Source organism: Myroides gitamensis, assembly GCF_029894455.1.
Classification (GTDB): domain Bacteria; phylum Bacteroidota; class Bacteroidia; order Flavobacteriales; family Flavobacteriaceae; genus Flavobacterium; species Flavobacterium odoratum.
Map to the genome: position 1 here is coordinate 2,421,415 of NZ_JARYHN010000001.1, position 57,671 is coordinate 2,479,085.

General features: G+C 36.6%; 56 protein-coding genes and 1 pseudogene (2 of these 57 only partly in view). 24 read left to right on the forward strand and 33 right to left on the reverse strand.

The window, feature by feature from the left end; genetic code table 11:
• The 9 genes and pseudogenes from M2306_RS10680 to M2306_RS10720 form a co-directional block, all read left to right on the forward strand.
• Positions 1 to 4,104: pseudogene (locus tag M2306_RS10680) on the forward strand (DNA repair ATPase) (it extends 742 nt beyond the left edge of the window).
• 161 nt (positions 4,105 to 4,265) lie between these two features.
• Positions 4,266 to 4,781, forward strand: a complete 516-nt coding sequence (locus M2306_RS10685) for a hypothetical protein (protein ID WP_259190865.1) — start codon at positions 4,266 to 4,268, stop codon at positions 4,779 to 4,781.
• Positions 4,778 to 5,203 (forward strand): hypothetical protein, encoded by a 426-nt coding sequence (locus tag M2306_RS10690; protein ID WP_498882855.1) that lies wholly within the window; start codon positions 4,778 to 4,780, stop codon positions 5,201 to 5,203. The genes M2306_RS10685 and M2306_RS10690 overlap by 4 nt, the downstream gene beginning before the upstream one ends.
• Positions 5,196 to 6,230: an ankyrin repeat domain-containing protein gene (locus M2306_RS10695; protein WP_498882856.1), complete on the forward strand. Its 1,035-nt coding sequence runs from the start codon at positions 5,196 to 5,198 to the stop codon at positions 6,228 to 6,230. The genes M2306_RS10690 and M2306_RS10695 overlap by 8 nt, the downstream gene beginning before the upstream one ends.
• A gap of 21 nt (positions 6,231 to 6,251) precedes the next feature.
• Entirely contained in the window at positions 6,252 to 6,659 is a 408-nt protein-coding gene (locus tag M2306_RS10700) for an ankyrin repeat domain-containing protein (protein ID WP_498882857.1), read from the forward strand.
• Positions 6,571 to 7,230 carry an ankyrin repeat domain-containing protein gene (locus M2306_RS10705; protein WP_498882858.1) on the forward strand — a complete coding sequence of 220 codons (660 nt, stop codon included), beginning with the start codon at positions 6,571 to 6,573 and terminating at the stop codon, positions 7,228 to 7,230. Before M2306_RS10700 ends, M2306_RS10705 begins: the two co-directional genes overlap by 89 nt.
• Positions 7,231 to 7,352: 122 nt before the next feature.
• The gene (locus tag M2306_RS10710) at positions 7,353 to 8,504 is read left to right on the forward strand and encodes an MFS transporter (RefSeq protein ID WP_115092641.1); all 1,152 of its coding nucleotides are present in this window, start codon (positions 7,353 to 7,355) and stop codon (positions 8,502 to 8,504) included.
• Between the two features lie 90 nt (positions 8,505 to 8,594).
• The gene (locus tag M2306_RS10715; protein ID WP_002990356.1) at positions 8,595 to 9,305 is read left to right on the forward strand and encodes a MotA/TolQ/ExbB proton channel family protein; all 711 of its coding nucleotides are present in this window, start codon (positions 8,595 to 8,597) and stop codon (positions 9,303 to 9,305) included.
• Positions 9,286 to 9,681, forward strand: a complete 396-nt coding sequence (locus M2306_RS10720) for an ExbD/TolR family protein (protein ID WP_036462946.1) — start codon at positions 9,286 to 9,288, stop codon at positions 9,679 to 9,681. Before M2306_RS10715 ends, M2306_RS10720 begins: the two co-directional genes overlap by 20 nt.
• Before the next feature lie 30 nt (positions 9,682 to 9,711).
• Here M2306_RS10720 and M2306_RS10725 read toward each other — a convergent pair whose 3' ends face one another.
• From M2306_RS10725 to M2306_RS10735, 3 genes are all read right to left on the reverse strand, one after another.
• Entirely contained in the window at positions 9,712 to 10,566 is an 855-nt protein-coding gene (locus tag M2306_RS10725) for an energy transducer TonB (RefSeq protein ID WP_236594061.1), read from the reverse strand.
• 182 nt (positions 10,567 to 10,748) lie between these two features.
• Complete coding sequence (locus M2306_RS10730) at positions 10,749 to 13,790, reverse strand: AAA family ATPase (RefSeq protein WP_259190861.1); 3,042 nt, start codon at positions 13,788 to 13,790, stop codon at positions 10,749 to 10,751.
• An 8-nt stretch (positions 13,791 to 13,798) separates the two neighbouring features.
• The gene (locus tag M2306_RS10735) at positions 13,799 to 15,016 is read right to left on the reverse strand and encodes a metallophosphoesterase family protein (RefSeq protein WP_259190859.1); all 1,218 of its coding nucleotides are present in this window, start codon (positions 15,014 to 15,016) and stop codon (positions 13,799 to 13,801) included.
• Between the two features lie 173 nt (positions 15,017 to 15,189).
• Between M2306_RS10735 and M2306_RS10740 the strand changes: the two genes are divergently transcribed.
• The gene (locus M2306_RS10740; RefSeq protein WP_115092635.1) at positions 15,190 to 15,873 is read left to right on the forward strand and encodes a hypothetical protein; all 684 of its coding nucleotides are present in this window, start codon (positions 15,190 to 15,192) and stop codon (positions 15,871 to 15,873) included.
• A 123-nt stretch (positions 15,874 to 15,996) separates the two neighbouring features.
• Here M2306_RS10740 and M2306_RS10745 read toward each other — a convergent pair whose 3' ends face one another.
• Both M2306_RS10745 and M2306_RS10750 read right to left on the reverse strand, forming a co-directional pair.
• On the reverse strand, positions 15,997 to 16,734 hold the full coding sequence (locus M2306_RS10745; protein WP_115092634.1) for a toxin-antitoxin system YwqK family antitoxin: 738 nt from the start codon (positions 16,732 to 16,734) through the stop codon (positions 15,997 to 15,999).
• A gap of 116 nt (positions 16,735 to 16,850) precedes the next feature.
• Positions 16,851 to 17,555: a DsbA family oxidoreductase gene (locus tag M2306_RS10750; RefSeq protein ID WP_259190857.1), complete on the reverse strand. Its 705-nt coding sequence runs from the start codon at positions 17,553 to 17,555 to the stop codon at positions 16,851 to 16,853.
• Positions 17,556 to 17,786: 231 nt separating this feature from the next.
• Here M2306_RS10750 and M2306_RS10755 point away from each other — a divergent pair, with 231 nt between their 5' ends.
• On the forward strand, positions 17,787 to 19,031 hold the full coding sequence (locus M2306_RS10755; protein WP_259190856.1) for a T9SS type A sorting domain-containing protein: 1,245 nt from the start codon (positions 17,787 to 17,789) through the stop codon (positions 19,029 to 19,031).
• A gap of 186 nt (positions 19,032 to 19,217) precedes the next feature.
• Here the strand turns inward: M2306_RS10755 and M2306_RS10760 are convergent, their stop codons facing one another.
• The gene (locus M2306_RS10760; protein WP_259190855.1) at positions 19,218 to 20,426 is read right to left on the reverse strand and encodes a CynX/NimT family MFS transporter; all 1,209 of its coding nucleotides are present in this window, start codon (positions 20,424 to 20,426) and stop codon (positions 19,218 to 19,220) included.
• 88 nt (positions 20,427 to 20,514) lie between these two features.
• Between M2306_RS10760 and M2306_RS10765 the strand changes: the two genes are divergently transcribed.
• The gene (locus tag M2306_RS10765) at positions 20,515 to 21,294 is read left to right on the forward strand and encodes a helix-turn-helix domain-containing protein (protein ID WP_259190854.1); all 780 of its coding nucleotides are present in this window, start codon (positions 20,515 to 20,517) and stop codon (positions 21,292 to 21,294) included.
• Positions 21,295 to 21,341: 47 nt separating this feature from the next.
• Here M2306_RS10765 and M2306_RS10770 read toward each other — a convergent pair whose 3' ends face one another.
• Positions 21,342 to 23,375 carry a dipeptidyl-peptidase 3 family protein gene (locus M2306_RS10770; RefSeq protein ID WP_259190853.1) on the reverse strand — a complete coding sequence of 678 codons (2,034 nt, stop codon included), beginning with the start codon at positions 23,373 to 23,375 and terminating at the stop codon, positions 21,342 to 21,344.
• Between the two features lie 97 nt (positions 23,376 to 23,472).
• Positions 23,473 to 24,036 (reverse strand): DUF1572 family protein, encoded by a 564-nt coding sequence (locus tag M2306_RS10775; RefSeq protein WP_115092630.1) that lies wholly within the window; start codon positions 24,034 to 24,036, stop codon positions 23,473 to 23,475.
• 360 nt (positions 24,037 to 24,396) lie between these two features.
• Between M2306_RS10775 and M2306_RS10780 the strand changes: the two genes are divergently transcribed.
• Positions 24,397 to 24,885, forward strand: coding sequence for a GNAT family N-acetyltransferase (locus tag M2306_RS10780; RefSeq protein ID WP_259190851.1), 489 nt, complete (start codon positions 24,397 to 24,399; stop codon positions 24,883 to 24,885).
• A gap of 450 nt (positions 24,886 to 25,335) precedes the next feature.
• Positions 25,336 to 26,511 carry an MFS transporter gene (locus tag M2306_RS10785; protein ID WP_259190850.1) on the forward strand — a complete coding sequence of 392 codons (1,176 nt, stop codon included), beginning with the start codon at positions 25,336 to 25,338 and terminating at the stop codon, positions 26,509 to 26,511.
• Positions 26,512 to 26,843: 332 nt separating this feature from the next.
• Here the strand turns inward: M2306_RS10785 and M2306_RS10790 are convergent, their stop codons facing one another.
• Complete coding sequence (locus M2306_RS10790) at positions 26,844 to 27,617, reverse strand: AraC family transcriptional regulator (protein ID WP_259190848.1); 774 nt, start codon at positions 27,615 to 27,617, stop codon at positions 26,844 to 26,846.
• An 88-nt stretch (positions 27,618 to 27,705) separates the two neighbouring features.
• Between M2306_RS10790 and M2306_RS10795 the strand changes: the two genes are divergently transcribed.
• Positions 27,706 to 28,845, forward strand: coding sequence for a multidrug effflux MFS transporter (locus M2306_RS10795; RefSeq protein WP_259190846.1), 1,140 nt, complete (start codon positions 27,706 to 27,708; stop codon positions 28,843 to 28,845).
• On the opposite strand, the gene M2306_RS10800 is transcribed toward M2306_RS10795, so the two are convergent.
• From M2306_RS10800 to M2306_RS10825, 6 genes are all read right to left on the reverse strand, one after another.
• A complete protein-coding gene (locus M2306_RS10800) occupies positions 28,846 to 29,880 on the reverse strand; it encodes an endonuclease/exonuclease/phosphatase family protein (RefSeq protein ID WP_259190845.1) in 1,035 nt (344 codons plus the stop codon). It lies immediately after the preceding gene.
• Between the two features lie 2 nt (positions 29,881 to 29,882).
• Positions 29,883 to 30,707, reverse strand: coding sequence for a rhomboid family intramembrane serine protease (locus M2306_RS10805; RefSeq protein ID WP_259190844.1), 825 nt, complete (start codon positions 30,705 to 30,707; stop codon positions 29,883 to 29,885).
• A gap of 1 nt (position 30,708) precedes the next feature.
• Positions 30,709 to 31,458 carry a rhomboid family intramembrane serine protease gene (locus tag M2306_RS10810; RefSeq protein WP_115092622.1) on the reverse strand — a complete coding sequence of 250 codons (750 nt, stop codon included), beginning with the start codon at positions 31,456 to 31,458 and terminating at the stop codon, positions 30,709 to 30,711.
• Complete coding sequence (gene mutL, locus M2306_RS10815; protein WP_259190843.1) at positions 31,458 to 33,584, reverse strand: DNA mismatch repair endonuclease MutL; 2,127 nt, start codon at positions 33,582 to 33,584, stop codon at positions 31,458 to 31,460. The genes M2306_RS10810 and mutL overlap by 1 nt, the downstream gene beginning before the upstream one ends.
• Before the next feature lie 155 nt (positions 33,585 to 33,739).
• Positions 33,740 to 34,228, reverse strand: coding sequence for a 6,7-dimethyl-8-ribityllumazine synthase (gene ribH / locus M2306_RS10820; protein ID WP_259190842.1), 489 nt, complete (start codon positions 34,226 to 34,228; stop codon positions 33,740 to 33,742).
• 1 nt (position 34,229) lies between these two features.
• Entirely contained in the window at positions 34,230 to 35,018 is a 789-nt protein-coding gene (locus M2306_RS10825; protein ID WP_259190840.1) for a tetratricopeptide repeat protein, read from the reverse strand.
• Between the two features lie 134 nt (positions 35,019 to 35,152).
• Between M2306_RS10825 and recF the strand changes: the two genes are divergently transcribed.
• The 7 genes from recF to M2306_RS10860 all read left to right on the forward strand — a co-directional run bounded on the left by recF (position 35,153) and on the right by M2306_RS10860 (position 42,721).
• The gene (gene recF / locus M2306_RS10830; RefSeq protein ID WP_002990323.1) at positions 35,153 to 36,235 is read left to right on the forward strand and encodes a DNA replication/repair protein RecF; all 1,083 of its coding nucleotides are present in this window, start codon (positions 35,153 to 35,155) and stop codon (positions 36,233 to 36,235) included.
• A gap of 24 nt (positions 36,236 to 36,259) precedes the next feature.
• Positions 36,260 to 37,270, forward strand: a complete 1,011-nt coding sequence (gene murB / locus M2306_RS10835) for a UDP-N-acetylmuramate dehydrogenase (RefSeq protein ID WP_259190839.1) — start codon at positions 36,260 to 36,262, stop codon at positions 37,268 to 37,270.
• Between the two features lie 63 nt (positions 37,271 to 37,333).
• Positions 37,334 to 38,440: a glycosyltransferase gene (locus M2306_RS10840; RefSeq protein ID WP_259190838.1), complete on the forward strand. Its 1,107-nt coding sequence runs from the start codon at positions 37,334 to 37,336 to the stop codon at positions 38,438 to 38,440.
• The gene (locus M2306_RS10845; RefSeq protein ID WP_002990320.1) at positions 38,437 to 39,012 is read left to right on the forward strand and encodes an RNA polymerase sigma factor; all 576 of its coding nucleotides are present in this window, start codon (positions 38,437 to 38,439) and stop codon (positions 39,010 to 39,012) included. Before M2306_RS10840 ends, M2306_RS10845 begins: the two co-directional genes overlap by 4 nt.
• A gap of 817 nt (positions 39,013 to 39,829) precedes the next feature.
• The gene (gene nirK / locus M2306_RS10850; protein WP_259187870.1) at positions 39,830 to 41,302 is read left to right on the forward strand and encodes a copper-containing nitrite reductase; all 1,473 of its coding nucleotides are present in this window, start codon (positions 39,830 to 39,832) and stop codon (positions 41,300 to 41,302) included.
• Position 41,303: 1 nt separating this feature from the next.
• Positions 41,304 to 42,083 carry a formylglycine-generating enzyme family protein gene (locus M2306_RS10855; RefSeq protein ID WP_259187868.1) on the forward strand — a complete coding sequence of 260 codons (780 nt, stop codon included), beginning with the start codon at positions 41,304 to 41,306 and terminating at the stop codon, positions 42,081 to 42,083.
• 11 nt (positions 42,084 to 42,094) lie between these two features.
• Positions 42,095 to 42,721 (forward strand): SCO family protein, encoded by a 627-nt coding sequence (locus tag M2306_RS10860; RefSeq protein WP_259187867.1) that lies wholly within the window; start codon positions 42,095 to 42,097, stop codon positions 42,719 to 42,721.
• A gap of 66 nt (positions 42,722 to 42,787) precedes the next feature.
• Here M2306_RS10860 and M2306_RS10865 read toward each other — a convergent pair whose 3' ends face one another.
• A complete protein-coding gene (locus tag M2306_RS10865; protein WP_259187866.1) occupies positions 42,788 to 43,930 on the reverse strand; it encodes an MFS transporter in 1,143 nt (380 codons plus the stop codon).
• A gap of 140 nt (positions 43,931 to 44,070) precedes the next feature.
• Here M2306_RS10865 and M2306_RS10870 point away from each other — a divergent pair, with 140 nt between their 5' ends.
• Complete coding sequence (locus M2306_RS10870) at positions 44,071 to 44,442, forward strand: winged helix-turn-helix transcriptional regulator (protein WP_259187865.1); 372 nt, start codon at positions 44,071 to 44,073, stop codon at positions 44,440 to 44,442.
• 4 nt (positions 44,443 to 44,446) lie between these two features.
• Here M2306_RS10870 and M2306_RS10875 read toward each other — a convergent pair whose 3' ends face one another.
• From M2306_RS10875 to M2306_RS10945, 15 genes are all read right to left on the reverse strand, one after another.
• Positions 44,447 to 44,902 (reverse strand): CopD family protein, encoded by a 456-nt coding sequence (locus tag M2306_RS10875; RefSeq protein ID WP_002990313.1) that lies wholly within the window; start codon positions 44,900 to 44,902, stop codon positions 44,447 to 44,449.
• 113 nt (positions 44,903 to 45,015) lie between these two features.
• Positions 45,016 to 45,729 carry an iron-sulfur cluster repair di-iron protein gene (gene ric / locus M2306_RS10880; protein WP_115092613.1) on the reverse strand — a complete coding sequence of 238 codons (714 nt, stop codon included), beginning with the start codon at positions 45,727 to 45,729 and terminating at the stop codon, positions 45,016 to 45,018.
• Positions 45,719 to 47,965, reverse strand: a complete 2,247-nt coding sequence (locus M2306_RS10885) for a nitric-oxide reductase large subunit (protein WP_259187863.1) — start codon at positions 47,963 to 47,965, stop codon at positions 45,719 to 45,721. The genes ric and M2306_RS10885 overlap by 11 nt, the downstream gene beginning before the upstream one ends.
• 71 nt (positions 47,966 to 48,036) lie before the next feature.
• Complete coding sequence (locus M2306_RS10890) at positions 48,037 to 48,471, reverse strand: RrF2 family transcriptional regulator (RefSeq protein WP_115092611.1); 435 nt, start codon at positions 48,469 to 48,471, stop codon at positions 48,037 to 48,039.
• Positions 48,472 to 48,587: 116 nt separating this feature from the next.
• The gene (locus M2306_RS10895) at positions 48,588 to 48,917 is read right to left on the reverse strand and encodes a DciA family protein (protein WP_002990309.1); all 330 of its coding nucleotides are present in this window, start codon (positions 48,915 to 48,917) and stop codon (positions 48,588 to 48,590) included.
• A 2-nt stretch (positions 48,918 to 48,919) separates the two neighbouring features.
• Positions 48,920 to 49,354 carry a hypothetical protein gene (locus M2306_RS10900; RefSeq protein ID WP_002990308.1) on the reverse strand — a complete coding sequence of 145 codons (435 nt, stop codon included), beginning with the start codon at positions 49,352 to 49,354 and terminating at the stop codon, positions 48,920 to 48,922.
• Between the two features lie 8 nt (positions 49,355 to 49,362).
• Positions 49,363 to 50,316, reverse strand: a complete 954-nt coding sequence (ftsY, locus tag M2306_RS10905) for a signal recognition particle-docking protein FtsY (protein ID WP_002990307.1) — start codon at positions 50,314 to 50,316, stop codon at positions 49,363 to 49,365.
• 135 nt (positions 50,317 to 50,451) lie between these two features.
• Positions 50,452 to 50,604: a DUF4295 domain-containing protein gene (locus M2306_RS10910; RefSeq protein ID WP_115092608.1), complete on the reverse strand. Its 153-nt coding sequence runs from the start codon at positions 50,602 to 50,604 to the stop codon at positions 50,452 to 50,454.
• Positions 50,605 to 50,611: 7 nt separating this feature from the next.
• A complete protein-coding gene (rpmG, locus tag M2306_RS10915) occupies positions 50,612 to 50,794 on the reverse strand; it encodes a 50S ribosomal protein L33 (RefSeq protein ID WP_002990305.1) in 183 nt (60 codons plus the stop codon).
• A 27-nt stretch (positions 50,795 to 50,821) separates the two neighbouring features.
• A complete protein-coding gene (rpmB, locus tag M2306_RS10920) occupies positions 50,822 to 51,058 on the reverse strand; it encodes a 50S ribosomal protein L28 (RefSeq protein WP_002990304.1) in 237 nt (78 codons plus the stop codon).
• 80 nt (positions 51,059 to 51,138) lie between these two features.
• On the reverse strand, positions 51,139 to 52,383 hold the full coding sequence (locus M2306_RS10925; RefSeq protein WP_259187859.1) for a competence/damage-inducible protein A: 1,245 nt from the start codon (positions 52,381 to 52,383) through the stop codon (positions 51,139 to 51,141).
• On the reverse strand, positions 52,380 to 52,700 hold the full coding sequence (locus M2306_RS10930) for a hypothetical protein (RefSeq protein ID WP_236594062.1): 321 nt from the start codon (positions 52,698 to 52,700) through the stop codon (positions 52,380 to 52,382). The genes M2306_RS10925 and M2306_RS10930 overlap by 4 nt, the downstream gene beginning before the upstream one ends.
• Before the next feature lie 39 nt (positions 52,701 to 52,739).
• Positions 52,740 to 53,351: a fumarylacetoacetate hydrolase family protein gene (locus M2306_RS10935; RefSeq protein WP_115092605.1), complete on the reverse strand. Its 612-nt coding sequence runs from the start codon at positions 53,349 to 53,351 to the stop codon at positions 52,740 to 52,742.
• A gap of 15 nt (positions 53,352 to 53,366) precedes the next feature.
• Complete coding sequence (locus M2306_RS10940) at positions 53,367 to 54,140, reverse strand: 3'-5' exonuclease (RefSeq protein WP_259187857.1); 774 nt, start codon at positions 54,138 to 54,140, stop codon at positions 53,367 to 53,369.
• A 205-nt stretch (positions 54,141 to 54,345) separates the two neighbouring features.
• On the reverse strand, positions 54,346 to 55,371 hold the full coding sequence (locus M2306_RS10945; protein WP_115092603.1) for a cytochrome-c peroxidase: 1,026 nt from the start codon (positions 55,369 to 55,371) through the stop codon (positions 54,346 to 54,348).
• Positions 55,372 to 55,603: 232 nt separating this feature from the next.
• Between M2306_RS10945 and M2306_RS10950 the strand changes: the two genes are divergently transcribed.
• The gene (locus M2306_RS10950) at positions 55,604 to 56,050 is read left to right on the forward strand and encodes a hypothetical protein (protein ID WP_115092602.1); all 447 of its coding nucleotides are present in this window, start codon (positions 55,604 to 55,606) and stop codon (positions 56,048 to 56,050) included.
• A 128-nt stretch (positions 56,051 to 56,178) separates the two neighbouring features.
• Here M2306_RS10950 and M2306_RS10955 read toward each other — a convergent pair whose 3' ends face one another.
• The gene (locus M2306_RS10955) at positions 56,179 to 56,577 is read right to left on the reverse strand and encodes a hypothetical protein (protein WP_115092601.1); all 399 of its coding nucleotides are present in this window, start codon (positions 56,575 to 56,577) and stop codon (positions 56,179 to 56,181) included.
• Between the two features lie 536 nt (positions 56,578 to 57,113).
• Positions 57,114 to 57,671: the 3' portion of a sulfite exporter TauE/SafE family protein gene (locus M2306_RS10960; RefSeq protein ID WP_115092600.1), read on the reverse strand. The gene runs 138 nt beyond the window's last position; only the last 558 of its 696 coding nucleotides appear in the window; its start codon lies off the right edge, out of view; it ends in the stop codon at positions 57,114 to 57,116.

Below are 57,671 nucleotides of genomic sequence, written 5' to 3' on the forward strand. Positions count from 1 at the left end.
AGCTGGATGATGCGGACTACTACTATGCGGATTTAGGGAACTTTATTGCCCTTCGCATCAAGCCGTATCAAGAAGAGTTTCGCGCCTTTATCTTTAATACCAAAACCAAACAAGTAATCAATGTATCCGCGTTGAATCACACGGGTATATTACTTCCAGATAGCCAAGGAATTATTTTTTCCAATGGTTATTATTTACAAAGTGGTGAGTACAAAATTTTTGACAACAACATCAAAGATCTTGAGTTTATCAAACAGATTCCTTCTCATAATGGAGAAGATTTCTTGTATATCTTTTACCAGGCCGAACAGCACATTTATACACTGATGTCGTATAACATTATTAAACAACAAATCGAAACCCCTATCGTTTGTAGTGGATTTACGTTGTTTAACGATGGTAAACTCATTTATTTCCGTTCTGAAAATGATGCGGTAAAACACCATGTCGTTCAAATCTGGCAAACGCCTTATACAGCGACTTTAATTGAAAACAAGGAGCAAAAAGAAAATCAACTCTACAAAATAGGCAATAAGGATCTGGTAAAGGCGATGGCTGAATGTCAAGAGATTATTCACCTCATCGACAAAGAAGATTCCTACGAAGGCCTATATGGCGACCATTGCCAAAAAGGCAAATGATGTTATTGATGCTTATTTTTGGATTAATACCACAGAGACGAAGCATTTAAATGAGCCTTTAGAACAAATCAAAGGAATTGCCAATACCGCAATTGACGAATTTGAAAAAGTTCAAGAACAACGCAAAAAGGCTGCTGCTCGCTTAGTGGAATTGAAGACTGTTGTTGAAAAACAACTATTCAATGTAACCAATGCTAAAGGCGATACCCTAGAAAGCTTGGTTCATTTACTGGCTGAAAATCGAAAACTCCTTGGGGCTATTATTAGTTCCCGTCAAATCAAATACATTGATGTTACTGTTTTAGAAGGGTATCAAGAAAAGTTAGGGCAAACAAATGAAACCCTTTCAGATAAAACGATTGCTTTTCTCTTAGAGGAAAAGGCTTTAGTTCCGTATGAACAAAAAGTACTTCAACAAAAAGAAAAAGTCAATGGAGTAACGAAAGTAATCGATGCACATGCGATTGATGAAAGTTGTAAATCCATCTCTGCAGAATTGGAATTACTCATTGATATTCTCAACAGTTTAAAAATTGAAGATACCACGCAAGCGACCAAGATAATAGCTAAAATCTCTGTTATTTTTGCCTCGTTGAATGAAGTACGCGCGCAATTAAAACGCAAAATCGATGCATTGCGCACCAATGAATCTATTGCAGAATTTCACGCTCAATTGACTTTACTTGATCAAAGCATCATCAATTTTTTAGAGCTTTCCAATTCTCCAGAAAAATGCGATGAGTATCATTCTAAAGTCAGTGTTCAGGTAGAAGAACTCGAGAGTAAATTTGCAGATTTTGACGAATTCATCTTAAAAATTGCAGACAAACGCGAAGAAGTGTCCAAAGCTTTTGACACGAGAAAAACGCAATTAGTTGAACAAATCAATAGACGCACCCAAGCTTTAGAGCAGATTGGTATTCGCATCTTAAAAAATATTGAAAATAAATCGGCTTCTTTTAAATCAAAAGAAGACATCTTGGCTTTCTTTTCTTCCGATTTGATGGTAGATAAAGTACGTCAACTGATAATTGAACTACGCGAATTAGGCGATGTTTCAAAAGCAGAAAATCTAGAAAACAGCGTAAAAACAAGTCAGGAAGATGCTCTTCGCACTTTACGAGATAAGCAAGATTTATTTGTTGATGGTGAAAATATCATCAGCTTAGGTTCGCATAAATTCGCTGTGAACAAGCAACCGTTAGATTTAACCATCATTCGAAAAAATGATTTGTTGTATTATCACCTAACGGGTACTAGCTTCACTTCTCTGATCAAAGAGGATCGTATTTATTCCTATAAAGAAATTTGGAATCAGGATCTTGTTTCTGAAAACAACCATGTCTACAGAGCGGAGTATTTAGCGTATCAAGTGATGCAGTCTCTTTCGAATCAAAGAATTGAAGAATTACAAGAAGCGATTAAGCTGAGAGCAGAACAAAATTATGGCGAAGGCTACCTGAAAGGAGTGCATGATTTTGATGCCTTAGAGATTACACAAGCCCTCTTACAACTAAAGACAGACCTAGGAATTCTTACCTATGCTCCTGCTATTCGGGTATCTGCTCAGTTCTTTTGGCATCAGTTGGAGGCTCCTTTAAAAGAAACACTAATTAAACAAATCAACAGCGCCACTGCGGTACAAAAGGTTTTCCCTTCTAGTGCAAACTATCAGTATATTTTACAGCAGTTGGATGATTTATATCTGCAATGGAAATCTCCTTTGCAATTAGTAGAATCAAAACAAGCGGTTACGCAATATTTGTTTGAAGAGTTTACTGATGGAACTTATTTTACTAAATCTCAACAAGCCCATCAACTCAAAAAAGAGTTTATTGCTTTTTTACAGCAAAAGAATGCGCTCGTTACTTTTGAAAACGATATTCAGGAAGAGTTTTTATCTCCTTTAGATCGTTTCTATCTGATTCAAAACTGGCTGTACTCCTATTTGGGGCATCATCCTGAATCAGCTGTTTTAAGCAAATACATGGATGAAGCTTGTAATTTACTTCTTTTTGAAAAACAGTATAATTATACCATCAAAGAGAGTCAGGATTGCATCGTATTAAAAACATTAAAAGGCAATCACCCTCTTATTGTTCAAGATACTTACACCTTGGATTATCATCACTTCATGGATAAGCTAATTTCTTTTGAAGCGACAACTGTGCCTTTATTTCGCGCCTTTATAGCAACAAAAGAACAGTTACTCAGCGAATACAAACGAAGTTTAAAGATCAATGAACTACAACCTCGTGTCTTGACGTCTTTTGTGCGAAACAAATTGATTAATGAGGTTTATTTCCCTTTAATTGGAAACAACTTAGCGAAGCAAATTGGGGTTCATGGAGAAAATAAACGCACAGCTCGTATGGGTATGTTGCTTTTGGTTTCTCCTCCAGGATATGGAAAAACAACCTTAATGGAATACTTAGCAAATACGCTAGGTTTGCATTTTGTCAAAATTAATGGACCAACGATTGGTCATTCTATTACGTCAATTGATCCAGATGAAGCAAAAACTTCAGGTGCTCGAGAGGAATTAAAGAAAATAAATTTATCCTTTGAAATGGCGGACAATGTGATGTTGTATTTAGATGACATCCAGCATTGTAGTCCTGAATTTTTACAGAAATTCATTTCATTGGCGGATGGTCAACGTAAAATGGATGGAATTTTTGAAGGAGAAAGTAAAACGTATGATTTGAGAGGGAAGCGCTTTTGTATTATCATGGCAGGAAACCCTTATACGGAATCAGGAGAGAAATTTCAAATCCCCGATATGTTAGCCAACCGAGCAGATACTTATAATTTAGGAGATGTGATTGGCAGTACTGAGCATTTGTTCAAACTGAGTTTACTAGAAAATGCAATTGCGGAAAATCCGTATTTACAACAATTGAGCAGTACGAGCTTGGATGATTTTTATCGTCTAATTGCCCATATCGAAACTCAATCGGAAGAAACACTTTCCTTAGAAGGTAATTTTAGTGCGCAAGAAATTGAAACCTTTACTGCCGTATTGAAAAAATCGATCATTATTCGCGATTTGGTCATTCAGGTTAACCAACAATACATTATCAGTGCAAGTATGGATAATGCCTATCGTACTGAACCTGCTTTTAAATTACAAGGTTCTTATCGCGATATGAATAAGATGATTAGCAAAATCGTTCCTTTAATGAATGAGAAAGAAATTGAGGAGTTGATGTTGACGCATTATGAAAATGAATCGCAAACTTTAACTTCCGATACAGAAGCGAATCTATTAAAATTAAAAGAATTGGCCAATCAACTTTCTCCAACAGAGCGTGAACGTTGGGAGAACATCAAAACCATATTTGTCAAGCAGAACAAATTGAGTTTTGCCGGTCAAGATAATCAAGCAGCTCAAGTCATTAATCAGCTGATGGATTTCAACCAAAATTTAGCAAGCATTGCTCAGGCAATCAAAATAAAATAATTCAAAAGCGGTTTGTATAGCTACAAATCGCTTTTTTTATTCGCTTTACTTCTCTTGTATTTAGTACCAAATCCTCTAACAAAAACGCAGGATGTAATTGTATGGTTTTTTTTAAAATGGTATATTTACTAGTAAACAAGCTTATTCAAATAAAAAAAATTATGCTCTTAGGAAAATCTCAGCGTCAAAATGAATCGCTGATAGAAAAAAACGACGATGCTTCCCTTGTACTCCTACTGATACAAGGACGGTATTTGGAAGCCTATCAACTAGTCAGTCAACAACCTGAAAATCTCGCCAACTTATACAACAAAGCGTTGTGTCTTTATTTTGCTGAATTGCCTGATACGGCTCTACTCCTATTGGACCAAGCATTTGCATTGACCTCTAATCAACTGAAAGAAATTCCTTCTGCTGATTCCGCCATCCTAAATAAAATCAAAGCGATGCAAGGTAAAAACAAGGATTACTTACAGCCAATTAATCAATTTTATACGGATCATTTTCCATTACAAGTATGGGATAACTTATGGCGCATCAAAATTGACTGTTTGGTTCAACTGGAACAATGGGATGAAATTCTCCTTCATGTGCCTAAACTAATCGAAAAACACCATTATCAAAATATAAATCAGGCGATAGCATTAGCCCAACAAAATAAAAAGGAAAGCGAATGAATGAAACGATATTTAAAGGAATAGAAGATTGCTATGTTCGCAATAAGTTCTCTCGAGGAGGAGAAAAAGTAAATGTGTTGGAACAAATTCAGTTACTAGAAGACAAAAAAATAAGTACAACTACAGGAGATACGCTTTACCATTTGGCTGCGCGTTATCTCGATTTAGATACGATTAACTACTTACATCAAGAAGGAATAAAACCTCGAACAAACGATAGAGATCAAACGCCTTTACACTACTTGGCGCAAGCCCACACCAATGAAAAAGATTATGCGGCTTTGGCTGAAGCGATTTACAATTGTACGATGGCTTTAATCAAAGCAGGAGTTAATCCCCAAAAAGAAAAATCAAGAAGGGATTCCTGCCTATTGGAAAGCAGGCGAAGCGGCTTGTTATCCTTTCATTCAAGCCATGGCTGATACTGACATCAAAGTAGATCAGGTTGGAGAAGAAGGGAAAAACTTGCTTCATGTCTTGTGCTATCGCTTGGTTCACCGCAAAAATATTGAAGGCGTAATTGAAGCAACGGGTAAAACCATTCAAGTGATTCTAACGCATCAACTTCTTGATCCGGAAGACAAAGATATCTTTGATCGCACACCAATTTACTATGCTCAAAGTGCAGATGTTAAAGAAATTGCTGCCATTCTCAGTGGAGATGCCTTAGCCTTAGTCACAGGAGGCATGGACTTAAATCAAGCCGTACTGAATCGCGATTTACAAGCCGTACAAGCACTGTTGAACAACGGAGAGGATATCAATCAACTCTTTGATGCAAATGGAAGATCGGCGCTAATGCTAGCTTGTGAATACCCTAATCCAGAAATGGTTGAACTCTTGGTGAAACATCAGGTAGATGTTAACCTAAAATCAGGAGTCAATGGAACGACAGCCGTTTACTATCTTTTAGAAAAAGCAATCTACAATTTAGGTCGTGGTGTACAAGGTGGGCAAACAGATCGCGTGATTCGTCAGATTTTCAAATTACTGTTGGGCTGTGATTTACAAGTTAATGATACGATTCACCAGCACGATGGAACAACCGCGTTGATGCACTTAGTTAGCAACCAACAACTTTCTGGGTTAATGAACTCCATGGTAGAAGATTTAATTGATGCAGATTATAATCTCAATCAAACCAATAACAGTGGACAAACGGCATTAATGTTATTTGCCTTTGCAGGCAATGAAGATCGAGATAATATTATCGAACTTTTATTAGATAACGATGCGGATACTCGCTTACTTGATAAAGAAAGTAATACGGCTTTGATGTACGCAGCGCTAAATCATCATGCGATGTCTGCCAAAAAAATTGGAACTTTGCTGTTGGATGCGGATGCGTCGATAATCAATCAAGTGAATAATCAAGGAAAAACAGCATTAGATTTAGCTGTGGAACAAAATAATGAAGCCCTTGTTAAGGTGATCCTCAACAAGATGTAATACAAACGGAATACAATTGCTATGGATACCATGTTTTTAAATGCCTGTAAAGCAGGACAAAAAGGAGTTATTGAAGCGTTTTTGAAAAAAGGCGGGATCAATATTAATAAACGAGATGCGTTGGGAAATACCCCGCTATATTATGTCTGTATCAAGGGAGCGAGGGATTTGGTTCAATTGCTTATTCAAGCAGGGGCTGATGTTTCTCAAGCAAACAACAACAGTCAGGCACCCATTCACCGCATTGCAGAAAATGGCAATAAAGAAATCATCACCTTATTAATAGCAGGCGGAGCGGATATCAATGCTACGGATAAAGAAGGAAAAACACCTTTGCTTTATGCTATTAAAGCAGGAAAAACAGAAACAGCTCTTTTCTTCCTTAGTCAAAGGGGCGGATCAAACCATCAAAGACAACGAAGGTTTTAATGCCTTGGATTATGCAACAGCGGCAGGATTGCGAGATTTAGTTGTTGCTTTATCTAAAACAGCAGGTGTTAGTCAAAAAGATGATAATGGCAATACTCCTTTACATCAAGCCGTGTACAATGGGCAAAGTGAAACAGTAAAAGCCTTGCTCAAACAAGATACCTCAACAATTAATGAAGTGAACAATGAGGGGCAAACTCCTCTCGTATTAGCAGTTCAAAATTCCAATATTGGTGTGGTGGAGCAATTGATTCAAGCTGGAGCTGATATTAATAGTAGCCTACTGAATGGAAATTCCCCTTTACATTATACCGCAGCAATTGGCAATCGATTTATCGCTAAACTATTAGTAGACCAAGGAGCGGCTATCAATGCCTTAAATGCCTATAGTGAATCACCCTTGATTGTAGCTGCTTATCAAGGACATAATGACTTCACGGCTTTATTGATTGATGCAGGTGCAAACCTTAACCAAGTAGATGATAGCAGCAAAAGTGCAATGGCTTATGCCAGTGAAAAAGGCTTTACTGAAATTGTTGAACAACTGTTAATGGCTGGAGCAGAGAATTAAACACATTATAAAAAAATAAAGAGTACATAAAAATCAAGAACGATCTGAGCAACAGGTCGTTCTTCTTTTTTATACCTTTGTCTCCTAAAACAAACGCATTTACAATCCTCTAATTCAACTTTATGTCCAAACATTTGGCTCGAATAGCTGTTACGGTTTTATTCTTCTTTTTTGGTGGAGTCTCTGCCTCATGGGCTTCGCGAATTCCTACCATCAAAGAATATTTTGAAGTAAATGATTCGGCTTGGGGCTTTGTCCTGTTGTACATTTCAATTGGGACTTTAATTTCCTTGCCCTTTGCAGGTTCTATTATTGCTAAATTGGGAAGTAAACGTTCTACGTTGTATTTCTTACTTTCTTATTTTGTCTTATTGGTCGGTATTGGCTATTGGGACATCCTTTGGCAATTGAAAATAAACTTGGTTCTATTTGGTGTTTTTAGCAACCTCACCAATATCTCCATCAATACCCAAGCGATTAATGTGTCCAAACAATACAAAGGACAAATTATTGGATCTCTCCATGGTACTTGGAGCATTGGAGGTTTTGCAGCTTCCTGGTTAGGTGCTGAAATGATCAGCAGTTACGTTCCGCCTTTCGATCATTTCATTTACTTTTCCTCGGTAGGTATTGTAGCCTCCCTATTCTTGTTTAAATTTTTAACACCTGATGCAGCTCCGCTAGAAAAAGAACAAGCTACAGCACAAAAAAAATGGAATTGGCCCGATAAGAATTTAACCGTTTTAGGCTTACTCGCCTTTTTTTCGATGGTGACAGAGGGAACTATGACTGATTGGTCTAGTGAATACATGAAACACATTGCCTTAGCTCCTATTGAATTAGTAGGATATGGCTTAACGGCTTATATGTTCACCATGGCTAGTGGTCGTTTTATCTCGGATTATACCGTACGAAAATATGGAGAGCGCAAAACTTTATCCGTTTGTGGTTTACTTATTTTTATTGGTTTAGGTGCTGCGGTTTTATTTCCCCATGTCTATACCACTATTTTATCGTTTATGATTGTTGGATTTGGTGTTTCGGCAGTTGTACCTATGGTTTATCATTTAGCAGGAAATAGTACAATAATGCCACCACAACAAGCGTTAACATTAGTAACGAGCATTGGTTTTATTGGATTCTTTTTAGGGCCACCCGTGATTGGTTTTATTGCACAGCACTCTTCTTTACAGACTGCTTTTGCTATTATTGCCCTTTTCGGTTTGTCTATTACGCTTTTAAATCGATTTATCAAGCTAGATACTTCGAACTAAATTTATAAATTCTGTAACAATTGAATCGCTAAACCCCATACGATTGTTCATTTTTATTTTTATATTTGATCATATTTTAAACTATCATTAATGTTTACATTTTTGCAAGCTTCACCAGATGCAATTACTACTGCCGTAACTGATTTAAACGAAGTAGTAACTCAAGAAAGTCAAATTTCTGCGTTAGATTTTGTTCTTAAAGGAGGAATCTTTATGATTCCGATTATCCTTTTGTTTATCTATACGATATATCTTTCCATTGAGAGGTATTTGTATATTAGAAAACAAACGAAATACGATGCAACTGTACTTCCCAATACACTCAACCTATTGGAGAAAGGTCAAATGGATTCTGTTGATTTAACCTTGTCAAGAGACAATAATTCGTATACGAAAGTCATTCTAGAAGGTACACATTCAATTGGAAGACCGATTACTGAAATCGAAGCCAATATGGAGCGTTTAGCGACTATTGAAATTGGAAAAATGGAAAAGAAGATGGGTCACCTGGGATTAATTGCCGGTATTGCTCCTACTTTAGGTTTCGTTGGAACAATTTTAGGGGTTATCCGTATTTTCTACAACATTAGTATTTCAGAGGATATTAGTATTGCTAATATTTCAGGAGGACTATATGAGAAAATGATCAGTAGTGGTTCTGGTTTAGTTGTTGGTATTATAGCGTATGCAGCGTATCACTTGCTGAATTCGTCTATTGATACTTATTTGTTGAATACACAACAAACGATTTTAGATTTTATTAATGCAATACAAAGACCAAATGGCAATCAAAAGAAATAAACGCTTTAAAGCGGAAATTGCGACTTCCTCTTTAAGTGACATTATGTTCTTCTTGCTTTTATTCTTTCTTATTTTATCGACATTAGCAAATCCCAATGTGATAAAAATGATGCTTCCAAAAGCAGCATCAAATGAAAAGACGAATAAACAGCACTTGACCATATCGGTTACAGAAGATAAACGTTTTTTCATTAATAAGACTGAAGTCCCATACGAGGCATTAGAACAGACTTTATTAGCAGAATTAGGAGGAAATACCGATCAATCGGTTGTTATACGAATCCCATTTAATTCGCAAATTCAAGAACTTGTAGACGTTTTACAGATTGGTGTAAAAAACAACATCAAGTTTGTAATAGCTACACAAAAGCAATAAAAAAAGGAGCGATGAAAATCGCTCCTTTTTTTATGTTAGTTTAAACTGATAGACTATTTTTCCTACTTGTTTTGCAGGGGCCTTATCATTGGCTTGCCATTTGGTTTGTAAAGCTGCAATCTTTGCTTGTTCTAGTAAACAGCTAGCAGTATTGGTTGTTCCTTTTACACCAGCTCTAGCTTCTACTGTATTCCCAGCTTGATCCACCCAAACTTCAACAACTACTGTTCCTATTTCATTACATGTGTATTTCGGAATCGCTTTGACTGTTGCGCTTCGTCCATCAAGAGAATAATTGACTCCGTCACCTCTACCATCACCATGTCCATTTCCTACTCCACCACCAGATCCACTTCCGATACCTGATCCTGTTCCACTTCCTACACCGCTTCCGCTTCCTGTACCATTTCCAGTCCCTGTACCATAATATCCGCCATTGGTTGATAATCCTCCTTTTCCAGAACCTGTCGTTCCACCACCTCCAGAACCACTTCCACCATTCATAAAGCTACTAATCGCATCTTTTGTTGTGTTAGAAACATCTGGCTTAGCTGGTGTAGCCGCTTTTTTCTCTGTTGCTTCTGTTTTCTTTTCGGTCGTTTTTTTAGCTACATTCTCCAATGGTTTTTCAACAACGGGTTTCGCCTTTTTCGTTTCGTCCTTTTTATTTACAACAACCGTAGTTTCCTCTCCTTTTTCATACGCCAACACCTTATTTTCTTCTACCGGTTCTGCTTTTGCAATTTGTTGTTCTTCCTGTACAACCTCAACGGGTTTAGATGAAGTTGTCAAATGATCTCCAGGCGTTCCTTCTAGCGAGATAGCAACACCATCTCCTCCACCTCCGCCTCCACCAAAACTGGTATACGACGTGTGACTATCCATAAATTTGATAAAAAATAAAAGAAGGAAAAACAATAGGGTAATTCCCAAGGTTATAACGATTGACGTTTTTTCCTCTTTTGTATATTTTACATTCATATCAGTTACTCGATGCTATTAATTCATTCATTTGTTCTAACAAATGTACTTATTTTTTTGATTCTACTCTTTTTCTTCACTTCTTTTTAAGAAGTTACCACTCTACTTCCTTTTTCTTCGTCTTTTACAATAGACAAAGACAACGGAATTCGCTCTTGTAATTCATCCACATGGGAAATGATTCCAACGATTCGATTTTCTTTATGCAGGCTACTCAACGTTTCAAAAACAATATTAACCGATTCTGTATCTTGTGTTCCAAAACCTTCATCAATAAAGAAAAAGTTCTTATTGGATTTAGATAAACTCTGTACACTTTCGGCTAATGCTAAAGCCAGAGATAGCGATACTTGAAAACTTTGTCCACCCGATAAGGTCTTCACACTACGTGCCTTTCCATTATTTAAATAATCAATAATTTCAAAATCGTTATTTTCATTCAATTGCAAACTCAACTGATTATTTGTTAAACGATGAAAACGCTGATTCGCTATATCACAAAGGTTACTCAGGTAAATACTCGATACATAGTTGACAAATCCCGCACCTTTAAACATATTATCCAATAGATTGATATTTTTCAATCGCTTTTCCACTTGATCAAACTCTTGTAATAAAGCTCCTTTCTCTTTGTATTCTTGTTCTAATCGTTCAATCTCTCCCACTAGTTTTGCCACCAACGTTGTATGTTCCTTGACTTGTTGTTCTAAGGTCGCTACAACTGTGGTTTGATTTTGAAAACGCACAGGGTCAAAAGCAAGCGATTCTAATTTAGCAGCTAGTTGCTTCACTTGGTTACGCAATACTTCTAACTTTAATATAAACGCTTGAATCATGGTTCTTCTTGCCTGTATGTCTATATTTTTAGCGAGAATTTGTTCTACTGCTGCCACCTCTTCTAAATGAAACGCTTGAAGTAATTGATGGATATGTTCTTCTATCCCTTCTACTGTTTTGGTCAACTCTTCTATTGCTTGTTGACTGTTCTTCTGTTCCGTTTCCAAAGAAGCTAAAACAGGTGTTAATTGCTGTAGTTGTTGCGTCAATGAGCGATAACTTGTTTCTACGCTTGCAATCCCTTCTTCTTTACTTTGAATCTCTTGGGCAATCTTTTCTTTCTCTTGTGCTAGGATTTCGTTGAGGTTCAACAATTGAATTTGCTTCGCTTTGGCCTCAATCTCTGCTTCCATTCTTGCTTGCTCCAACTCGATCTTTGCTAGTTCAGCCATGTATAACTCAACTTTTGCTCGAATTCCCTCGGATTTCTTCACTCCTTGTTGGTGCTGTTGCTCCGCTTGTTCGAGTGCTTCATTAATTTTTACCGCTTGTTTTTTTAACTGATCTAGCTGGTCTTTATTTCCCATTTCAATTTCAGTCCACACAAAAGTGCCTTGCATTTGCTGCAACTGACTTTGTTTATCCTCCAGTTGTTGGTTGACTTCTTGTTCTTGAACCATCAAAAGATGTCGCTTATCCACCAAGGCTTGTACTTCTCTTTCGCTTTGGTTTAATTCCAACGTCTCTTGTCGAAGTTTTTCTTGTTTACGTTCTAATTCTGCAATTAAACTCGATACATCTTCGCTCGTTAGAATTGTAGGATGCTCCAAGGCACCACATAAAGGACAGGCTTCCCCTTCTTTTAAAGCAGTTGCATAATGCGCCAATTGTTGAGACACACGCAATTGATCCAATTCTTGAGTAAGCAGCATTTGAATCCCTTGACTGAGCTCTCTTTGTTTAGCTAAGTTTATACGCCATTCTTCTTCCGTGGTGAAATCCAGCTTTTCCAAAGCACTACTCAGCTGTTGAATTTCCCCTTGTACTTGTGTCTTTTTGGTTTGTAGTTCTTTGTTATTTTGCTGTACATGCGCCCAATCCGTAAACCATTTATCCAAAGCCATCAAACGCATGGCATCCATTCGATTGGCTTTTAAATTTTGTATTTGTTGCTCAATTCCTACAATCGCCTGTTGAATTTCTTGTAGTTCTTTTTTGGTTTGCACCACAACTTCATTGCCCTTTTTCAAGCGCTCACCTAAGGCTTTTTGAGATTCTTCCGTTAGTTTAATACTTTGAATTAATTGCAATTCTCGGAGTCTTGCCTTTTCTTGCTCAATCGTTTCATATTGTTTTTCAACGGCTACTAATTCTCCAGCAATCTGTGTATGTTGTGTTTTCTTTTCTTGAAAAACCTTGATTTGCTCTACTAAAACGGCCTGTTTCTCAACTAACTTTGCTTTGTTTTGTTGTTGTTCTTTTAATGCGGAACGAAAGGCCTTATCTACTTGTTCATATTGTTCTAATTCCTTTTGTTGTGCCTGAATTTGAACTTCTTGCGCTTCTAATGTTGCTAATTCTTTTTTACTGGTTTCGAACGTTTCGAAATCACTTTTCACTGCTTTCAATTGCTGAAAGAGCTCTTGTTCATTTTTAAACGTTGCTGTCAGTTGGGTTAATTGTACTTCTTCTGCTTTGTGTTGCGTTTTTTTCTCTTCGATCTGTTCTACTGTAAGCAAAGCAAAACGCTGCAACTGACCTTGTAAATGGTCATAGCGCTGACGAGTTGTACTATATAAGGCTTTGGTCTTTCCCGTTAAATCAAAACGATCCAAACCAAAGATTTCTTGCATCATCTTAGTTCGATCTTTCCCTCCTAATTCAATAAACTCTTTGAATTTTCCTTGCGGAATAATGATGGTGCGTTTGAAGTTTTCATAACTCAATCCGATTACCCCTTCCATATTTAAATCAGGTAATGGAATCCATTGCTCTTCTTTCCACTGATACAAGACTGAATCTCCGCGTTTTACATCATCAAAACGCTTAGAATTACGTCTGAACTCCCTGTATATGCGGTATTTTTCTTCTTTAAAATTCAGAAACTCAAAATCAATACTCATGCGGTCTGATTTTAAGTTCATCATATTATAAGCTCGATTATCACGAGCATTTAATCGTTCACTTTCACCATATAATCCAAATGATATGGCTTCTAAAATAGAAGATTTACCTGATCCTACTTTTCCAAATATCCCGAATAAACCAGCTTGAATTAACTGCGTAAAATCAATGACTTGTTTTTCTTGATAGGAATAAAAACCTTCTAGCGTTAATTTAATGGGTATCATGGTTCTTCTTAATTTATAATTTCATTGAACAAATCCATGATTTCATCATTGGGTTCTTGTCCATTGTTTTTTTGTTTAAAATAATCAGCAAAAAGTCCTTGAATATCTTGCTCTAGGTTGACTTGCTTTCTTTTATTCTCCTCAGATTGATTGGTTAAATTCACAACAGGAATAATGGTAATAATTCCATCATGTGCTTGGTGGATTCGCTTGATATCATCTGCTTGTAAGAAGGTATCACTCACTAAGGTTAGCTCGACCAAATGTGTTGGATTTTGTTGCAACCATTCGACTGCTTCATCCACAGCATAACATTTTTTTCTCGTCAATGGACGTCCTTTGACAAGAGGGATTTTCTTATAAGTAGCCGGTTGATTAGGTTCTACCTCAACCAACATCGTGTACTTTTCTTGTCCCGCTTCACTAAAACTATAGCACAACGGACTTCCTGCATAGACAACAGGGCGATCGACTTCTCCTATTTGATGGGCTCGATGCAAATGCCCCAAAGCGGTATATTGAATTTGCGTTGGAATACTATCGCTGTAAATCAGATCAGCATTTCCAATTTTCAATGGTTTTTCTCCATCGGGTTCTTCTAGTTCTTCTCCTCCTTTTTTCATCATGTACAAATGAGAAATTAAGAGGTTAACACCTGCTGTATCACAGTACTCCGAAGCTAATGTTTGCCAATTGCTTGCCAACACTTCATTTAGAGCCGTTGTCTTATCCGCTACATTCAACGCTTTTTTCAATCGCACCTCATTGGCATAAGGCGTGTGAATGATGCGAATTGGAAAAGGGAGGTGCGCTAACTTGATCTCTACCAATCCTTCTACGGACTGTGTTAATGTAAAAGTATCATTTTCTTCGATGGGTTGAACAACGGTATTGGGCAATCCAACCAAAAGAATTCCACAAGCACGTGCTAAAGGATCTGGTGCATCAATTCGCTCGGGGCTATCGTGATTTCCGGCAATGGCCAAAACAGGGCGCTGCCCATTACGCGTTAAACGGCGAAGGGTTTTATAAAATAAATCTTCTGCTTCGATGGGAGGATTAAACGTATCAAATAAATCACCTGCAATCAAGATAATATCTGCTTCTTGTTCATCTGCCACTTGACAGATTTCATCCAATACTTCTTTTTGCTCTTCGATTCTTGAGAAATTATCCAACCGTTTGCCTAAATGCCAATCTGCCGTATGTAATAGCTTAACTTTCATTCTTCCCTTTTGTTTACCTCTCAAAGATAAAAGTTATATCGGGGAATCCCTAGTGTTTTTAGTTGTCAGTTGTGAGGGAGAAATTTGGTTGAGGTACGACATACAAGAATATAAAACGTATAAAAAACACATTCTTAACGTTAAATAGCTAATTTCGTGTAAAAATTAAAACGATGAAAAAGATTGCACCTTTCCTACTTGTCTTGATACTAGTTCTGTCTTGTAAAAATAAAAACACACTAGACCCCGTAGCTCTTGCAGTAGCCTATGATGAGATTAACATTGTTTATGACAAGATAAACAGTGCTTTCATCAATAAAGATGGAACCTCGTTATACGACAATTTAGATCAAGAGTCTATTGAATATTATGAAGGAATATTAACTGCTGTCAAAACAAAAAACATAGATGGAACTTTAGTCGATCAAATGAATATCGCCAATGGTTTGTTATTGCTAAGTGATGAGGATTTACAAACTATAGATACGAAAAAGTTTGTTGAAATTTTATTTTTAAACTCGGCAGTGGATGATAAAAAGATAGAGGTACTTTCTAGCGCTGTACTTGCTAATTTAGAAATTGAAGAGAACACAGCTACAGGGACTATTTTTGGTATACAACCCGCTAATTTTTTTAAAGAAAAAGGGCAGTGGAAATACAGTTTGCTTGACTCCAGAATATTATCAGAAACGGTACTAAGAGAGGCACAAGAAGCCAACAACATGACAAATAAAGAATTTTTGATTATGCTGTTATCAACAAGTGATTTTACGCAAAATCCCAATATCAAACGCGATTTTACAGAAGTTTTTAACCTGATACAGGAAGAAAGACAAATACGTGGGGATAAAGCCTAACTAAAACATATAGGCTCTTGTCAAAACAAAAACCGTTGTCTTAAACAAATTCACGTTGTAAGGCAACGGTTTTTTTACTTTTGTTTGACTCATCAAACTTATGCTATAGTACGTTGAGTTTGACTAGTCGTCTTCGTATATTTTTATAATTTCTACTTGCTCTCCATTCTCCCATAGGGATTCAATCATCAAGGTTCCGGTTGCATGGTACTCTTTGACAAGGCCTTCTTTTTTGCCCTTAATAAAATTCGCTTCAGTACTTAAATTGCCATTATTATAGTAGTCTTTGTACAAACCTTCTTTTATCCCCTCTTCCCAATTGACTTCTTCTCGTATTTTTCCATTGTCAAAATACCCAATAAAAAAACCTTGTTTCTTTCCCTTTATAAAAAGGCCTTCCTCATAAAGTTGTCCATTTTCAAAAAATACTTGGTGCCATCCATCTTCCTTTCCTTCTTTAAATGGGGTTTCAACAGCTAAATCTCCATTTGGGTGATATTCTTTAAAAACGCCAATTTGCAATCCCTCACTCCAATGGGATTGTTTTCTCACTTGCCCATCTTCATAATAAACAAAGGCTTCCCCCTCTTTCTTTCCGTCTTTAAATTTCACTTCTTCCTCTATTTGTCCATTTTCATGGTAGGAGATAAAAAAACGATCGAGTTTTCCTTCTTGCAAATAGGCTCCTTCTTTTAAAAGGCCGTTTTCATCATATCGTTTGACAATCCCCGTATAAGGAGTTTGTTGATTCAGTTCGAAATACACTCCAGCTCTAGACTCGAGTTGATTGAAATTAATTTCTCTTTCTTTACAGCTAAGTAAGAAAAACGCAACTGCTACAATAACTAAAATTCTTTTCATACTTGTTTAGGTCAATTGGTATTTTAGAGTTGATTTCATTGGAATTACAACTAAAAAAATAGGCTGATGAATCATCAGCCTTCTATTTTTTATGCAATAAAACAAATTCATTCACATTAAATTTCACATCCATCAGGACCACAAGCATTCGCATCTTGATTTCCTTTCATTTCGAATTTAGGTTGGCTTTCTTCGTAAGCTTGTGTTAGTGCTTCTGCAAACGTATCAATAGGTTGTGCACCAGAGATTCCGTATTTGCGATCTACAACGAAGAACGGCACTCCTGAAATTCCCAAGGCTTGTGCTTCTTCAATATCGTTTTTCACTTCTTGCGTTTGCTCTTCGCTTTGCAATAAAGCAACTACTTCTTCTTTATTTAAACCAATACTCGTCGCTAAATCAGTCAATACTTCAAGGTCTCCTACGTTTTTACCGGCTGTAAAATGGGCGAAAAATAACGCTTCTTCCATTTCATTTCCTTTCCCATGAATTTGTGCCAAGTGAATCAAGCGATGTGCTCTAAATGTATTTACTGGAATAGCAATATCTTGTCTGAACTCAATTCCCACTGCAGCTCCCGATTGATCTAAGTGATGCATCATCCCTTCGATTTGCTCTTTCGGCATTCCTTTTCTCTTCACTAAATAATCAAGGGTTGATTCTGAAGCCCCTTCTACAGGTAACGTTGGATCCAATTGAAAACTCTTCCACTCTACTTCTATTTTATCTTTAAAAGGCAATTGTGCTAAGGCATTTTCAAAATGTTTCTTTCCAACATAACAAAAAGGACACATTACATCTGACCATATTTCTACTTTCATGTCTATACTTTTTTAAATTAATACAAGGGAATTTTGAAGTGCCCTATTCTTCAAAGATACGATTTAAGTAGGACTTCCCCCTACACATTTAACAGATACGAAGGCGTTCTCGCAATCAATTCTCCTATAATAAAAGAATTACCTTACAAATTGCCCTCATTTAATTTAACACGGTCAATTGTTGTTAACATTTTTTTAATAATTTTATCCAACCAAAAATAACTGCAAATTATGAAACACCTGTACCTATTTCTTCTGTTTATTCTAACCGCTATTTTATCCCATGCGCAAATAAGAAAACAAGTTCTTTTTATTGGGAATAGTTATACGTATACAGGAGATATCCCCAAATTAATTAAAGACATGGCTCAATCTACAGGAGATATTTTGGACTATCAAGAGCACACTCCTGGCGGTTCTACTTTTCAAGATCACATGTACAATGAAGCTGTAACAGCCAAAATAAACAGTAGAGCTTGGGACCATGTAGTTTTACAAGAACAGAGTTTGCGCCCTGCTCTGGGAAGTAACTACAGTGCACCTTATGCACTTATACTAAATGATCGCATTAAAAACTCCTCTCCTTGTGCGAAAACTTTGTTTTACATGACTTGGGGGCGCGAAAATGGAGAAGAAAACTTGTGCAACCAAGGGATGGCCCAGATGTGTACCTATGAAGTCATGGATGATAAAATCTATGAAACTTATATGGCTATGGCCTTGGAAAATAGAGCAGAAGTTTCTCCAGTAGGACGAGTATGGCGAAAAGTACGTGAACAATATCCAACGTACAAACTTTACAACCGAGATGAATCACATCCATCTTTACTAGGTTCTATGGTTGCTGCTTATACCTTTTACACGGTACTCTTTAAAAAAGATCCGACACTACTTACCTACAATACTGGAATAACTGCAGAACAAGCCCGTAATATCAAACTCATTGTAAAAGAGGTTGTCTATGATGATTTTGAAAAATGGTATATTGGTGTACACTACAACAAATCGGGGTTTACTTATGAAATCGTAGATGCTCCAAGTGTGCAATTCACCAATACGACACCCAATGTACAGCAAATTAGCTGGGACTTTGGAGATGGTACTACGTCAACAGAACTCAATCCGTTACACCGCTACCAACAATTAGGTGAATTCACTGTAACCTTAACAGTAACAAGCTGTAAGGAAACCTATACGGTAAAAGACACGGTAAATATTGAAACGTTAAGTACCATTTCTTTTGAAGAGCGAAATTTTGCTGTTTACCCCAATCCAACCAGCGATTATCTCTTTGTTCAATTGGAATCTGAAGCGTCTTTTACTGTTTTTGATCTAGCAGGAAAAAAACAAACGAGTCCCGTAACCCAACAAAATGGTTTATATCAAATTGACGTGCATCACTTGCCAAAAGGAACTTATGTGCTGTATATCAAAACCTCGAAAACGCAAGAACAATTTAAATTTATAAGAAAATAATCAAGTTATTTAAGGTGAAAAAATAAATCTTTCAATTATTTTGTCTAGATTTACCCCTGTGTATAAATTAATTATTAATTCACCTTATAACATTTTTTATACAACATCTATGTATTACCAACCCATCAACTTTATAGATTAAAAAAAGGAAGCTTATCAGCTTCCTTTTTATATCTATTTTTTTCTTTATTTCACCCAGGTATCTCTTCCGGCAATAATTCCAGAAATTAGAAGTGTAGCTGACATGATTAACAAAAATAGCAGCGAATACATCCAGTCTTTGGATAGGTCAAATAATGCGCCAAAAATAGGAGGTCCACAAGCGGCAATTAGGTAACCGAAAGATTGTGCCATTCCCGACAATTCTGCTGATTGTACTGTACTTCTAGTACGCAAAACAAAGAGCAACATCGACAAGCTAAAAGCTAAACCACTCGCTAATCCTATAAGGACACACCACAAGATGATATACTCTGTACGGAAGATTAAAATTCCGCTAATTCCCACCATAAACAACACCCCAACGACAAGCGCTAACAGTTTTTGATTGTTCATTTTACTAGCGATAATCGCTCCAATAAACGTCATGGGTAATTGGGCAAATTGTACATAAGATAAAATCCATCCTGAATCTTCTACCGACATCCCCCAAGTTTGCATTACTTTCGGTAGCCATGCAGCTAAACAGTAAAACAAGAGTGATTGTACTCCCATAAACACTGTAACTGCCCAAGCCAATCCTGATTTATAGAGATTCACTGTTTGCTCTTCAACTGCAAAATTTCCTTTGATTGGGTCTTCTTTCTTTTTCTTGACTTGTGGAATCCATACAAAAATCGTCACCAAAGAAAGAACCAACCAAATACCGATAGATCCTTTCCATCCCATTGTGGTATACGATCCTAAACTGATACTAAATCCCGCGGCTAAAGCTGCTGTTAAGTTCATGGCTACGGAATAAATTCCCATCATACTTCCTACTTTATGAGGAAAATTATTTTTAATAAAGGCGGGCATTAGAACATTTCCTACTGTAATAGCAGTTCCAACTAAAGCAGCACCTAAAAAAAGAGAAACAATATTTCCCAATGGGCGGATAAACAAACCAATGCTCAACAACACTAAAGAAATTAGCAGAACTAATTCCATTCCGTATTTTCGAGAAAACTTAGGAACAATACCCGATAAAAAAGCAAAAGCCATCAAGGGAATAGTAGTTACTAAACCTGCTGTGGTATTAGACAAAGCTAGGGATTTACTTATTTCACCAATAACAGGCCCTACAGAAGTTAGCGGGGCACGAAGATTAGACGCAATAAATATAACCCCTAGCAGCATCAAGATTTCTTTCGTTTTTGAAACTTTTTCGATCTCTTTATCAATTGAATTACTCATATTAATTTTGTGCGTTTGTTTTACAAGGGCAAAATTAAACGGAATTAAATGATTATATTCGCCATATATCATAACTAAAACGACAAGCATGTATGGACCTGAATTAGTCGATCAAGTCAAAAAAAACGGATTTGTTTGGCATGCAGAAAATTGGAAACACAACAATGAATTTCACCAGCATCACAAAGCACAGCTTGTTTTTGTTGAGTCGGGTTATCAATACTTGCATACCACAAACAATCAATTCTTATTACCCCAAAATCACGCTGCTTGGATTCCTTCGGATCTACCCCATAAAACCACGTCCGCTTCGGAATCTGTTTCGTTGCGAACGCTCTATTTTAATACTGATGGAATGCCTCCCTTTTACGATGATCTGTATTTATTTTCTGTTCCTGCTGTATTGCGCGAGATGATTATGTATACCGAGAAATGGTCGCTGAATATGGAATACCGTCAAAGTGAGCAAACGTTTTTACTGGCTATTTTAAAAGAACTTCCTTCTTTTATACAAGAATCTATCCCATTGATTACCCCAGTACCTAAATCGACCAATTTACTTGCTGTAACGGCTTATATCCATCAAGCCTATGGCAAGCCAATTGCTATTGAAGATTTAGCTGCCAAAGGTTTTGTGAGCATCCGTACCTTAGAGCGTCAATTTAAAAAAGAAACTGGTATTAGTTTAGCGAAATACATTCAAATGGTTCGCATAATTAAATCGCTAGAACTCCTGAGTGAGGGAAACCTCAACATTGGAGAGATTGCCTTTCGCGTTGGGTATAGTAGTGCCCAATCCTATAGCAATGTTTTTACCAAATTATTAGGTAAACGCCCGAGTGAATATTTTGAATCAGGGCTGAAATAAGCCAATAAAAAAAGCCAACTCCGTGGAGTTGGCTTTTTGCGTATGTTTTAGTTTACTGCAGGTAAGAAATTGTATTCTTTCGCGTAGTATAACATTTGCTCTTCAAACGTTTTAGGTTGTTTAATTACGTAATCCGTAACTTCTCCTTTATCATTTGTAACAGGTACAATATAAGGGTTTACAAATCCTCTATATGGAGCTGAATTGTATTTCGCATTGCGCTCTAATACTTCTTTATGAATCGCTTGATCCACTTTTACTCCATAGTTTTCTACTAATTGTTTTGCAGCATTGTAATCTCCTTCAGATTTGATGCGTTGCGTTTCTTTTAGTAATTCACCGAATAAAGCGTGTAGTTTATCATAATCCGTAATATTGAAATACGTTTTTCCGTCGCGAACCACTTTTTCAATTACATTGTCTTTCTTTCCTTTTTCGAAAACCCATGCACTCACCCATTGGCGGTTTCTCATGTGTGCTTCTTCGATGTCAGCTCCTGGCTCTAAACGCACCAATTGCGTCATTAATCCATTGCGGATATACCCATCATAAGCAGCCATTCCCACAGCTTTCCAATCCTCTACTAATCCTATTTCTTGTAATTTAGGATTGTATAAATAGAATAACCCTACTAAGTCAGCACGTCCTTCTTCTAAAGTAGAAGCATAACTTTTTAGTGTTTCTTTTGGTTGACCAATACCTGGGTTGATTTGTCCAGAAGCATGTCCAATTACTTCGTGTAAAGCCGTATGTAATTTATCAGCTAACTCACCGTATTGTTCTTCTAGTTTCACTTCTTCATCATCATGTGCAAACTCTTTTAGTTTACCAGATCCACCTGCGTGGTTATATGAGTCGATGATATTTCCTAAAGAGATTGATTTAGAACCGTGTTCTGCTCTAATCCAATCTGCATTTGGCAAGTTCACTCCAATTGGCGTAGAAGGTGATGAATCTCCAGATTCTGAAGCTACGATTACCGTTTTATACGTCACTCCAGTCACATTTTTCTTTTTGTGTTCTGGCATTAATGGAGAATTATCCTCAAACCATTGTGCTTCTTTAGATAAAACTTCCATTTTCTTAGACATATCGAAGTCTTTGATTTGCACTACACTTTCATACGAAGCTTTGTGTCCTAATGGATCGTTGTATACTTCAATAAATCCATTGTTATAATCAATATTTCCATCCGTAGCTCCAACCCATGCAACGTTGTAATCGTCCCATGTTTTTAAGTCACCTGTTTGGTAGTATTTGATTAATAATTTTAATGCATCTGCTTGTTTTTGATTTTCAGCAACCGTTACTGCTTTTTCTAACCAGTAAATGATTTTGTCAATCGCTTGACCGTACATTCCACCGCTTTTCCAAACTTTTTCAACTAATTTCCCGTTTTCTTTTACAACTTTCGAGTTTAATCCTGTTGAAAGTGGACGTAAAGGATCTGGGCTTTTCATTGCATTGTAAAAAGCTTCTACTTCTGCTTCTGTAATTCCATCTCCATAGAAGTTAACAGCTGATCCTTCTACTAAGCCTTTAGCCAAGTCTAAGTTTACTTTTTTATTGTCAACGTCATTGAATAAAATAGCCACAATACCAGCATCTAAATTTGTTTTAGTTGCTTCTAACAATGTTTTGAAATACGCTTCTGTAAAAGCTGGCTTGATTTTATCATTAGAATAATGGTGGTGAATACCGTTAGAGAACCACACTCTTTTTACATAGACTACAAAGTTTTTCCAGTCTTCTGTTTCTTTATCACCTGCATAGTTTACATAAATGCTTTCTAGTGCTTGACGGATTGCTAAATTGTGTTTGTAGTTTTGGTCCCAAATAATATCGCGTCCAGCATATCCTGCTTGACTCAAATAGTACACCAATTCTTTTTCTTTTAATGTCAAATCTTCCCAACCAGGAATTTGATATCTCAATACTTCAATATCAGCAAATTGATCTACACTATATTCAAAATTTTCAACTGCTCCCACCGTTTGTTCTCCTTCTTTCTCTTTGTTTTTTCCACATGATAATGCCATTGCCGAAGCCAATACAATACATGCCATTGTGTTTAATTTCATAATTAATGCTTTAATCGTCTTTCAACAAATATATAAAATATGGTTATACCCTCCGTATTTTATTATCCTCAAAAAAACTAATTCTATTTTTTTCCTTTTATTTTTTTAAATAATCATCAGTAAAATGCGTGTCAGCATTTGGATTATTAAATTTTTCTTGGTTGTAATCTTTGGATTTATTGCGGGGAATAGACAGGGATTGCCAAGCTTCATTTTTGATGAGTTTTCCAATAAATACAATTTGACCAATATGATAAGGATAATGAGCCAGTTGACGATATAACGCTTCTCCAACGGTATGATCTTGGTTTCTAATTTTCACCACTGCGTCTACATTTTCTGCAGTAATCGAATCTAACACGGTAAACAAAATGGTCCAACTTTTATCCCAATTCGTGATTAACTCATGCCTATTGTAAACGCCTGTTGCAAATTCACCATCTCGATCTCGCCATTCTTTTTCCCCATCTTCTGTAAAAAAATTTGTAAAACGAGAGGCTAAATTTCCAGTTATATGACGCACCAACATAGCAATAGAATTACTTTCTTCGTTGTATTGCCAGTTCAATTCTTCTTGAGAAAGGAGTAATATCGTTTTGTCGGCTAACGTACGATAGTACTCAAATTGTTTGCGAATGCCTTGTACTTCTTGTATAGTCATGCTTTATTAGGTTTTGTTCTTTCTAAATGTACTTCATTTTATAAAAATATCCATTGATTTACTCAAAAAAATGACCTCTTTTATACCAACGCCAGTCAACCATTTTAACGCGATAATCATCCTTTTACTTTTCTTTTTTTGTTGTAACTCAAAATTTGGCACAATAGTTGTAATTCTATTAGAAACTTTTTTTCATACTACTTTTGCCCTATACGCCCCCCAAATTTCGTATAGGGCATTTTTTTATGTTTCTTTTCATTCGTGTTATTATATCCGTTGTATAACTAGTCAAAATAAAGAGCAACACAAACGAATAATTTCACTCAGAAATATCGAACTTTGTAGGAAACACCCATTCAAATGATACTATTAGAACTAGAGCGAACATCTTTTCGCCTATTAAACTCAGCAGATAAAGAGGCTTTATTTGAGATTTACTCTGATAAAGACGCCATGCAATATAGAACAACCGCTCCCTTTGAGACGCAAGATGAAATTGATACCTACTTAGAGCAGGTTGAGCAAGAAAATCTAAGCGGACAAAAATTTCGTTGTGCCTTTGTACACACCGAAACGAATCAATTAATGGGAACTGCTGTTTATGCCTTACTTGATGCAACCTCTGCAGAAATTGGCTTTTCCATTGGTCGAGCGTTTTGGAAAGGAGGATATGGAACAGAAGGAACCTGGGGATTAATCGAGCTTATTAAACAAAGAGAACCGCAGATTCAACGAATTGTTGGAATTGCTCAAACAGCCAATGAAAAATCAGTCCGCATGATGGAACGCATGAATTTCACTTTTGTCAAAGAAGAGGGAAATAAGAGTTATTTTGAATATCTGCTTTAAGAAAAGGATGAGGCGGTGAAATCGGAACGCAGTGCAGATTCATCGAATACGCAAACAAATATAAACCTATGAGATAGATTGGTGAGATGGTGAGTAACGGATGCGGCCCCTCCTTCGTCGGGGTGACATACTGATCGTGGATTATGGGACGGAGAGTGGGTGAGATAATAAGCAAACCTCACAACCTATTATGGATTCGGAGGATGCGACCCCTCCTTCGTCGGGGTGACATACTGGATGCGGATTACGAGATGATGATAGATTCTTCTTTAATCGATAAATCTCACAAAGAGCAAACCTCACAAAGCACAAACCTCACAAAAAGCAAACCTCACAAAAAGCAAACCTCACAAAAAGCAAATCTCACAAAAAACAAACCTCTAAACCGTCAGCCAAAATAATTGCCCATCCCGATTTATTCCAATAAATTTGCAGCAATTGAATTCAACTATGTCTTTACTCTCCCGTTCCGTACACCCCATATACAACCTACAATTCATGTTGGTTTGTTTAAGTTCTTTGTTATTTTCTGCTAGTTTTAATATGTTAATCCCTGAATTACCGGATTATTTATCAAGTTTAGGTGGAGCAGAATACAAAGGTTTAATCATTGGTTTGTTTACGATTACAGCGGGAATTTCAAGGCCTTTTAGCGGAAAATTGACGGATAAAATTGGTCGAGTACCCATTATGGCTATTGGCTCAATCGTTTGTTTCATCTGTAGCTTGCTTTATCCTATTTTGACTACCGTTTCTGGTTTCTTGTTTTTGCGATTGCTACACGGTTTTTCAACGGGATTTAAACCTACAGCCACTGCAGCGTATGTGGCTGATATTGTTCCAAAAGAACGCTGGGGTGAGGCCTTGGGATTACACGGTATTTGCTTCAGTACAGGGATGGCCATTGGTCCTGCAATTGGAAGTACCATCAAGATTTATACTTCGATGAACTTCTTGTTTTATACTTCTGCTTTATTTGCGCTCTTGTCCATCCTAATCTTACTCAACATGAAGGAAACATTAAAGGTTAAAGAAAAGTTTTCTTTTTCACTCTTTAAAATTTCCCGCAAAGATTTGTTTGATTTCAATGTTTTACCGGCTGCTTTAGTGACCTTTCTATCCTATATTGCTTATGGGGTAATCCTGACTTTAATTCCAGATTGGACGGGGCACTTAGGATTGGAAAACAAGGGAATCTTCTTTATGATTTTCACGATATCCTCCCTATTGGTCCGTTTCTTTGCAGGGAAGGTATCTGATCAATATGGGCGCGTACTCATCATTAATATCGGATTGGTTTTATTGCTTATTTCGCTCCTCATCATTGCTTTCTTCCAAACTGTTAATGGTTTGTATTTAGGGGCTTTTATGTATGGTATTGCCTTGGGAATTTTATCTCCAGCTTTAAATGCGTGGACGATTGATTTCAGTACACCTGATCAAAGAGGAAGAGCTGTTTCTACTATGTATATCGCCTTAGAAGCGGGAATCGGTGGTGGTGCCTTTGCAGCAGGTTGGTACTATAAAGATCATCTTGAACACATCCCAACTATTATGTATATCAGTTCAGCTATTATTATGCTGAGTTTATGCTATATGTTTTCTAGAAAGTTCAAAACAAATTAAGGGAGGCTCTTTGTGAGGTTTGCTTTTTGTGAAGTCGCTTTTTTGCTTTTTTGTGAAGTCGTAAGGGTTATCGATTAAAGTAGATAGTGCCATTTGTTCCTTGTGAGGGGTGTTTTTTGTGAGGTTTGTGATTTGATTCTTTTTGATTCACTCTTAATCAAATAAATTATCTAGTTACTTGGCAAATTGCCATTTGCCACTACGAGATTTTACATCTCATCACTCATCTTCTATCTCACCTCCTCACCCTAATTACCTCACCCTAATTACCTCACCCTAATCGCCTTAACCCTTAACTCATCACCCTTAACCCTTAACCCTTAACTCATACCCTACAAAAAATACTTCGCTGGTGTTGTACCCGTATGGTTTTTAAAGAACTCAATAAAAGCGCTATCGGAAGAAAATTCCAATCGGTGGCTAACTTCGGATATACTGGTGTTTTCTGCGAGGAGTTCTATGGCGCGATAAACACGCCACTGCTGACGCCAAGCTTGATAAGTCATATTGGTTTCTCGCTTGAATATACGCGTGATGGTCTTTTCACTCGCTCCAACATGCTGTGCAAACTCATGTAAAAAGGGAGGTACTTTTTTTTCTAACATAAAAGATGTCATGAACGATTGCAAACGATAATCCGTAGGAATTTCCAAGGCATATGATTCTTCTTTTGCTTCTTCAAACTCATCCCAAAACACACGTAAAATATGCTGTTGTTTTGGTGTCGGTTCACCCTCCCACTCCCACCAACAAATACGCTCAATCACCTCTGCTAATAAAGGAGATACCACTCGTACTTGTAACGCAATATGCTCCAGTTTGAGCTTGCGCATATCCAAGTAAATCGAGCGATAAGCAACAACATTGCGAAAGGTAACCCGATGTTCTAGTCCTGCGGGAATAAAAAGTAATTTTTGAGGAGGCAAAATAACCTGGCGATTACGTGTCAATAAGGTCATACAACCACTCGGAGCGTAGAGAATTTGCGCATGTTCTGGATGTTGATGGAATCCCGAATCATGTTGAACTAAATCCGAAGCTAACCCAATTACTTCTTGGTCAATTTGCAGTAAATTCAGCTGTTGTTCTTTATTCAAATACGCCATTTGTCTGTTTTTTGATATTTTTTGCTTTTATCCTGTTATAAAGATAAGTGAAATTCATCGGAATTTTGCATCAGAAATAATAATAGAAATGAAAACAAAAGTACAATTGAGCTTTATGGTGCTCTTAATGATGTTTCCGCAATTTGTTGAAACCATTTATAGTCCAGCATTACCCCATATTGCTCAATCTTATCAAGTAACCGATACACAAGCATTGCTTACCATCAGCACTTATTTTATTGCTTTTGCACTAGGTGTAATTTGGTGGGGGATTCAAAGTGATTATATCGGAAGAAGAAAAGCGATGATTTGGGGCTTAACCACCTATATGGTAGCTTCTTTACTTGCTTTATTGGCACCAACTTTCGAATTGGTATTGGCCGCACGTATTCTCGCTGCCTTTGGTATTGCTGTCGGATCTGTGATTACCCAAACCATGATGCGCGATGTATATACGGGCGTAGAACTGAGCAAGGTATTTTCTATCATGGGTATTGCGTTATCCATCAGTCCAGTTATTGGATTATTATTAGGTGGAATAACCGTTTCTACATTTGGACATGTTGGTGTTTTTGCTCTGCTTGCTATACTCGCCTTATTTTTGGTTGTTAAAGCTTATTTTCAACTACCAGAAACAAAACAAACCCAAGATAAAATTACGGGGCAAGCTGTTATTCAACTCGCTAAACAAATGTACACGGATCGACGTATTTGGCGTTACGCTTTGTTAGTAATGAGCTACAATGTCTTGCTCTTTAGCTACTATTCATTTGCTCCTTTTATCTTTGAGTCTAATGGATATGATGCTTCCGTTTATGGCTATAGTGGTATTGTATTAGCTTTAGGATCGTTTGCGGGAAGTTACTTTAATAAGGTTTGCATCAGCAAAGGTGTTTCTAGCAATAGGCTTATTCTTGCATCAGCCGTATTAGCGCTAGTTAGTGCACTATCTGTTTGCCTCTTACTGCATTCGATGTGGTTTTTGCTTCCTGTTTTATTGGTTGTAGCTGCATTTGGTATCGCTATTCCCAACATTTTAAGTCAAGCGTTGATATCCTACAAAACCGCCATTGGATCCGCAGGAGCTTTATTCGGGTTGTTGTATTATATCTTGATTGGTTTGGGGCTATACAGCAGTAGTTTACTTCACCACTTTGGATGGGTATTGGTTTTATTTTCGAGTATTGCCTTTATTCTAGCCTTGACTTTACCCAAACAACGTCAATAGTTATCGTTCGTTTAAAGCTAAACGCGTAACAATGGGAAAGTGATCGGAATTTTTAAAATCGCTATAGGTTTTAAAGGACTTCACTTGAATACTTGGGTCCACGAAAACGTAATCGATACGCATTGGATAATACGGAAAATCGTAGCTTTTTCCGAATCCACTGCCTGCCTCAATGAAGGCATCTTTTAGTTCCCCCTTAATATTGCTATATACATACGAAAAGGCGCTATTGTTCATGTCACCGCAAATCACCTTGCGGTGCGTGGCGTCTTTCATGTGCGACTGAATCAACTCAGACTGCATTTGTTGCTCCTTAAAAGCGCTAGCTATGCGTTTGAAAATGCGTTTTGATTTTTCCTCATCTAACTTTTCGTGAATATCAGGACTAATACTCACCGACTGCAAGTGAATGCTATAAACGCGAATGGTATCGGCTTGTATTAATACATCCGCAAAAATGACATTGTTATTTGAATTAGGGAGATTAATTTCTCCTTTATCGATGATTCGATGTTTAGAATAAATGGCTTGTCCTGTTTTAATCTTATCTCCGTGAGAAACCACATATTTATAAGGATATTGCTTAAAGTTCAATCCTGCACTTTTAGAATACTCTTGTAAACACAAAATATCAGGGTCTTGTAGGTCGACAAATTCCTTAATTTTTTGAGGAACAAATTCATCGGGAATCCACTTAAACAAATTAAACAAACGAACGTTATACGTCATTAACACAATATCTTCTGGCTCCGTAGCTTCTTCTTTTCCTGTTATTTTATAGAACTTCGTAATAAAAGTAAAACCGAGTAATAGAATCACCACAGATAATGCCACTTGTTTTTTTACTTGAATGGCCCAATACAATAAGAAGAAGAAATTCAGCAATAAAAGAGAAGGGAGAATCAGCGTAAAAACAGATAACAGTGGAAACAACTTGGGTGCTAAAAAAGGCAATACATAGCCCAATAATGTTCCTATTGCAACGAGAACATTAAAGAAAAATATAACTTTATTAAACCAAGATAGTTTCTTCATACTTATTTATTTCCTTGACGAAAAAGAAAATCCTTTTCTTCTTTACTCAAACTTTCATATCCCGACCTACTGATCTTATCCAAAATGGCATCAATTTCCTTTTGTGAGGTCTCTTCCTTAGTAACGTTTTTCTCTACTGATTTATTGACATAAACCTTCTTAAACGTCGATTTATTTTTTGCTGTTCGCTTCCTTGGTTTAGCTAGATCTGTTCCTCTTTTCAGCAAGAAGACATAACCAAAGCCGACTAAGGCACCACCAAGATGGGCTAAATGCCCTCCAACGTTACTAGAAGACAGTTGAAACAAATCAATAAGGATAATAAACCCCGCTATATAAATCATTTTTATACGCCCTAGCAGCGCTAAACGCACTTCCATTTGCGGAGCAAAACTAGCCACTGCAATAAGTGGAGCCATAACCGCAGCAGAGGCTCCGACTAGTCCAGAACCCATAGCGAAGAAAAGAGCACTAATATAGTATAGGATACTTCCACCTAACGCCCCTGCTAGGTAAACAAATAAAAACTGTCTAGTGGTAAAAAACGTAAAGAATAGATTGCTGACAAAAAACAGCATAATCATATTCAAGAGTAAATGCCAAATCGTAGCATGTACAAAAGAATAGGAAATAAACGTCCAAAAGCGCCCCAATGATGCAACTCCCTCCGCTACAAAAGCGACATACGGAAACACACTGTGGTACACACTTGAAGAAACAACAGAGAGTCCATATAACAAGATAAAGACAACAATATTGAGGATAATCAGTAGTTGTACCTTATCCCCTAATTTGATGTTTCGTTTTAAATCCTCAAATCCTTTCATGTTACAAATCCCAACGGTTTTGTTTAAACTGGTTTTGTTTCCAATACCTCACTAATAAGAAGCCTGTTAATGCACCCCCTACGTGAGCGAAGTGCGCGATTCCTGTTCCACCACCAAAAATACTGAATCCACCAGTTAATCCACCGATTAAGTCAATCGCTAAGATTCCAGGCACAAAGTATTTCGCTTTGATTGGTACGGGAATAAACATCATCATCAATTCTGCATTTGGGAACATATAAGCAAAAGCAACTAGAAAGCCATAAACAGCTCCAGAAGCTCCTACAACAGGAGTATTAAAGGCAGAAATCATTGCGCCAAAATCAGCCGAACTAAGGTGAGATTCCCAACGTCTATCATACATACCGCTTTTCAATAGGTTATAGACTTCAGATTCCTGAAAACCTGCTGCAACCAATTGACTAACGCCATTTGATACGGAATAATAATTCACTCCCATGTGCAGCAAAGCGGCACCTAGTCCCGAAATCAGGAACAAAGCATACAGTCTTTTCGTTCCAAAAATCATTTCTAGGGTTGATCCAAATGAGAATAACGCGAACATATTGAAAAAGATGTGCATGATTCCACCATGCATAAACATATACGTCAGCGGTTGCCAAACTTGAAACTTGGCATTGTCAAAATAATACATCGCTAAATAATCATAGGTAGCAGGAACGAACATGCTCCCTATAAAAAATAGGATATTTATAATCAATAACTGTTTTACTCCTTCTGATATTCTCATTACAGTATAAATTTTCGTTCAATATCTTCTACTTTCATGGTAATAAAAGTAGGTTTCATAAATGGTGAGATGTTGGGCTCTTTACAACCAAATAAAGAATTCACAATATCTTCTTGTTCTGTTTCATTTAAAATTGTACCTGATTTTACAGCCAAACTTTGTGCCAATGTTTTAGCAATGCGTTCCGTTTGAATGTAGTTTGTTTCAGGAATTCCTTCTTGGAAGCTCATAATCAAATCGTCTAACACAATTTGCGCTTCACTTTCGGCTACATTTACAGGTAATCCAGATAAAATTACATGATCCTCGCCCATATCTTCAAAATCAAAGCCCATTTGTTTTAGTGAATGTCGAATTTCTTTCAACAAGACCACTTCATATGGAGCATAATATAGCGTTAAGGGAAAGAGTAACTGTTGAGAAATGGCATTGGATTTAGCAATATTTCCGATGAATTTCTCATAGAGGATTCGCTGGTGTGCGCGTCCTTGGTTGATGACCACCATCCCGGATTTAATCGGGCTAACAATATATTTTCGCTGAATCTGAAACGTACGAGAAGCCAAGGTAGTTTCTGTACTTTCGTCAAACAAACTTCCCGTTACTTCTTCCTCTTCGAATGTCAAGCCACTAATATCAATATCACTTCCTTTGCCTTTCAGTCCCTCAAAAACTTCTTGCCAAGCCCCTACTTCTGTTGCAGAAGACTTTTTAATTTCTGTTTTATTGGATTTGCTAGCAAAGAAAACAGCTTCATCCGCTTTTCTTCCTTCTTGTTTAAACGAAGAAAAGTCAATCGTTGATTTAGCTGTAGTCAGTTTACTTTCAAATACCTCAGCTTCCTCCTCTTCATCAGGTACAATCGGTTCTTCTGGTTCTTCCTCTTTACGCAAAAAAGAACTTTCTTCAAAAGGATTGAATCCCCTTGCTACGAAATCCGAAGGCAAACCATTCGTCGTATTTGCTGGTGTTTGTTTAAAAGGATTAAAAATCTCCTCTTCAGGATTTAGCAATTCATTGCTAAACGGATTATAATGTGTATCGATTTCGATTAAAGGTGTTTCTGCTTCTCTGTCTTTAAATTCATAAGGAACATCTAATCCTTCATCTCGATGAAAGTCGAGCACAGGCGCTACATTAAACTGCCCTAAACTGTGTTTAATCGAGGAGCGCAAAATACTATAAAGCGCTTGTTCATCATCAAACTTAATTTCTGTTTTTGTTGGGTGAATGTTGATATCAATGGAATCCGGAGGTACAGACAAATAAATAAAATATGTCGGTTGTGTGCCATCCTTCAGCAATCCTTCATAAGCAGCTAAAACAGAATGATGCAAATAACCACTTCGAATGAAGCGATCATTGACAAAAAAGAATTGTTCACCACGGCTTTTTTTAGCAAACTCTGGTTTCCCTATGAAGCCGCGGATGGTTACAATTTCTGTAATTTCTTCAATTGGAACTAACTTTTCGTTGGTTCTTGTTCCGAATACGTTAACGATGCGCTGACGCAAGTTTGAACTCGGCAAGTTAAATACTTCACTTCCATTGTGAATCATGGTAAAACTAATACCTGGATGTACCAAGGTAATGCGTTCGAATTCATCCACAATATTGCGCAATTCAACATTATCTGACTTTAAGAAATTTCTACGAGCGGGAATATTAAAGAAAAGATTTTTCACTGAGAACACAGTTCCTGGAGGTGTTACTGCCACTTCTTGTGACATTACTTTCGATCCTTCAATCACGAGGTGCGTTCCCAATTCACTATTGTGCAAACACGTTTTTAGATCAACGTGTGCAATCGCAGCGATTGACGCTAAGGCTTCTCCTCTAAATCCTTTTGTATTTAAGGCGAATAAATCTTCTGCTTTGGATATTTTAGATGTAGCATGGCGTTCAAAAGCCATTCTAGCATCTGTCTCGTTCATTCCCTTTCCATTATCAATTACCTGGATCAACGTTTTTCCTGCTTCTTTTAGCACCAACTTGATTTCCGTTGCCTCAGCATCCACCGCATTTTCTATCAATTCCTTCACAACAGAAGCTGGTCGTTGAACCACTTCTCCTGCGGCAATTTGATTGGCTACGTGATCTGGTAATAATCGAATAATATTAGACATTTAAAAAAGGAAGTTTTTTTTTGATTAAAACGTTGAACTCTATCCATACAAATTTAATTAAATAAATAGGGGAATTACTTCCTTAACTATTTTTTCACTTTTCAATTTCGTATGATAAAAAAAGCCTGCTTTTACACAGGCTTATCTTTTTTCTTTTATAGATTATTTAAAGCAATCATTTTCAAGGCAGTGACTGCGGCCTCAACCCCTTTATTCCCCATATCACCACCACTTCGAGCGAGTGACTGTTCTATTGTGTTATCTGTAAGTACACAAAAAATGACAGGAATATCTGCTATTAAATTTAAATCTTTAATTCCGTGTGTAACACCTTCACAAACAAATTCAAAGTGCATGGTTTCTCCTTTGATTACACAGCCAATTACAATAACTGCATCTAAGTCTTCAAAGCGTTCAATCATTCGTTTTGCACCGAAAACCAATTCAAAGCTTCCTGGTACATCCCAACGGATTAACCCTTCTCCTTGTAAACCACAATCTAAAAGTGTTCTTTTGGCACCGTCAAATAATCCTTCTGTAATCGTATCATTCCAATTTGAAACGACGATTCCCACTTTCATATTTGTTGCCGAAGGTAATGTTGTTTTATCATAAGCCGATAAGTTTTTATTCGCTGTTGCCATATTATTGAGCAAGACCGATTAAAGACTCTACTAACGTTGCTTCTGCAGCCGTTGAATAGTTATTCTTAACCTCGTTAAACATTTTTAAAGCTTCTGCTTTTTTCCCATCTTCTAAAGCTGCAAGTCCAGCTTTGTATAAAAATCTAGGTGTAGTGAAGCTGTTTTTATTGTGATCAGCTGCTTTTTTATAGTACTCAAATGCATCTGCATGTTGTCCTAATTCAGAGAAAGCATCTCCAATAGCACCTAATGCTGAAGCACCAATAACCGCTTCTGATCCTAATTTATATTGTTCTAATTGCTCAATTGCTTTTTTAAAGTCTCCTTGATTTAGGTAAGTTGTTCCTGCATAATAATGTGCTAAATTAGCAGATGCAGTACCTTTATAGTTATCGATAATACCTAAAAATCCTAATTTACCTTCTCCACCATTCAAGGCTAAGTTCAATAAATTTTGTCTTTCAGCCTCGTTAGTAAAAGCGTCATTGTAGTAAGATTGTGCCTGAAACATCTCATTCGCTGCTTCTTCGTTTTTAGGCTCAACTACAAACTTATTATATCCAACATAACCAATAGTCACTAAAGCAATGGCTCCAACGATACCAAAAATTGCTTTTTGATTTCTCGCTACCCAACCTTCCATTTTATTTGCTCCTTGATCTAAGGAATTAAATACCTCTGCCGTAGTACTCTTAGAAGTATCAACTGAACCATACTGATCAAATTCGTTATCTACCGTTTCGTCTTCCGGTTTTGGAGCTTTATAACCTCTTTTATTATAAGTTGCCATGTATAAAAAGTTTAATGAAAGGCAAAAATATGATTTTTATTGTAATATAAAAGTGCTTACTATTAATATTTTTGATAATTTGCAACCAAATTAGATAATACTATCACTCACTCGTTAAAAACACCTATATTCTCGTGTATTTAAAAAAAATAGATCTTCTCAATTTCAAAAATATTGAAGATAAATCTTTTGAATTTAACGCTAAAATCAACTGTTTTATTGGATTAAATGGCGTTGGTAAGACCAATATATTAGATGCAATCTATTATATTGCCTATGGCCGTAGTTATTTTAATCCTATTGCTGTTCAGAATATCAAGCATGGCGCTGATTTCTTTGTTATCGACGGTTTGTTTGAAAAAAATGAACAGAGTGAACACATTTTATGTAGCTTAAAAAAAGGGCAAAAAAAAATACTCAAACGCAACAATAAAAACTACGAGCGTTTTTCGGATCACTTTGGTTTTATTCCACTCGTGATTATCTCTCCTTCCGATAGTGATTTGATTATTGAAGGAAGTGAAACGAGACGCAAATTTTTAGATAGTGTTATTTCTCAAATGAACAGCAATTATTTACAATTGCTTATTCAACATCAAAAATTGATTACACAACGCAATGCTCTATTAAAGAGTTTTGTCAGCAACAATTACTTTGATCGAGATACACTTGAGATTTACAACGAGCAGATTGAAACGATTGCCCAACCGATTTACGAAACGCGTCGTGATTTTTTGCATGAGTTTATTCCTATTTTTAATCAATACCATCAATTGATTACGGGAAACAAAGATGATGTACATTTACTCTATGAATCACAATTAGAACATCATAGCATGCGAGAGCTTTTTGATCAAAACATTCAAAAAGATCGAGCGCTGCAATATACATCCGTAGGGATTCACAAAGATGATCTCGTTTTTTTACTCAAGGGAAGTCCAATTAAAAAGTTCGGTTCGCAAGGACAACAGAAATCTTTTTTAATTGCCCTGAAACTTGCTCAATTTGATTTTTTAAAGAAACAGCATAACATAGCGCCTATTTTGCTATTTGACGATATCTTTGACAAATTAGATGAACTACGAGTACGTCAAATTTTAGAGCTAGTTAACTTAGATACTTTTGGGCAAATGTTTATTACGGATACCCATTTGGATCGAACGGAATCGCTCTTAAACTCGATTAATCAAGATTTCAAAATCTTTACCATAGAATAACAAACTGCTTTCAATTCATACGCTATGATTCAAGAAAATATTTCTTTAAAACCTTACAATACCTTTGGCATTGATGTTCAAGCGAAACGCTTTACGCAAGTCGATACAATTACAGAACTGAAACACCTGATTCAATCCTTTCCTCAAGAACCTTATTTTATATTAAGTGGAGGAAGCAATATGTTATTGACGCATGATGTTGAACAACTGGTAATCAAGCTAAATATCAAGGGGATTGAAGTTATAAAGGAAGAAGAAGACTTTGTTTGGGTAGAAGCTCAGGCGAGTGAAGTATGGCATGATTTTGTGCAGTGGACGCTTGCAAGGGATTACGGAGGATTAGAAAATTTATCTTTAATTCCTGGGCATGTCGGCACAACACCTGTTCAAAACATTGGTGCTTATGGCGTTGAGATTAAAGATACGATGGTAAGTTGCAAAGCTTTACATATTCAAACCTTGGAAATTGAAGAATTTACCAAGGCCGATTGTCAATTTGACTATAGAGAAAGTATCTTCAAAAAAGCAGCGAAAGATCAATATATTATCCTATCTGTGGTTTATCGATTAAGCAAAAAAAATCACGTTTTACACACCAATTACGGTGCAATTAAAGGAGAATTAGAGCAAATGGGCATCACGTCTCCAACAATTCAAGACATTAGTCAAGCTGTCATTGCTATTCGCAGCAGTAAATTACCTAATCCAGCAGAATTAGGCAATAGCGGTAGTTTTTTCAAAAACCCGATTGTATCCAAAGCGTTATTTGATATTCTAGTAAAGAAGTATCCAACCCTGCCTTCGTATACGATTGATGAGGATCACATTAAAATCCCAGCAGGTTGGTTAATTGAAACAAGCGGATACAAAGGCTATCGAATTGGCGATGCTGGTGTACATAGCAAACAAGCCTTAGTTTTAGTTAACTATGGTCATGCACAAGGCATCGAGTTAAAAAAATTATCCGAAACCATTCAACATGAGGTTTTTAAGATTTTTAATATTCACCTAGAAGCGGAAGTGAATATCTTTTAGATATATTGCACAAAAAAGCGATTATTGATACCTTTGCCTCTTGCTTAATATAGTTCACACACCATGCTAACCATCTTATTTTACATACTGATTGGTATTCTATTATTTCACGCGCTTTATTATGTTGTTTTATACAGCAATATCGCCTTTAATAGCTCATTAAAGAGCAAAGCCAACGAACAGCAACTACCTGTTTCGGTGGTGGTGTATATCAAAGATAATGAGGCCGAACTACCTCAGTTCCTTGAAGCCATGCTTTTACAGGAGTATTCTTCTTATGAACTTATCCTCGTAAACAATGCTTCCGAAGATGAGAGTTTACCTATTTTGGAACAATTTGTTGCTCAACATCGTTTTGCTAAATTGGTCAATGTAGAGAATAATGAAGCCTTTTGGGGAAATAAAAAATACGCTTTAACGTTAGGAATTAAGACCACGTCTTATGACTATCTTTTATTCACGGAACCGAAAGCACTTCCGGATTCACCGCATTGGATTGCTAGCATGACAGCCCTTTTCACAACGAAAAAACAAGTTGTTATTGCGCATACCTCATTGGCAAAAAAGAAAAAAAGCCTCAGCAATAAATACGAAAGATTCCAACTATTTCTTCATACCCTTCACAACTTCATTTGGACAGAATTAGGCAAACCATTATATGGTAATAGCTTAAATCAAGCCTACAAGAAAACGCTATTCTATCAAGTGAATGGTTTCATCAAAGAGATGAAAATCAGTCAGGGGGAAGAGCAAGAGTTTATTAGACAGATTGGAACAAAATCAAATACAGCGATTACCCTTGCGCCTGAAAGTATGAATACCTTACACCAACAGCCTTCTTGGAAATCTGCTTTTCAACTGCAACGAAAAAACGATTTACTTTTTAAGCGAATCGGACTTTTCAATCAGTTAAAATTGAGATTCTACCATTTTAGTGTATTGGTATTTTATATTCTATTAACCTTCCTACTCCTCCATTTATATCAGTGGGAAATTGTAGTGGGGGTATTTGTTTTCCGATATTTTATCAGTATCTTCTACTTTGCAAAACTTTTGAAGAATTTCAATGAAAAAGACTTGGTGTGGTTCATTCCATTTTTTGAGTTTACTCATATACTATCGGGTCATTATTTTGCGTTTAAACACTTTATCACACGTAAGAAAATTTGAAAACAAGCGCAACAAGTCACACAATAGAAGCTGCTAAAAAAGGAGATCAAACTGCTTTTACTTCGCTATTAAATCAATATTGGTCGGAAGTGTACCATTTCATCCTCAAACAGACCGGGAATGAAACGGATGCTGAAGATATTACCATTGAAACTTTCTCGAAAGCCTTTAGTAGCATTGAGTCCTATGACAATAAATTTGCTTTTAATACGTGGTTATTAACGATTGCGAAAAACACGCATATCGACTTAATTCGCAAAAGAAGAAACCTACACTTCGTGGACATTACGGATGAGGAACAACAATACAACAATATTATTGATGATTCTGAAACCATTGAAGATGAATTAATTCGCGAACAGAATTTAGAAATCTTCAAAAACTATATTCGCCTTTTAAAACCTCATTACCAAGAAGTTATTGAGTTGAGGTTTTTCCAAGAACTTTCCTATAATGAAATTGCTAGTATTCTCAACGAACCGCTAAATAATGTGAAAATCAAAATTATGCGTGCGAAAAAGTTATTGGCTGAAATTATCCTGAAACAAATCGATCAGAACTTTTCGATTTAATTGCTTTTCTGTTTTTTTGCTTCTTCGCTTTTTCGCTTTTTCGAGAAATTCGCTTTTGGAAATAAAACCGTCTTTTTTGTGTGAAGGCGCTTTTTTGTTTCTTCGTTTTTTTGCTATCCTGTCTATCCACACCTTACTATATACGCAGTATGTCATACTGACGAAGGAAGTATCGCATCGGTTATTCAACGCTTGTTAGGAGCAAATCTGTATAATAGAACGTTTTTTCTTTTGTGAAGGCGCTTTTTGTTTTTTGCTTTTCTGTTTTTTTGTTTCTTCGTTTTTTCGAGAAATTCTCTTTTTTATGTGAAGTTCCTTCTTCGCTTTTTTGCTATCCTGTCTATCCACACCTTACTATACACGCAGTATGTCATACTGACGAAGGAAGTATCGCATCTGTTATTCAACGCTTGTTAGGAGCAAATCTGTATAATAGAACGTTTTTTCTTTTGTGAAGGCGCTTTTTGTTTTTTGCTTTTCTGTTTTTTTGTTTCTTCGTTTTTTCGAGAAATTCTCTTTTTTATGTGAAGTTCCTTCTTCGCTTTTTTGCTTTTTTGAAGAAATTCTTTTAGGAAATAAAACTGTCTTTTTTATGTGAAGTTTTTTTGCAATCCTATCTATCCACACCTTACTATACACGTAGTATGTCATACTGACGAAGGAAGTATCGCATCGGTTACTCAAACAAAAAAGCAAACACACACAAAAGCAAAAGAGCCTTTCCCAAAAAAAGCCTTTCCCAAAAACCTGATAAATATCAATATAGAAGACAAAAATGTCCTTTATATTTGATAGACTAAAATGAACTAACAAAGTGATGATTATGGATACAAAATCACGGAATTTAAAAAGAGGACTTGGAGCGATTGTATTGACTTTAGGTCTACTAGGTTTGGGAGGATGCTCTCAAAAGGAATCAAAGAACATTGTTATGGATGCTGATTGGGCAGAACGCTTAGTTGCACATGGAGAAAGAGAAGCTGAATTAACTGCTCCTCCTCTTGTACCTAAACCCGTAGGTAAAAGAGCTGCGACTAAACTAAATGTCAATTTAGAAATTCTGGAACAAGAAGGTGAAATGGTTGATGGTGTAAAATACATGTATTGGACGTTTGGCGGTACAGTACCGGGTAGTTTTATCCGTACCCGTGTGGGAGATGAAGTTGAGTTTACGCTTAAAAATCACCCAGACAACAAACTCCCTCACAACATCGATTTACATGCGGTAACAGGTCCTGGTGGTGGGGCAGCTTCTTCTTTGGTAGCTCCAGGGCATGAGGTAACGTTTTCATTTAAAACACTTCATCCTGGTCTTTATGTTTACCATTGCGCGACAGCTCCGGTAGGTATGCACATTGCCAATGGAATGTATGGGCTTATCCTCGTAGAACCGGAAGGTGGTCTTGCTCCAGTTGATAGAGAATACTACATCATGCAAGGGGATTTTTACACCAAAGGTAATTATGGAGAAAAAGGGCTTCAGCCTTTTGATATGAATAAAGCTGTCAAAGAACAACCTGATTATGTTGTCTTCAATGGCCATGTTAATGGATTAGTTAATGACAACGCCATCACAGCTAAGGTAGGTGAAACCGTGCGTTTATTTGTTGGAAATGGTGGCCCTAACTTAGTTAGTTCTTTCCACATTATTGGAGAGATTTTTGATCGTGTACATGTAGAAGGTGGGGATTTAATTAATGAAAATGTACAGACCACACTTATTCCAGCAGGAGGTGCTGCCATCGTAGAGTTTAAGGTGAACACTCCGGGTACATTTGTATTAGTCGATCACTCCATCTTTAGAGCCTTTAACAAAGGAGCCTTGGGTATGTTAAAAGTTGAAGGAGACGAAAACGAAAAGGTTTTTGCTGGTAAGATCAAAGAAGGTATTTACTTACCTGAAGGTGGAACCATCCAAACCATGCCAACAGATACAAATAAGAAAGCACCGATTGAAAATAAAACACTGGCGCAACAAATGACAGATGGAAAAAACGTATTTACAAGAACGTGTTTTGCTTGTCACCAATCAGAAGGCCAAGGAATTGAAGGAATCTTCCCTCCTCTTGCTAAGTCTGATTACTTAAATGCAGATGTCAGTCGAGCGATAAAAACAGTGATAAACGGTTTAGAAGGAGAGATTACGGTAAATAAAATTAAATACAACTCCATCATGACGAGTCAAAATCTAAGTGATCAAGAAATCGCGGATGTATTGACTTATGTGTACAATAGTTGGGGAAATAATAAAACGGTTGTAACCCCTCAAATGGTTCAAAAAAATAGATAATATGATGATTTCTCATCCCCTTCATTTTTTACTGTGTTTGTTGAGCATCTTGTCCATCCAATTGGCAGATGCTCAGCAAGCAACACCGATGCAAACCATTCGCAGTGGAGCGTTTGTTCCACTCTATGGCAGTACGGAAGAAGGCAATGTACGGGTTGGTTCTTTTCAATTGGATCAATTTGCAGTGACAAATGCGCAGTATTTGGCTTTCTTAAAACAGCATCCTACTTATCAACGCTCCCAAATCAAAGCCTTATTTGCTTCGAAGAGTTATTTATCACATTGGAAGAGCGATTTGGATTTTGGGGATTTAAATCCGCAAGCCCCTGTAACGAATATCTCGTGGTTTGCAGCTAAAAAATACTGTGAATGCCAAGGAAAGCGACTTCCAACTTTGGATGAATGGGAATATGTAGCCATGGCAGATGCACAGCAACTGGATGCGCGAGAAAAAGAAGCCTATAACCAATATATCTTGGCGTGGTATGAAACGCCTAAAACCTACCTCAACCCCGTAGGAAGTACACAAAAAAACTACTGGGGCGTTTACGATATGCACGGTTTAATTTGGGAATGGGTATTTGATTACAACTCTATTTTCTTATCAGGAGAAAGTCGAAAAGACAAAGGCAATGACGAGAATCTATTTTGTGGTAGTGCCTCTATCAATGCTTCGGATTTAATGGATTATGCGGCCTTTATGCGCTACGGTTTTAGAGGAAGCTTACGAGCTAATTTTACGACTAAAAACTTAGGCTTTAGATGTGCGAAAGACCTTTAAAAAATGTAATTATGAAAAAGTTTTCCCTCTTTTTACTTACTTGTATCACGGTATTGTTTTACAACTGTAAAAAAACAAACACAGCGGAACAAGATTCTGCTACCATTACAACAACAAATACCGCAACCGAAGAGATCTCTGAGTTATCGATTTACAATCTTCCCTCTACCTGGACCACCCAGGAAGGGAAAACGATTGAACTCAAAGAACTTCAAGGAAATGTCTTGGTTATGGTGATGATTTACACCTCTTGCAAAGCCGCTTGTCCTCGATTGGTAGCAGATATGCGTCATATTGAAGAAAAAGTAACTGGTAAAAACAAAGAGAACGTAAAATATGTTTTGGTGAGTATTGACCCCGAAGTGGACACCCCAGAACGATTAAAGGCTTTTGCCAAGGAGAATAAAATGGACGGCAATCAATGGCTTTTCCTGCGTTCTTCTGAAGATAATACACGAGAATTTGCCGCTACATTAGCGGTCAATTACAAGAAAATATCACCTATTGATTTTTCTCATTCCAATATTATTAGTGTATTTAATACAAAAGGCGAACTCGATTATCAACAAGAAGGCCTTGGTATTGATTATGAACCGACAATTAAAGAAATTGAAAAGCAAATTGCTTTAATTCCATAAGATGTTAATTATTAATTCGAGAATATACTGCTCTACACGGCTATTGATATAGCAAGAGCAGTATTTCTATTTTAAGTTGTTTTTTCTAAAAACCAACAAGATAAAAATCAAGCTTACCCCTGCAAATCCAAGCATGACTAAGGGTATATAATGCAGCCCATAATTTGCTATCACTTTTCCTCCTACAAAAGTTCCCAGCGCAATACCTAAATTTCCTAAAGAAGTAGCAAGGCTACTCCCTAATTCAAAAGGGATTGCTGTTGTACGCTGTAAAAAAGCAGTAACCTGAAGAAAAACAGGCGTATAGAATAAACTCCAAATAACGACTAAACCAGTTGTAAGCAATAGATTACTCCCTGATGCATAAAGCAATACAGCTATACAAGCAGCACCTAGTACATAAAAAGCATTACTAAACACAACACCTTTAGCCAGCATTTTACCTCCCACATACATGGCTGCTACTCCCACTACACCAAAAAGTAAAATCATACTGCTTACCTCTACTCCCGACATTCCTTTTTCTTTGTTGAGGTAATCTGCAAAATAACTATATACACTAAACCACATCGCAATAATAAATAAGTTTACGAGAGCACTACGCAGAAAAGAAGCTTGTTTCAAAACGCCTAATGTTCCGACAGTAATCTTGTTATCCTCTCCTGGAACAGCAGGTAATACGAAATAGATGACAACAAACGCAAGTGTACTGATTATCGTTTGGATCGTAAAAATGGCTTGTAACCCCACTATATTTGTCCAATAGGTCGCTAAAGGTATTGTCGTAAAAGAAGCAATGGTGATTCCACTAAAAACAATACTCATTCGATTACTTGCTTCTTCTTTTGGGCTAGTATTTACCGCTACAGCTAATGCATTGGCTATATATACTGGCTGAAGCAAAGCAGGAATCATCCGCAATAGCATTAAAATTCCAAAAGAAGGTAGAAAAATAGAAAAGAAACTAGTGCTCGCAAATAACGCAATAGCGAACAGCATTATTTTCTTTTTATCCATACGAGCGGTAAGAATAGTCATAAAAGGTCCAAATAAGGCGATAACTAAAGCAAAACCACTCAATAACCAACTCGCTTGATCAATTGAGATTTGATAATGAGATGCAATCTGCGGTAATACTCCAATTACACCAAATTCAGTTGTAATAATACTCCATAAACCCAGAGCTCCTACGTAAGCATATTTTTTCATAAAAATAATCGTTATACTTTTGTACAGACAACACAATTCACCTTGTAGTTGCCTCGTATTGATTTTGGACAAAAATAAAACGAGAAGGATTTGGAAACTAGCCCATCCTCTAATGTGAGTAACTAACAATTTTGTAAGTCATGGCAAAGAGAAAAGAAAATTCAACTAATAGTATCAATCGAGATTTCATCACCACGAATTGTGATGCCATCTATACGATTTGTAAAATAGGCGGACGTTGGAAAATGATGATTTTATTCACGCTAGCGGAATATGAAGTATTGCGCTTTAGTGAATTAAAAGAAAAAGTTCACGGGATCACGGATCGCATGCTGACGCTTCAATTAAAAGAATTAGAAACGGATCAGCTTATTCATCGACAAGTATATGCTGAAGTCCCACCACGTGTAGAATACACCTTGACTTCCATTGCACAAGATTTACTTCCGATATGGCCGGCTTTAGAACAATGGGGAGCAAAGCATCGAGCGTTTCAAGAAGAAACAAAATAAGTAATTATGCAATCCCGCCGTAACGCACAAAGCTGCCTAAGATTAACATCGCTAAACTAATCAGGGTTACTGTAATCATATGAAAGGCCATTAGCGGCAATTTTTTAATATCCGTTTTCAAACGAGGCAGTACGTAAAACTGGGCGCTTAATGCAAGTATAACAATACCTATTAACAGGCTTAATTTAAGTGATATAACGCGTTCAATTGGGGTTTCGAAAGCAAACCAATTTGCTATTTTCACATTGTAGAGGTACGCCATACGCACACCTGTAATCAACATCACCAACAAGGCAGGCATACCAATCCATTCATATCTACTTTCAAAAGCAAATAGTTTCTCCACGGCTTGTTCCTTCCAAACTTGAGGTAATATAATGACACACAACAAAATATGTCCACCTACCCAAATGGTAGCACCGAGTAAATGGAGAATCAATAAAAGATGGATTTCACTCATAACCTTTGCTTTACAACTAAACTGCTCCTACTAAAATAAGGAGAATATTTTATTTTTAAAACAAGAAGTGCCTCGTTTTAGGGAGACACTTCTGCTGCTATTTCATTTATTTGTTAGTTCATTTTATGCTCTAATACAATTGCACTAGGAAACAGAATATTATTTTCTAAGTGAATGTGTTTGTGTAGATCTTCTTCAAACTCTTTCAACATGGCATACGTTACCTTGTAAGTATTACAAGCATCTGCTGGAGGAGTATAGTTATCAGACAAAGCTGCAATTTTTCGGAATCGTTCGCCTTCCCCATCGTGTTCATGCATCATCATCGCTACTGGATTTTCAACAGTTCCAAAATGAGGAGCTTCAATCGGTTGTCCCGTAATCGTTGCTGATACCATTTTGCGTACAAAAGGGAATAATACCAACTCTTCTTTTTTCAAATGCTGACTTAGTTCTTGCGCACAACCAATAAATAACTCATTGATTTCATATAGTTCTGGATGTCTCTCTCCGTGAACTTTGCTCAGCTTATTTAAAAACTGTAAGAGCACAGGAATCTTTTCTTCTACATAACGGTGATGTGTTTTTTCAATATAATCCGCTAATAAATCTAACGGCCAATGTCTAAAATCAATATTATTTTCCGCTTGTTGGCTTAATAGACGTTCTAATTCGCCCATCAATTCTTCCGCATCTACTGCTTTTTTCTCACATACTTCATCTAGAGTACGTCCACCTTTACAGCAAAAATCAATTCCATATTTATTGAACACTGCTGCTGTTCTAAAATCTTCTGCTACAAATGAGCCTATTGTTCTATTTTTCATGCTCGCTTTTTTTTAATGTTAATTTAAATATGAATAGGACGATTGCAAAAATCCCAATAGTGAATATTACATCTCCAATTGTTCTTAACCATTTTAGGGTATTCATCGCAGGTAATTGCATTAACTCACTTGAACGCGCATACCACATACCGTGTTGAATACTTTCGATTGCCTGCCATATGCCAATAGGCAACAGACTTAATAACGCCATGAGTAATAAACCTAAATTCAGTCCCCAAAAGCCTATTTTTAATAATTTATCATTCCATTGTACTTCTCTATACATGCTGCGTAAGACAAATAACATCAATCCGATTCCCAACATACCATACACTCCAAACAAAGCTGTATGTCCATGTAATGGCGTTGTATTCAGTCCTTGAACATAGTACAAGGCTATTGGTGGGTTAATAATAAATCCGAACACTCCTGCACCCAAGAAATTCCAAAACGCTACGGCTACCATAAAGTAAACAGGCCATTTATAATCTTGTAACCATCCCTTATGCGTTGAGATTTTATAATTTTCATACGCCTCATATCCTATGAGTGTTAATGGCACTACTTCCAAAGCACTGAATGTTGCTCCCAATGCCATTACTGCCGTTGGTGTACCGGAGAAATACAAGTGGTGAAACGTTCCAATAATTCCTCCTGACATAAAGATAATCGTAGAAAACAGAGCCCCATTTGTTGCTGTTTTGGTTTTAATCAAGCCCATTCGCACAAATAAGAAGGCTAGTACAACCGTTGCAAATACTTCAAAGAATCCTTCTACCCATAAATGCACGACCCACCATCTCCAGTATTCTGCTATTGCTAGGTTCGTTTGTCTTCCCCACATTAAGCCTGCACCGTAAAACAAGGCAATTGCACCACATGAAATAAGAAACAGTACAATGAGGTTACGTTGACTTCCTTTCGCTCTTAAAACAGGGATTAAAGGTCTAATCATAAGCGCTAGCCATAAGAAGAGCCCCACAAACAAGAAGAGTTGCCAAAAACGCCCTAAATCAACATATTCATACCCTTGATGTCCAAACCAGAAGTTTTGTACGAGATCTAATTTTTGCATGATACCAAACCACTGTCCTATCATTGAGCCTAGTACAATAATCAACAAGGCAACAAATAAAAAGTCTACACCAAACACTTGATACTTGGGATCTTTTCCTCCTACAGCTGGTGCAATATATAATCCTGTACCCAACCAAGCGGTTGCAATCCAAAAAATAGCCAATTGCGTATGCCAAGTTCGCGTAACAGAATAAGGCAGTATTTGATCCAAAGGAATACCATATAAACCTTGTCCTTCTACCCCATAGTGTGCCGTGATAATTCCCAATCCCACCTGAAGTAACATCAGCAAGCTTACTACCCAAAAATACTTTTTGAGTCTCGTCATACTCTTTGTGGTTACCCCATTAGAAACAGGATCATCTACAGGTACTAATTCTTCCTCTTCTCTCTTTGAGGCTATGTGATAGTATACCAGAACCCCTACAGCAAAAATCAGTAGAATAATACTCACCCCTGACCAAGCTAATAAAGGCGTTGTCGCTTTATTTCCTACAAGATCATCTGCGGGCCAGTTATGCGTATAACTTACCTCGCTATCGGGTTTATTCGTTACCGTTGCCCAAGTTGCCCAAAAGAAGAAAGCATTCATCTGCTTCATTCGAGCTACGTCTTTAATGGAATTGTTTGGAATCGCGTAATCTTTGCGCAACTGATCAAAAGCAGGATCATCGGTAAATAACTTGCTATAATAATCTTCAAGATACAAACGCGCTTGATTTCTTTCTGGCGTAATCGTTAAAACACCCGTTGCTTTATCATAGGTATTCGAGCGAATCATCCCTTGTAAACGCGCTTGCAAGAACGCCTGTTGCTCTTTGCTTGCTGCTTCGTATGTTTTACCGTATTCCTCTTGTGCATAATAATCCAACAAAAACAGCGCTTCTCTATGCAAATAATCGGCGGTCCAATCAGGGGCAACGTAAGCTCCATGTCCCCAAATAGAACCTACTTCTTGCCCTCCAATACTTTGCCAAACATTCTGGCCATCTTTAATATCACTTGCAACAAGCACTACTTGTCCATCATTCGTTCTAACTTCTGTAGGCACCGGAGGTGCTTCTTGATAAATTTCTATACCAAAATAACCGAGTACCCCGAAGGAGAATACCATTACTACCGTAAAGGCTATCCATAATTTTCTTTGACTTATATTCATACCATTAAAATAGAAGACTTTTTTATCCTTTATTTAGTTCTAAAAAAAGGGAATCTCGTTCCCTCCTACATTTATATCTTTAAAAAAGTATCACCAGACTTGGTACCATTGGCTAACTCTTTCAAGGACGTTGTTTCTAACATTTGCTTTAGTTCATTGCGAATCGATTTGAATTTAAAGTGTACAGGACACGGATGCGTCTCAGAACATTGTGCCAAGCCTAACCCGCAACCTTTATAAATCGAATCACCATCTATCACATTAACTACTTCACACAGTTTAATGTGCTCGAGTTCCTGTACGGGTATTTCAAATCCCCCTCCTGCTCCTTTGATTGATTCAATGATTCCGCCTTTGACTAACTTCTGTAAAATCTTAGCGACAAATGCTTCTGGAGCATCTATTTCTTTTGCAATTTCTTTAAACCCTACACGCGTTTCTTCCAGTGATGATACTGCAATAAAAACAACCGAACGAATCGCGTATTCACAAGCTTTTGAAAACATACCTTCAATTTTACTCTACAAAGATAAACTATTTTTTCAAATAGAGGACAAAAAAGTCTTTTATTTAAATTTAAAAAAAGCGACAAGAAATTTTCATCTTTATCGCTTTGCTATTTTTATCTCAAAACGATAGCTGTGATAAGCTCTCGTTTTAATTCTTCGTTTAACATCTTCACAATTTTATCTTTCCCGTAACTCAATTCATCCCGAACAATAGAAGACGATAATTTGACATACAACGTTCCACGTTTAAAAGCTACGTCTTGGGTGTATGAAATAATACCAGGCCCTAGCACTGCTTTCCAAGCTTCATATACATCAAACTCATTCAATCCTTGATCCAAGTTGTTCTCTGTTCTAAACAGCTGTAACAATTCAGATATCCCCTTGCCTTCGCGCACACGAGGGCTAATTTTATTGCGGTTATAAGGATTGTTTTTATTCACGGTTATTCTTTGATTTGAATCGGATGTGCTCTTTTATAAAAATACTTGATTTTGTTTTCGTTTTCCATCACCATATTTTCCTCACTCACTTTGATTACGCGTTCTTCCCACGTAGCAAAATCAGTTTTGTACTGCAACCAAACTGCACCATCTTTCTCTTGCATTACAAATGCTTCTGGCATATCGTTGGTCAAATACTCTCCATTAAACTGAGGAACAACTTTAAAGCGAACCCCTGTTTGATCTTCTTTCCATTCAAAATAATCAATGGTCGAATTAATGGTGTAATCTTTTTCTGTCCCATCTGGTAGTTGAGCTTTTTCAATTTCCCAATATCCTGAGATGTGTTGTTTTACTGCTTCTGTATCTGCTTTAGATTGACAAGCTTGTAAAACGACAATAAGGCATAAGCTAAAAAAAACGTGTAAACTGCGCATCCTTTATTTTATTTAAAAAACGAATCGACGAATTCGTATTTGTTGAACACTTGTAAATCTTCAATTCCTTCCCCTACTCCAATATAGCGAACAGGGATTCTAAATTCGTCTGAAATACCAATCACCACTCCTCCTTTTGCTGTACCGTCTAATTTAGTAACAGCTAATGAAGTAACTTCTGTTGCAGCGGTAAACTGTTTTGCTTGCTCAAACGCATTTTGTCCAGTAGAACCATCTAAAACCAACATTACATCATGAGGGGCATCTGGAATTACTTTTTGCATTACGCGTTTCACTTTAGAAAGCTCATTCATTAAATTCACTTTATTGTGTAAACGTCCTGCTGTATCAATAATTACAACATCGGCTCCTTGTGTTACAGCGGATTGTAACGTATCAAATGCTACAGATGCAGGATCACTTCCCATTTGTTGGCGAACGATAGGCACTCCTACGCGATCTGCCCAAACTTGCAATTGATCAATAGCAGCTGCTCTAAACGTATCTGCAGCCCCTAAAACCACATTCAGTCCTGCTTTTTTAAATTGATATGCTAATTTTCCAATGGTCGTTGTTTTACCAGCACCATTCACACCAACAACCATAATAACATATGGTTTTTTATCTTTTGGAATTTCAAATTCTGTCGATTCTCCCAAGGCTGTTTCAGATAACAAGCTTGCGATTTCTTCTCGTAGAATTTGATTTAACTCTTCTGTTCCAACGTATTTATCGCGGGTAACTCTAGCTTCAATGCGCTCAATAATCTTTAATGTTGTATTTACTCCAACATCCGAAGTAACTAATACCTCTTCTAGATTATCTAAAACATCATCGTCTACCTTAGATTTCCCGGCTACTGCTTTGGTTAATTTAGAAAAGAAAGACGTTTTAGATTTCTCTAATCCCTTATCTAAAGTTTCCTTTTTTTCTGAAGAAAATATTCTTTTAAAAAAACTCATAACGTTCCTATTAGTTTGTACAAATATAAAGAATAAAAGTATATCATCTTATAGCGGTTGCTATAACTAAACTAGATAAAAATGAAAAAAGCTACCTGTATCAGGCAGCTTTTTTTCAAGATATTTAATGGTAAATTACTTTTTACTCAAGAATTCATCTACAAAATCAGGAGCCATAACAGACTCAACAAATGTGTAAGCACCTGTCTTTGGAGATCTAACCATTTTTATTGCTTTAGTCAACTTCTTAGAAGATGTTCTTAAACTAGCTACGGTTTTCTTTGCCATGACTTAATTATTTAATTTCTTTATGAATTGTTACTTTCTTCATGATAGGGTTGAATTTTTTAATTTCCAATCTATCAGGTGTGTTTTTCTTGTTCTTAGTTGTGATATATCTTGAAGTACCTGGTAAACCAGATGCTTTATGTTCAGTACACTCTAAGATTACTTGGATTCTATTACCTTTCTTTGCCATCGTTTTCCTTGTTTTTTATGGTCCGAATTATTTTACTAATCCTTTTACTCTTGCTTCTTTCAAAACAGCAGTAATACCTTTCTTATTAATTGTTTTTAATGCAGTGGTAGACAATTTTAATGTTACCCATCTGTCTTCTTCAGCAATGTAAAAACGTTTTTTAATTAAGTTTACAGAAAACTTTCTTTTAGTTTTATTCATCGCGTGAGAGACGTTGTTTCCAACCATCGCTCTCTTTCCGGTAATTTCACAAACTCTTGACATTATATCTAATCTTTTATTTCAATATTCAAAATCAGGGTGCAAAGTAAAGAAAAAGAAATTTATTAAACAAAATGTTTTGACTATTTTTTTAATATTTCCTTATAAACCAACTCTAAAGCCCTACTAATTGTACGTTCAATCACTTGTTCTCTAGGTTGACCTAATTCATACTTTACCGCGTAGGTGCCCTTTTCAGAGGCAATTCCTACGTAAACGGTACCCACGGCTGCTGCAGAATCCCCTTTCGAAGGCCCAGCATTTCCGGTGGTGGCAACAGCAATATCCGACTGAAACTTTTGACGGGCTTGTTCAGCCATTTCGCAAGCAACTTGCTCACTTACGACACTATGCGTTTCAATCGTTTCTTTTTTAACACCTAATACGTCTATTTTAGACGTTGTGGCATAAGTTACCATACCGCCTTTAAAAAACGCCGAAGCGCCTTCTTTTTCACTAAATAATACAGCTAAACGCCCACCTGTACAACTCTCTGCACAAGCAATTGTTAGGTCTTCTGCTTTTAATTTTTCAATCACTACATCCGAGCGACTTAAATCATCATAAGCGCGAATGTTTTCTTTCACTAACGAAGGGATTGCTTCAATCTGTTCGTTTAGCAATTGTTCAATCGCTAATTTGTCTGTTCCTGTAGAAGATAAACGCAGGCGTACTCTTCCTCTACTAGGCAAATAAGCCAATTGTACCGTTGCAGGTAGATTATCTTCCCATTCCGAAAGATATTCAGCTAATAAACTCTCTCCAATACCGTAAACCACAATCGTTTTGTGTACGTTAAATCGCAAGGTAAATCGCTCTTTTAACAACGGGGTTAATTCTTTCTCTACAATGCCTTTCATTTCAAAAGGCACGCCTGGCAAAGAAATGAAATAGGTTTGATCGCGTTTTAGCATCATCCCAGGTGCAGTTCCCAGTGCATTAAAGAGGACTGTTGCTTTTGATGGCACTAGGGCTTGCTTGCGATTCAGCTCTGATATAGGGCGTTTAAAATAGTCTTCTATCAATGCTTTAACATGGGCAAATACAGCTTCATTTTCAACCAAAACATCGTCGAAAAAGTCGCAAAAAACTTGTTTGGTCAAATCGTCTTTCGTTGGACCAAGCCCTCCGGTAATCACCACAACATCGACGCGATTCAACTGTCTGTTCATCGCTTCTTTGATTGCTTCTTCCGAATCAGCAATTGACAGCATTTCAACAATTTCAAATCCCAGTTTATCCAAATAATTGGCTAAATAATTAGAATTTGTATCGATGATTTGTCCAATCAATATTTCATCGCCTATAGTTATGATACTCGCTTTCATTGCACCACAATATGATAGTCTTTTTTTATCTCTTTTACTGCTGAACGAATGTGTTTGCGCAGCAATTTATACACTTCTTTGATTTCTTTAATCTTCCCTTTTTGCTCAATCCATTCCTGAATACTGTTGAATTCTTCAAATGCTTGATCCATTCCCAGTGTCTCTACCATAGGCTGCAGCACTTTCACATGTTTTTGAAGCTTTTCATAGTTTTTTGCATCTATGTGCTTTTTCATCTTTTCTAATCGCTTTGTCATTTGTTCTACATAGAAAACAAGCTCTTCCGCAACGAGTTCCTCTGCGTTATTATGCTTCATGTATAGCGATCTCACATCGTAAAAAAGGGCCATAACTAATTATTTTACAGTTAAATGAAGAACTTTCCTATCTACTAAAAATCCTTCTAATATATCTCCAGGATTTACTTTGCCCACACCAGCAGGCGTACCTGTAAAAATCAAATCTCCTTTTTTTAGCATAAAATACTTGGACACTTCTGCGATTAATTCATCGATGTTCCAAATCATTTGTGCCGTAGTTGCTTGCTGTACAACTTGTCCATTTTGTTGAAACGAAAAGGGTAAATCTACTAGGGATTCAAACTCCGTTTTAGCAATAAAAGTTCCTATCACAGCAGAATTATCAAAAGCTTTTGCTTTTTCCCAAGGTAGTCCTTTTTCTTTTAATTTCGTTTGAATATCACGAGCAGTAAAGTCAATTCCGAGCGAAACTTCATCATAGTATTTATGCGCAAATTTAGGCTCAATGTACTTCCCTACTTTCGTAATTTTCACCACTACTTCAGCTTCGTAATGAATATCTTGAGAAAAATCTGGAATAACAAACGGAAAATCTTTCGCTAACAGCGCTGAATCTGGCTTAATAAACAGTACGGGTTCATCTGGTCTTTCGTTGTTTAATTCTGCGATATGCTCGACATAATTTCTTCCTACACAGATAATTTTCATCTTCCTTTTCTTTAATTATAGTTTATTATTGAGTTTTCTCAACTTAAGAGCAGTCAAAACCTTTTTGGTATACAGCGGGAAGTCTGCATTTTGAATCCATCCATAATATCCTGGTTCATTTTCAAGCACTTCGTCTACTAAAACGCCTTTGTGTTTTCCAAAAGTAAAAACCTCCTGCCCGTCTTCATTCAAAGCAATAAAGCCAGCAAAATCAACGCTTTTCTTTCTTGTTGTAAATTCAGACAACGCGCGCATATCATTTTCTAAATCGTCATAACGATCCAATTGCGCTTTTAAGATTTCATAGGTTGCATTCGTATCTGCTGCTGCTGAGTGTGCATTTTCCAAGCTTTCGTTGCAGTAAAATTTATACGCAGCACTTAGGGTGCGTTCTTCTTTTTTGTGGAATATAGTCTGAATATCTACTGTCACGCGATTACCTAAATCAAAGTCAACGCCCGCACGTAGTAATTCTTCCGCTAGTAAAGGAATATCAAATCGATCTGAATTAAATCCAGCTAAATCTGAATCTTTTATCATCTGATAAACCAAGGGTGCTAATTCTTTGAATGTAGGTTCATTTACTACTTTCTCATCCGTAATTCCATGGATTTTAGAAGATGCTTCTGGAATTGGTCGTTCTGGATTGACCAACCAGGTTTTACTTTCTTTATTTCCATTAGGAAAGACTTTCAAAATAGCTATTTCTACAATTCTATCCCTTGCAACATCTACTCCCGTTGTTTCTAAATCAAAAAAACAAATAGGTCTATGTAATTTCAACTCCATATTTCTTGGTTTATTTATCTACAAATATAACAAATGTAAAAGTTTAGCCAATACAAATCCAAGGGTTTAGTTTTAGTTTCCTTTTACACGAATAACCTAACACCCAGATAAAGAGGATAAAAACGCCTAAAAAAGCAAAAGCTGTTCCAGAATAGAACAGCTTTTGCAACCTACTTTAACCAAAACACGAAACGTGCACTACTACCTAAAACGGTGATTTTTTCACCTCCTCAGGGATATCACTAGACAAACTACCTAAAAACACGGTGATATCCTCTATTTGTTCTTGCGTCAAGGTAATATTCGTTTGCAAACTCGCCATAATGCGAACTGCTTCTTTCAAATCTTGAACCGATCCATCGTGAAAATAAGGTCCTGTATGGGCGATATTTCTCAACCCTGGTACTTTAAAGAAATAATTTTCAGTTTCTTTTTTACTTAAATCAGCTAAGCCTTTATCCACTTTATCTGATTTTGTTTCTACCCAATAATCACCATAAAGTCCGAACTTTTGAAACATTTGACCACCTAAAGCCACACCGCTGTGACAAGTGGTACATCCCACTGTCATAAACGCTTCTAGTCCTCTTTGCTCTTGTGCTGTTAAGGCATCTCGATCGCCTTCTAAATAGGCATCAAATCGGCTTGCAGGCATCAGTGTACGCTCAAAAGCACCGATGGCATTGGTTATATTCTTAAAGGTGATTGGTTGTCGATCCGTTTGATACACTGCGGCAAACATTTCTTTGTACAAGTCCACTTTGCGCAAGCGTTCTTCTAATTCCTTCTCATCTTTGATATTGTGTTCTACTGGATTTAAAATCGGACCACCTGCTTGTTCTTCTACATCTTTTGCACGACCATCCCAAAATTGCATGCTATGAAGTGCTGCGTGAAAAACAGTTGGTGAATTACGTCCACCTAAAGAACCATCATCCCCAGGAGAAAAAGCAAGATTATCTACTCCGTATGTATTCAAGTTATGGCACGAATTACAGCTGATATTTCCCTCTTTGGACAAACGGGTATCAAAATACAAATGCTTCCCTAAGGCTACTTTTGTCGAATCTAAGGCAGGTAGTTCTACCGATGAAATGGGCTGAAAAAACGTTTGTGCTTGCGTAAATAATTCAGAATTACCTTTTTGAACAAATTCAAACGCATTTGACTTATCCTTCTTACACCCAATAAACATTGATAAAACAGCAAATAAAATAACTTTTTTACTCATAATTCACACTACTTTAATTTGTAGTATTAAATTACGCCTCATTTTTTTGATAAAGGCTGATATATATCACTTCTAGTTTAAAAGCAGTTTTTACCAATTCATCAGCTTTTCTGATTGAAATACCTTTACTTTCGGACTAAAAACAGTTTAAAAATCAATATAATTTAAAAAATATTTTGTTTTATTGAATTATTATACTATTTTGGTCTTATAGAATTACACCAATAAGCTTATGAAAAAACTATTTCTTCTTACCCTATTAGCCTTGACGCCTCTTGTACAGAGCTGTCAAACTACTGAAACTATAGTTTCTTCACCTTACACTTTAGATAAAAGCAAAACAAAAGTATTTACTGCAAAAACGTTTATGTTTAAGAACTACTACTTTACTTATAAAGATGGTAAAGCAACGTTAGTTTATCAACAAGATACCAAGCTAAATGGAGTACAAGCGCCGATTTTTCTAACATTAGAAGAAGATCAAACTTCGAAGCGTCACCAGTTATTTGTTGACTCATCGAAACAAATCTCTGTAAAAGTAATCAACAACGCGAAAGTAAAATTGCGTTTAGATAAAGTTACTTACACTTTGTATACAGAAAATTACTTAGAAAGCGTTCATTCTGATACAGATAAAATTCTAGCGGACGTAGCCATCTGGCGTAAAGACAACTATTAATCATCAACTAAAAAATAAAAGTTCCTTTGCTTACTGAATGAAACAGGATGTTACAAAGGATTTACTACAAATAAAAAAAGGTTCTTGTTTTACAAGAACCTTTTTATTTGATACAATTAATTCACTTATTAATCCAAATATTCTTTTTGGTGATGATCTGCATAATTTACAATCTCATCATAATTGTCGCTGTCAAGATTTTCTTCTCCTGAATCGAAAAGAACGACATTCAATCTTTTAAATAACAAACCTAACATTTGTTTTTGGCCTTCTGCATCAAGATCAAATTGCATTTTCACTAAATGATCTTTGAATGGAGTGCTTTTTTCTTTGTCAACACAAAGCATTGTTAATTCAAAATCTTGAATTCCTTGTAGTGATACTCCTACAACTCTAAAACGCTCCTGATCTACACCGAAGTACTCCCCAATACTACTGATGTAATTTCCTTTGTTAACTGCAATCATATCTGATATGTCTGCAGCTACAGTACCTTTGAAATCGTTATACTGTACTTTTGCTTTCATAAACAACAAATTTTAATTTTTTCCTATGTGAATTTAAGCATTATTACGCAAGCTAAAAAACAGTCTCTTATTTTTAGCAATCCATTAATCTTATACCAATCAAACATTTATTTCCTTATATTTTATATTAAATAATAAAAAATACATTAAAAACAGGGTAAATAATCAACTATAAAACCAAAAAATTAACACCAAAAAAAGTAACAAACCAAACAAATAATTCAAAATTTTATGATAATCACCTATAAATAGAAATTTATGAACATATAGTGTTCATTTTTATCCCTTCAAAAAGAAATAAAAACCCTAAAAAAGCTCCTTTCCTAGCATGTCCTTACACCATCCATACTAGAACTCGAAATAAGAGATACACATAAAAAAAAGGAAAGCATGCGCTTTCCTTTTTTTTTAATCTTTTTCTATAGCAATTTGAACAACAGTTAGTACTCTTTTTCATAGCTAATAAACTTCGTATTTCCTGCTGTTCTATACTTAAGACAAGCAATCGAGGCAAAAGTCACATAATTAAGTTTTATTTAACACATCGCCTCCCCTCGTACGAATAAATTCAAGGTATCTGGGGATAAATAAGGGATGTTTAACCCCAAACCTCTTATAATGAATAACATTCCAATAATCACAATAACAACGGGATAGTATTTCATTATCCCTCTTCTGAATCCATCAGAGAACAAATTTTTAAAATAAATCACCAAACTCATCAAGGGAATTGTTCCTACCCCAAATAAGGCCATATAAGCCATTCCCATTACTACATCTTGTGTTGCTAAAGCGCCAAATAAGGCAACATACACCATTCCACAAGGTAAGAATCCATTAAAAAAACCAATGAGAAACAAGGCTTTGGGTGACTTCTTTTTAAACTGTTTTCCCAGCGAAGATTTGATCCAGTTTACAAATCGATACAGCGGTTTCAACACATTGAAATTACCAATTCGATTGGATGGAACAAGAGCCAACACAATCATGATAATTCCGACAACAATAGATAACTGTTGTTGAAATCCTGCTAAAAACAAACCTTTACCAAACAAACCAAAAACAACCCCTAATAAAGAATAGGCAGCTATTCT

Excerpts from the sequence above, each read along its gene's own strand:
- M2306_RS10930 (WP_236594062.1), bottom strand. The coding sequence starts at position 52,700 with ATGAAGCATAATAACGCAGAGGAACTCGTTGCGGAAGAGCTTGTTTTC.
- M2306_RS10870 (WP_259187865.1), top strand. The coding sequence starts at position 44,071 with ATGGCAAAGAGAAAAGAAAATTCAACTAATAGTATCAATCGAGATTTC.
- M2306_RS10955 (WP_115092601.1), bottom strand. The coding sequence starts at position 56,577 with ATGAAAGCAAAAGTACAGTATAACGATTTCAAAGGTACTGTAGCTGCA.
- M2306_RS10900 (WP_002990308.1), bottom strand. The coding sequence starts at position 49,354 with ATGCGCAGTTTACACGTTTTTTTTAGCTTATGCCTTATTGTCGTTTTA.
- M2306_RS10890 (WP_115092611.1), bottom strand. The coding sequence starts at position 48,471 with ATGTTTTCAAAAGCTTGTGAATACGCGATTCGTTCGGTTGTTTTTATT.
- M2306_RS10735 (WP_259190859.1), bottom strand. The coding sequence starts at position 15,016 with ATGAAAGTTAAGCTATTACATACGGCAGATTGGCATTTAGGCAAACGG.
- M2306_RS10705 (WP_498882858.1), top strand. The coding sequence starts at position 6,571 with ATGCTATTAAAGCAGGAAAAACAGAAACAGCTCTTTTCTTCCTTAGTC.
- M2306_RS10825 (WP_259190840.1), bottom strand. The coding sequence starts at position 35,018 with ATGGCAACTTATAATAAAAGAGGTTATAAAGCTCCAAAACCGGAAGAC.
- M2306_RS10940 (WP_259187857.1), bottom strand. The coding sequence starts at position 54,140 with ATGGAGTTGAAATTACATAGACCTATTTGTTTTTTTGATTTAGAAACA.
- M2306_RS10770 (WP_259190853.1), bottom strand. The coding sequence starts at position 23,375 with ATGAAATTAAACACAATGGCATGTATTGTATTGGCTTCGGCAATGGCA.
- M2306_RS10780 (WP_259190851.1), top strand. The coding sequence starts at position 24,397 with ATGATACTATTAGAACTAGAGCGAACATCTTTTCGCCTATTAAACTCA.
- M2306_RS10875 (WP_002990313.1), bottom strand. The coding sequence starts at position 44,902 with ATGAGTGAAATCCATCTTTTATTGATTCTCCATTTACTCGGTGCTACC.
- M2306_RS10790 (WP_259190848.1), bottom strand. The coding sequence starts at position 27,617 with ATGGCGTATTTGAATAAAGAACAACAGCTGAATTTACTGCAAATTGAC.
- M2306_RS10720 (WP_036462946.1), top strand. The coding sequence starts at position 9,286 with ATGGCAATCAAAAGAAATAAACGCTTTAAAGCGGAAATTGCGACTTCC.
- M2306_RS10935 (WP_115092605.1), bottom strand. The coding sequence starts at position 53,351 with ATGAAAATTATCTGTGTAGGAAGAAATTATGTCGAGCATATCGCAGAA.
- M2306_RS10860 (WP_259187867.1), top strand. The coding sequence starts at position 42,095 with ATGAAAAAGTTTTCCCTCTTTTTACTTACTTGTATCACGGTATTGTTT.
- M2306_RS10750 (WP_259190857.1), bottom strand. The coding sequence starts at position 17,555 with ATGAAAGTAGAAATATGGTCAGATGTAATGTGTCCTTTTTGTTATGTT.
- M2306_RS10865 (WP_259187866.1), bottom strand. The coding sequence starts at position 43,930 with ATGAAAAAATATGCTTACGTAGGAGCTCTGGGTTTATGGAGTATTATT.
- M2306_RS10945 (WP_115092603.1), bottom strand. The coding sequence starts at position 55,371 with ATGAGTAAAAAAGTTATTTTATTTGCTGTTTTATCAATGTTTATTGGG.
- M2306_RS10700 (WP_498882857.1), top strand. The coding sequence starts at position 6,252 with ATGGATACCATGTTTTTAAATGCCTGTAAAGCAGGACAAAAAGGAGTT.
- M2306_RS10760 (WP_259190855.1), bottom strand. The coding sequence starts at position 20,426 with ATGAGTAATTCAATTGATAAAGAGATCGAAAAAGTTTCAAAAACGAAA.
- M2306_RS10925 (WP_259187859.1), bottom strand. The coding sequence starts at position 52,383 with ATGAAAGCGAGTATCATAACTATAGGCGATGAAATATTGATTGGACAA.
- M2306_RS10715 (WP_002990356.1), top strand. The coding sequence starts at position 8,595 with ATGTTTACATTTTTGCAAGCTTCACCAGATGCAATTACTACTGCCGTA.
- M2306_RS10910 (WP_115092608.1), bottom strand. The coding sequence starts at position 50,604 with ATGGCAAAGAAAACCGTAGCTAGTTTAAGAACATCTTCTAAGAAGTTG.
- ric (WP_115092613.1), bottom strand. The coding sequence starts at position 45,729 with ATGAAAAATAGAACAATAGGCTCATTTGTAGCAGAAGATTTTAGAACA.
- M2306_RS10685 (WP_259190865.1), top strand. The coding sequence starts at position 4,266 with ATGCTCTTAGGAAAATCTCAGCGTCAAAATGAATCGCTGATAGAAAAA.
- rpmB (WP_002990304.1), bottom strand. The coding sequence starts at position 51,058 with ATGTCAAGAGTTTGTGAAATTACCGGAAAGAGAGCGATGGTTGGAAAC.
- M2306_RS10695 (WP_498882856.1), top strand. The coding sequence starts at position 5,196 with ATGGCTGATACTGACATCAAAGTAGATCAGGTTGGAGAAGAAGGGAAA.
- M2306_RS10765 (WP_259190854.1), top strand. The coding sequence starts at position 20,515 with ATGTATGGACCTGAATTAGTCGATCAAGTCAAAAAAAACGGATTTGTT.
- M2306_RS10950 (WP_115092602.1), top strand. The coding sequence starts at position 55,604 with ATGAAAAAACTATTTCTTCTTACCCTATTAGCCTTGACGCCTCTTGTA.
- ftsY (WP_002990307.1), bottom strand. The coding sequence starts at position 50,316 with ATGAGTTTTTTTAAAAGAATATTTTCTTCAGAAAAAAAGGAAACTTTA.
- M2306_RS10730 (WP_259190861.1), bottom strand. The coding sequence starts at position 13,790 with ATGATACCCATTAAATTAACGCTAGAAGGTTTTTATTCCTATCAAGAA.
- ribH (WP_259190842.1), bottom strand. The coding sequence starts at position 34,228 with ATGGCAACAGCGAATAAAAACTTATCGGCTTATGATAAAACAACATTA.
- M2306_RS10690 (WP_498882855.1), top strand. The coding sequence starts at position 4,778 with ATGAATGAAACGATATTTAAAGGAATAGAAGATTGCTATGTTCGCAAT.
- rpmG (WP_002990305.1), bottom strand. The coding sequence starts at position 50,794 with ATGGCAAAGAAAGGTAATAGAATCCAAGTAATCTTAGAGTGTACTGAA.
- M2306_RS10755 (WP_259190856.1), top strand. The coding sequence starts at position 17,787 with ATGAAACACCTGTACCTATTTCTTCTGTTTATTCTAACCGCTATTTTA.
- nirK (WP_259187870.1), top strand. The coding sequence starts at position 39,830 with ATGATTATGGATACAAAATCACGGAATTTAAAAAGAGGACTTGGAGCG.
- M2306_RS10795 (WP_259190846.1), top strand. The coding sequence starts at position 27,706 with ATGAAAACAAAAGTACAATTGAGCTTTATGGTGCTCTTAATGATGTTT.
- M2306_RS10855 (WP_259187868.1), top strand. The coding sequence starts at position 41,304 with ATGATGATTTCTCATCCCCTTCATTTTTTACTGTGTTTGTTGAGCATC.
- M2306_RS10840 (WP_259190838.1), top strand. The coding sequence starts at position 37,334 with ATGCTAACCATCTTATTTTACATACTGATTGGTATTCTATTATTTCAC.
- M2306_RS10710 (WP_115092641.1), top strand. The coding sequence starts at position 7,353 with ATGTCCAAACATTTGGCTCGAATAGCTGTTACGGTTTTATTCTTCTTT.
- M2306_RS10810 (WP_115092622.1), bottom strand. The coding sequence starts at position 31,458 with ATGAGAATATCAGAAGGAGTAAAACAGTTATTGATTATAAATATCCTA.
- M2306_RS10740 (WP_115092635.1), top strand. The coding sequence starts at position 15,190 with ATGAAAAAGATTGCACCTTTCCTACTTGTCTTGATACTAGTTCTGTCT.
- M2306_RS10805 (WP_259190844.1), bottom strand. The coding sequence starts at position 30,707 with ATGAAAGGATTTGAGGATTTAAAACGAAACATCAAATTAGGGGATAAG.
- M2306_RS10885 (WP_259187863.1), bottom strand. The coding sequence starts at position 47,965 with ATGAATATAAGTCAAAGAAAATTATGGATAGCCTTTACGGTAGTAATG.
- M2306_RS10725 (WP_236594061.1), bottom strand. The coding sequence starts at position 10,566 with ATGGATAGTCACACGTCGTATACCAGTTTTGGTGGAGGCGGAGGTGGA.
- M2306_RS10800 (WP_259190845.1), bottom strand. The coding sequence starts at position 29,880 with ATGAAGAAACTATCTTGGTTTAATAAAGTTATATTTTTCTTTAATGTT.
- mutL (WP_259190843.1), bottom strand. The coding sequence starts at position 33,584 with ATGTCTAATATTATTCGATTATTACCAGATCACGTAGCCAATCAAATT.
- murB (WP_259190839.1), top strand. The coding sequence starts at position 36,260 with ATGATTCAAGAAAATATTTCTTTAAAACCTTACAATACCTTTGGCATT.
- M2306_RS10785 (WP_259190850.1), top strand. The coding sequence starts at position 25,336 with ATGTCTTTACTCTCCCGTTCCGTACACCCCATATACAACCTACAATTC.
- M2306_RS10745 (WP_115092634.1), bottom strand. The coding sequence starts at position 16,734 with ATGAAAAGAATTTTAGTTATTGTAGCAGTTGCGTTTTTCTTACTTAGC.
- M2306_RS10775 (WP_115092630.1), bottom strand. The coding sequence starts at position 24,036 with ATGACTATACAAGAAGTACAAGGCATTCGCAAACAATTTGAGTACTAT.